The following is a 57,671-nucleotide window of genomic DNA, read 5'->3' as shown; positions in this document are numbered from 1 at the left end:
ATTTGCTTATGGTTTCGCTCGAGCATGTTTATAGCGATAATACTTACGATTTGGGTGAGGATCCTGGCTTAATTAAAGATGGTGTTGAGGATCATTTGCAACGTTACTTGGCTGAGCAGATTGAACGAATCGGCGATGGTGCAACGTTGGTGCGCCGTGAGTATCCTACGGCTATCGGCCCAGTGGATATTATGGCTCAGGACGCGGATGGTGTACATGTCGCTATTGAGATTAAGCGGCATGGCGGTATCGACGGCGTTGAGCAACTTACGCGTTATTGTGAGTTGCTGAATAGAGATCCGTTACTTAAGCCGGTTAGAGGTATTTTTGCTGCGCAAACTATTAGTCCGCAAGCTCGCGTTTTGGCTGAGGATCGTGGATTTACTTGCTTAATATTGGATTACGATGAAATGCGTGGAGTCGAGTCCAACGATCTTCGTCTGTTCTAAATATGTGTTCTAAATATGTAAAAACCCCTCGGGAAGGAGGGGTTTATTATTTATGAATCGCTAGTTAATTTTGCAACAGTTTGCAAAATTACAAATCTCACGAAGCATAGAGAATATCGACTACAAAGTACAGCGTGGCATTTGCAGGAATAGTTACGTTTCCGCGCGCGTCCTTCTTTTCTTCTTTACCATAGCCATCTTCTGGTGGGATTACCAAAAGAACTTGGGAGCCAACTTTCTTTCCAGTTAAGCCTTTAGTCCAACCAGGGATTACTCCTCCAGCAAGTTGGAAGTCTGCAGGTATGCCACGAAGCCAAGAAGAATCAAATTGATGCAATTTACCGTCTTTATCAGTAGTCCAGCCAGTGTAATGAGCAGAAACTGTGTCTTTTGCAGTTACTTTTTTGCCGGTTCCTTCAATCAAAGTCTGAGAAACAAGCTTTCCGTCTGGAACGTAGTTATTTTTATCTAAGGTTGGTGCTCCAGATTTATCAAGAGTTACCTTCGGCAAATTTGCGGGAATATTCGTAACAGCCTTGCCCGTTGCTCTAGTTATAGCCTTTGATCGCGAAACCATTGTAAGAACCATAACATATGAAGGATTTTTATATCCTTCACTTACGCCAAAAGCAATAGTTGTATTAATTTTCTTGCCTTTAATCAAAGCGTAATATGGGCGGCTTGTAGAATTTTTATTAATGTAAATCGAGCAATCAGCTTTGCCTTTTTCCCAAGTATTCATAAGCTCTTTGCCGGTTTTGGAGTCGAACACAATGCCCTGAGAGCATACGCGATCGCCTTCTTTAATTGTTTCTCCGTTGCCTCGTTGCAAAACAGCATAAGTATTTTGCTTTACTTTTACAGGCGTTTTCAGTGTTATTTTAGGCTTTTTCCCAAGTGCTCCAGATGCGCTTACGCCTTCCAGCAACTGCATTCCAGCTTTTTGAGCGTTCTCATCAGTTAAATTGTTTTTGTTGTTGGAACTTTCTCCGCATGAAGCGAGTACTACACACATTGCCACTGCACTAATAGTTGCAAAAGTGCGAAGCAAAAAGGATTTTTGTTCTAATGTTTTGATTTTTTTCATAGCCTCACATTACCGCTTGACACTGATTTTTACATCAAAACATGCAAGTAATATTAAAAGACTGTAGAATGGTATCGTTATGACAAATATAGAAGATGCTTCTGATATAGAAGGACGACCAATGCGACGACCAATGCGACGGCTCACTTTGCGCAGTAAAATCATGCGCGGCGTTGTAGCTCCATTTTTTGCTTTGCTTGCAGTATTAAGCGTTGTTCTTGGAGTTGCTAACGCAACATTTTGGAAGCCTAGCAACGTTGTTATTGCGTACGCTAACGTATCTGGAACTCGTTATATTGTCACTGATCCTGGTGTTTTGAATCTTGTAGATAACAGGGTTCGTATTAGTGTTGCTGCTTTGCATACGCGTAAGCCTATTTGTGTTGCTGTAGGTTTAACGAAAGACGTAAGAGGCTGGGTGGCAGGTTCTCCAGTACAAAGAATTACTGGTTTGCGTGATTGGAATAATCTTTCAGTTTCTGAAGTGTCTGGTAAAACCTCTGTGCAAGCCGGTGACTCTGTGGACATTAAGGATCCTGACGTAAAATTCCAAGAATCTAATTTATGGCCTATAGTTACATGCCAGCTTGGTTTAGCGAAATTGGCAATAAATACTGCAGATTATGTTCAATCTTCTGGTTCTGCGTCGTATGATCATGCTGTTGCAAGCGGCACAATGCCTAAATCGGGCACTCGCGCTAGTAAGTCAAATAGTCATGATGCGTCTTCTTCTTCACTGCGCTCGCAGGCTGCTAGACGTGTTTTGCTAATTGATTTGGGGGATAATGTGCCGGAAGCTTCCGTAGAATTGCGGTGGCGTCGTAATCAAATTCCAGATTTTGCAACGCCTTTATATTTTGTAGGAGTGCTTTTTGCAGTATTAGCTATACTTTCTGCAACTATTTTTGCAATGGCTCCGCATCGTCGTCGTAATAAGCAATTAATAGCTAGCCGTTCAGGAGTGTTGGCAGTAAAGTCTGCACAGCGTGACGAAGTCACCTTTGCTGAGGCGATTTCTGGAACCATGTCTGGTATTTTTGGTCACAAACGACACAAGAAGGATTCTGGAAGCCACGCAAGGCATGGAGATCATGCGCGTCGTCGCAAAGATTCAATGCAAAGCGGCGACTCAAATGGTATGCAAACTCGAATTGCGTCTGCTTCTACAGCGGTTGCATCTACTGATTCTTTGGCTGAAACTACTGTTATTGCGCAAGATGAAATGCTTGCGTTTGCCACGCGCTTTATGCAGCAACATGACGATAATTCTTATTTAGATGATTTAGACAATGCTGATGATGAATTTAATGATTTGCACAATCAGGATGCTGCGGCAAACGGAGAAGATTTAGCAAATGCGGAAGATATAGGAAATGCGAAATATTCTGGAAATTCAGCAGAATCAGCAAATTCAGAAAATAAGCAATATAAGCGGAATTCTCAGAATATTAAGACTCCGCGAAATAAGAAAAAATCTTACGCAAGCGCGTCGGATGGCAATAGTCTGAACGATTATAAGAATAAGCGTCAGCAGCAAAATAAGTATGCACAGCAGAATAACAAGAGGCGTAATCGTCAGAACGATAGAAATAATGCTAATAATTCTGAAAAGTTTGCAAAGAAACGTTTAGAAACGGTCAAGCCTTCAGATAGTAATAGCAAGATTTCACATGAATCTAGTAAGAAAAAGCTTAATGAGCACGAAAACTATCGCAACTCAGAATCAAACAAACGTCAAAATTCGTCTAAAAATAGCAACGATAAGCAGTCTCGCATAAAACGAAATGGGTTTAGAGGAGACGGCGGTAACGGTCGCTACAGAAAAAATGGGAAAGGCTACCGCGGTAATTCTTCAAGTGAGCGAGGAAATGAGTAAAATGCGTAATAGTAATGTCGATATTCACCGAGTAAAAAGTAAAAATAGAGGCGTATTGCGCAACAACGTAGTCACATTAATAGCATGTGTTGTATCAACGGTTATGGTAACCGGATTATCTGCTTGCGATGGGCAGGTGCCGAAACCTGCTGAAGCGCGTAGTAATCAAGAGTTACCTAATGTGACTATGCTGCAAGAAAAAGATATCCGCTTGGGGTTGCTTCGCACTCTAGAAAAGGCAAACGACGAAAAAGATGTGGATTCATTATCTCAAGCAGTTTCTGGACCTGCTCTCGATATTCGTACGAGCGAGCTTACGATTGCAAACAAAACTGGAAACTTAGATCCTAAGGCCACTATTCCGCGTGAAGCCGCGCAAACTATTGTGCCAACTAATTCTGGTTGGCCAAGAGATTTAATGACTATTACAACTACTACTAAAGATCAGCAGTCAAAACGTTTGCTGGTTTTACGTCAACAGAGAGCGCGTTCGAATTATAAACTTTGGGCTGTTGCGCGCTTATTCCCTGGAGTGCATCTTCCTAAATTTGCTGTGCCAAGTATTGGTTCTTCAATGGGTAAATCTAACGATACTGGTTTGGTGATGACTCCAGATGAAGCGGTAGCTGCGTACGCTGACGTTTTACAAAATGGTGAAAACAGCAAGTACGCAAAGCATTTTGCTGACGATTATTTGCGTAAAAAGTTAGTTGAACTTTCTAAAGCAGTGCAAGCTGGAATGGAGCGAAATAAAGGCTCTCAAGAACAAGTCTTTACACCAAATCTCAAACAAATAAGCATTATGCGTTCAAGCGATGGAAGTGATTTGGTTGTTGCGCGCATAGATTCTGTGTGGACTCGTAAAGCTGGTGAAGGGCGTGAATCTCGTCCTGCTTCTGATGAAGAAAAAGCATTATTTGGCGACGGTAAAGCAAAAGGTACTATGCGAGTAACTTACGTAAATGTTATTGCTCTAGTAGTTCCTCCAGCTAGTTCTCATATGAAGATTATTCCTGTTGGTGCTGAGCGTCAGCCTATTAAGGTAGAAGCTTTATAAATTTGTAAGTGCAATGTAGTGTGCTTGGAAAAGAGGAAAAATGGTGAGTAGCAAAGCGCAAGGCATGAATCCTGGCGGATTTTCGCTTGCTGGGGCTGTAGATTTAGAAGGCGTAAAGCGTCGCGTAGAAGCTCAAGCTAAGCAAGCTGCTAAAGCTGCATCGGGTTCTACTGGTTCTTCTGCTCCAAAAGCTGGCGGCTATGTAATCGATGTTAATGAGCAGTCTTTTCAGGCGATGGTGCAAACGTCTGTAAGTTTCCCAATTGTTATTTTGCTTTGGCAAGCTAATGACGAGGCCTATTATGATGTGGCGCAGAAATTAGCGGATGCTGTTAACGCGCTTGACGGTCGTATGCAGTTAGCTCGTATCGATTCTGATGAAAGCCCAAGTATTGCTCAAGCATTGCAAGCGCAGCAGCTTCCTGCAATTTACGGTTTAATTGGCGGACGCCCTATGCCTATTGCGCAAGGTTTACCTAGCGATGAGGAATTACAGCAGATTTGTGGCACTATTTTGCCGCAATTGGTTCAGGTTGCTGAACGCTCTGGTGTTGCTGGAACTGCTCCTTTTGTGGAATCCTCGGTTGAGAAAAAGTCTGAAACGTCTAAAGACTCAGATCAAGATAGTTCCGAGAATAATTCTGTTGAGAGTGTTCCGCCTGCTCATGAGCAAGCTCATTCGCTTGCTATGAAGGGTGATTATGAAGGTGCTGCACGTGAGTATGCAAAAGTAATGGAAGCGGATCCTCATGATGTGCTCGCATCGCGTGAACATGCAAAAGCTTTGTTGCTTTCGCGTAATACTAATACTGATGTTGCTGCGGTTAGAAAGGCTGCTGGCGATAATAAGGATGATTTAGATTCGCAGCTTGCAGTAGCAGATGTAGATATGATTGACGGTCATATTGATGACGCTTTTGGGCGACTGCTTGACTTCCTTGCATCTGGTCATAAGAGCGATGCGGATGCTATTCGTTCTCGTATGCTTGAGTATTTTGCCATACTTCCTGCAGATGATGAGCGTCTTGCGCGTGCTCGTCGCCGTCTTGCAATTCTTCTTTACTGATTATTGCGCGATGACGCATTTTTGACGACTTATGTAGTATTAAACAAAAAAGCCAAGAACCACAACAATCGTGAGAAATTTGTGTGGTTCTTGGCTTTAGTAGCGGGGCATGGATTTGAACCATGGACCTCTGGGTTTCCTAACTAATCTCTTACAAAGCCACAAATTTTAATATCTTTCCTTTCCTAAAAATTAAGATAGCTCAGAGCAATACCTCTGAGCTATCGAATAAGCCTTTTCATCAAGAAACAATGCGGAGTCTTTTGATGAAAGTACTTAATATTTTAACCAACCCAGATGATAACGTCAACGATCTTGTAACGTTTAATGCTCCTTCCGCAGCTCTCCAGTTTGACGAGGAAAAACGGGAAGAGATTCGCTCTCTTAATCCTGATGCTCAAATGAATTGGGCACATACTACTACGCAACAGTTGCGCGAAAAACTTGTCACAACGATTGATAGCGTAGAGCTTGCTAACAATAATGTTGCAGACTTCTGCATTGCATTAAATACGGCGCTTTCTGGTGAAGCATGGGCTATTCTTGGAATAAGGCGGGCTCTAGTTGGGAGACATAGTCTTTATCGAGTGTCCAGTTGTGGATGAAGCGTAGGTCGCACGAGTTTTCGTATGTGTTTTCAAGCTCGCTTATGGGGTGGATGGTGTATCCGGTTTTTTGCGCGTCTTGCTCATCTTGTGTGTTTTCGCAGATGTAGATTTTGTGGCATCCGTCGTATGCGAAGCTTGTGCCGGTGACTGGCTTGCTGTTAATTTTCATTCTTGTTTTCCTTTCTACTTGTATATGATTTTTCTTATGGTTTGGTTTTATATAAAAACCCTGGTGTGATTATTTTTCGTTCGTGTTGTTGAACACTGGAAGGGACAAAAACGGAATGCGCTGGAGCCAACCCCTTGCGGGCCCTAGCTTCGCGCGTGTCCGTAACGCGAGTGGAGGACGCGGGGAAGTTGGCGGAAGTGACCCGTTTTTTAGAGTGGGAAGTGTCAAGAACACGTCATAAAAAGCAAAAAATGAGAGTACACCGCAGGTGTTCCATGCGATGATAATGGGTCTGCCGCCATGATAGTGGTGGCAGATTCTTTGTTCTGCTGGTGGCGGCTGGTTCACACATCTTTGTGTGAACTTATGGAAGCATAGTAGCCACCCTTCTCGCGTGGTAATAGCGCGGCTTGCTCCTGGGGGTAATGCCCTAAAATTTATGGAATTTTGTTCAGGGCATGCCCTAGGGGTAAGACGCGCCCCGCGCGGGGGGGTGGCTGCGATAAGCCACCAGGGGCTGGCAGAAAAAGTTGCGCTTCTTTTTCTGCCAGCAAACCCTCTGCTTACTTCTGGCACCAGTGGGGTGTGATGTGGTGAAGGAGCGCTGTAGTAGTGATGCGTGCAAGCCAGTACTTCTCGTCTATCGTGAGTGCTTTCTGGGCTGTGATACGAGCGTTTGTCGTGTCATTTTTCAGCCAATACAAGTATGACAGTGTGCCATAGACTGTGACAGTTTCCCTCTGACTTAATCCTTTAAGTTCCAGCATGGTGGTCAGCAGTGCTATTGCACGATGGATGCGCCGTGTGTCGAGGGTGAAATTGTCATCTCTAAAAACCAGGTCGAGGCTTGAACGCACATAGTGGACAGTTTTCTCAGCGAATGGGTGCTCAACGTTATCGAGGAAGTCTTGCATGGTGCAGCCATGGAAACTATCAATAAGGAACATGTCACGCACGATGAGGAGACTGCTTAATGCTTGGATACCGTAGCGTAGTGTGTTCTCGTCCAATCCTTTCGTGGTAAAGCCTGCTAGGTAGTTGTGGAATGCTACGAGAGCTTCTACCTCTCCTATTAGGAGTGTGACCGTGTGGTCGCTGTTGATGGTAACCATTTTTTTTATCCTTTCCTTGTGTGTTGGTAGTTCCAGGGCAGGCACACCCGTAAACCCACAAGAACACTCCCAGTCCTTGTGCGACGCTCCAGGCTCGACTCCGGTCAGCCCGTGGAACATGTTGTGGAATGGGCTGGCAGGGGTGAGCTTGTTGGGTGGCGTGACAAGGCTGGCGTGTGGTCTTTGGACTGGGTGTGCTAGCCTCTGGGCTACCAACACGAGAAAGTGGGGGCGGCGACCGGTGGCAGCATTCTTGCTGCGCCACAACAGTACAGTCTCCACGAGTGAAACTCGTGGAGACAATAGCCGCCCAGACTTTTTAGTGGATCCGGGTATGGTGCTGATATTTCTTTTAATTCTCATGATGTTAGTCAAAAGAATTTACAGACGGGACATCAGTTATAAATATCCTAGATATAGATGTTGGTGCTATTTGCTCACGGCACAAATGAACACTCTATGACAGATAAAGTATGGTTCACTCGGTTAACTTAGATGTCTGAATTGAAAGCGTTCTAATTTAAAAATAAGCTGCGCTGTGAAACTTCTGTAGTGAACTTTCACAGCGCAGCTTGTAGTTGTGCTCGTATTTACAATATTTATTGCATCTTATTCTGCTTTAATTGAACGCAATCGCTTATCGAATATGCAGATAAGCACCAGTATAAAGTGGATAAGAGCAGCTATGACAATTATTCCTGACTCTGCATGTAGAGATGGAATGGTCATGTGGGAATAAGCGTAATCCCATAGCGGATAGCTTACTGCTCCTATAGCGGCAACAACTGAGATGAATACAGACATTACCTGTCCAACGAGATTATCATCTACTACATGAATAAATACTGTTTGGAATGGTGGATTTACTACTCCTTGGAAGAAAGCAAAAAGGAAACCAAACACGGCTGCTGCTATAGCGTTAGGCGCTAATGCCAGTCCTATTATAGAAAGAGTCACTAGTATATGTGAAAGAGTGAGTAGCATAGAGAAGGACATTTTGCTGGACACTTTTGGCGCGATGAGATAGCTGAGGGCATACCCAAGTGACATTGCGCTTAAATACCAGCCATATCCTTCTGCACTATGTAGAACCATTGAGAATAAGAGGACTCCAGCAAAGCTTATGCCAGTAGATGCGATAGCTTCGAGTATTGCAAATGGAGCTAAAGTCCTGTACGTTTGGTTTTTTACAAATGTTGCCATTCCCCTAGCCCAAGTTGCCAAAAAGCCTTGAGAATATTCTGGATTTTCATCTGCGACGTCTGAAGTATAAATTCCGGTTCTAACTGCATGCTTGTAAATAAAATAAATAAAAATTATTATTCCTGCTAATGCGATAGTTTCTGTAAATAGAATTGGAATGTATAAATATTTACTACTCGCAAAACCTGCAACTGCTGGTCCTACTAATGTACCCATGAGGCTTGTAAAGCGAAGAAGTGAAAGAACATTAATAAGATCATCATTTTTTGTTACACGATTAACAAAGGAAGTAATAGCAGGAAAATAGAAAGTATCACATGCTGTCGTAACCATTACAAGTATACAAACACACCAAAATAGGAGCAACTTGTTAGCAGATGGGGTTGAGAAGGATACCGATACAATTGCGATAATACATAATCCCGCAATCATTCTTGCTAAGCATGCAGCAACTGTTGTCCTGAAAATTCCTACATGCTCAGCTAGTGCTCCTGAGAAAAGGCCTGCTACTAATTCACTTATTGCAGTGAGGGTGAGGTAAAGCGATAAATAATGGCTTGACTGCTGAAAACCGATAAAAAGTGAGTTCAATAGCCATAATTGAATAGTAGTTGAGGCTAGTGTAGTTGCATAGTTAGAAAGAAAATCACTAGCTGCTAAACGCAGATATCCGCGGTAAGGTTTAAATAGATTCGTCAAGGTTTGCTCGTTTCGCGAAATTACATTGCCAAATTATTGCTTGAGAGATGCTATCGGCACTAGTAGTGAAGTATGTTGTAAAGTCGTCGTTATCCCAAATCTGTTGCTGTAGGTTCTTGTCATCACGCACTGTGCTAAAGAGTTGAATAATCTGCTCGACGCAAGATAATGTTTTCTTTATATAGAAGTATTATTGTGCGAAATCGACTTCTACTTGCTCTCCAGGGATAGTCGTATGTATTTCTTGGAATGTCCGTAGCAAATCAATTGTTTTAATAAGCGATATTTTACATGTCTCGAAATATTCTTGTATTGAATGGATGGTGGATGTTTTCGCTGTGTTTGTACTGACGATAGTGGCTTCAAGTGCAGCATTTGCTTTGAAAAAATATTCTGTTGCTTCAAATAGAGAAGCGCAATATGCTGCACTTGATTTCACATACTCATCAAACATTTCTTCGTACGAAGTCATGTTCATTATTAACCTTTGGTGTGAATATGTGCGGATAAATTATGCCTAAATCATATGAGGATATGGTCGAGGTCGTGGGTTGATTCCGCCGCGCTTGCTATTCTTGTTCATCTTTGCCTCCTTTCATAAGAACAATGCTGTATCTTATTTGCATATTCATCTATGAAGATACAAATAATCCTAATACAGGATTCGCATTCTTTCCAAGTGTGTCTCTTATTGTGGAATAATTTTATATAAAAATTAGTAGTACATTATTAGACCTTAACTATTTACCAGTCTCAGCTCGTAGTACGTGTTTTCTGATATCCCTACTGTTTGGCAGAGTCCGGCTATTCGTATGTCAGGATTCTTTCTGTGGAATTGGTGGATAAGGTGTAACGCTTGGCTTCAATCAAAACCCTCAACTCTGCTCGCCATCTGGTCGAGGAATATGCTGACTTGCTTGTGTACTTGTTCTGGCATGCCGGACTGTGTGTAGTCGGTGTTTTCCCGCCTGTTGATGCAGCGTTCAATCCTTTTGCTCCCGATGAGGGTGGACGGCATTCCAGCCTGTGCAAAAAATAACAGACGGTCTGACACCGTTATCGTATTGCTGGACAGCGTCTTTGTGGAATTGGCTTGTGTAGTAGATTCGTGTGGCTGTCGCGTGTTTGATAGCTGGAAGACTGTTGAGATAAGCACGTTGACTAGGGGTAAAGGCTGTGTCTTTTCTACTCATGAGTATGAACCGTTACGTGTGAAAGATTAATAAGAAATCAATAGAGGAAGAAGAAAATATAGAGTGAGGGGCCACACCATTGCACGGAGATAGTCCCGTGTGCATGTGCGACCCCTCGCCAGTTAATACTAAGCGTGTTTACGGGTTAATGCTTACGAGCATTTTCCTTGTTACGCTTAGTGATCATGATGCTTGCTCCTGCGCCCAGGGCTGCAAGAGCAGCGATAGCGATAGACACGACCGCGCTACCAGTCTGAGCCAATGGTGCAGCAGTAACACCGTTCCAATCATCAGAATCTTCGACTGGAGTGTCATAGCACACACCCGTATTACCACCATTACCATTATCTCCACCGTTTGGGTCGAATGGGTGATCGTTATGGGATGCGCATGGCACGATAGGTGTACCAGTCGTGTGACCACGGTCGGTATGATTCATCGTGTTCATACCAGTCAACGTGCCCTTGACTTCTACGTATTCGCCAGGCTTTAATACCAGGTTAGACCAGTTTGCTGGATACTCCAGATTAGTTACCGTACCGGAGCCTGCGATAGTCTTATCATCTAACGTGATCTTGGTCAGGTTGACTTTACCGGTGTTGATGATACGGAACACAATCTTGGTGCCGTTCTTGGTAGACTTCAAGGCTTCGCTTGGTGTGTTACGGTCTCCCGCTTCAAGACCAGATGCTGCGTCGTACTTGATGAGTTTAATAGCAGGGGTCTGGTCTGGGGTCTTGGTCCACACCATATTGGATTCGCGTTCAACATCATTCATGGTTTCCACGAACGTGTTTTCTACGCGATCGCTTACGCCCAAACGGGTCATTTGCACGTACGCTGTCCAGGACAAGTCACTATCCATAGCAGATGCAATATCAAGGAACTGTTGTGTTGCCTCTACAGTAAACGCACCATTAGCCTCGGTGAAAGTGAAATATCCGGCATCAACACCGCTACCGTCGATACGGCTACCCTTGGAGATCACAGTGCCGTCAGCGAGCTTAATGTCGTTGTTGACATAGACTGCCCACTGGCCGGTTAGCTTGTCAAACTTTTCATCATAATCATCCACGATGCGCCAATTCTTGATCTGCTTGTAGGCACGGTTACCAGCGATCTTGGAGCTATCGAGACGATACAAGAACTGATGATCCTTATAAATACTCTTACCATTCGCACTTTCGCCATTAACCTTAACAGTCACATCCTTCTTCGGGTTAATAACCTTTAACGGGTTAGTTACCGTGTTCGTTACATCCTTGCGATCGTTTGTAATCTGGGTGGCAGTGTTCTTCACTACATACCCGTCCTTGACCTGCTTGACTGTCATAGGAAGCACGATGGTGTAATCCTGACCAAGGAGAGACTGGTCGATTGCAGGATCCTTTGTCACATCCAATACCTTGCCAGCGTAGGCCTTTAAATCTGTTGGTTGTGGATCCCCTGGAAGAATATCTCCGAGATACTCCGTGTCTACGGTCTTAGCGAACACGTAGACGACACCATCCTTAACCTGGATATTGAACTTGTTGGTGACGTCCTTACCGGCTGCGTCTAGGATTTCGATATTCTTGTCATTGAGCTGCAAGTACTCATCATCATAGTCATCGATCATGCCGAGACGGTGAACCTTATACGCAGTGTCCTTCAACGTGGCTGCGCTTAAAGTGAGACGGTAGTAAATATCGTCTCCTACGTATGCGGTCTTGCCATCAATATTGATACCAGTCTTGGTTTCATCCTTCTTTTCAGGCTTTGGCTCTACCGGCTTATTCGATACCACGTTAGACGAGGTCAAACTATTGTTGAGTTTCAAACCCCACTGATTATCCACACTATGGTCTGTTGGAGCGTTCTTGGATACCGTGCCTTCGAAACGAACCTGGAAACGATGCTTAGATCCCGCGGTCATATTCGCTGTCACGTAATCCTTGTTGAGTTCGATAGTAAACTCATGCTTCTCGGTATCTGCAGTAAGCGTGTAGTTCTTCTTACTGATGGTGCGACCGGTTTCAAGGTCACGCAGCTCGATAGTCTGCTTGTCAAGCTCAAGATACTGGTCATACGTGTCAGTGAATGCAACAGACTCGATAGCATAACTCAGGTTGTTTGGAATGGTTGGTTCGCTAGTGAGTTCGTATTCCAGCTTCTGTCCTGGCATGACACTCTTACCATTAATATCGTCCTGGTCACCACCCTGAGAGGCCTCAGATATGACTGCCTTTGCTACTGGTGGAACGTAACCACACACGTATGGTTCGTTCGTAGTCTTTGTCTTGCCCGCGGCAGACTCTGAGCCTTTATTCTTCAAACCATGAGAATTGAGGGCTGCGCCTGTGGTTGGATCAGCACAAAACTCGACTTCATCCGTAGCTTTTTTGCCTGTGTCAGCGCGTACCTGGGCTGCACCCTTACCATTTGCATAATTCGCCTTGCCTCCGATAAGCAGCGTGTATTGCATAGGGGTAGCAAGACTACGTGCAGCAGCAAGAGCTTGACTGGTCATGGTAGCAGTAATGGTCGTGCCAGCCTGTTGGATAGTGAACTGGCTTGTCACGTCAGTACCCTTAGTGATGATGTCATCGACTGAGGAGACGGTAGTTGATGCCTCAGGGATTGGAGCAGCATACACATGCACATCACTCATATCTGGATCCCACAAATAGTCAGCAGCCGTGTAATCATCAGACAGGGTGAATGTGTCGAGGCTATCTCCCAGGTTCTCGCCCAAGCTACCGTTAACCACAGAGCCGAGCTTGTCACCATCAAGGATGGTTTGGGTGTCTGCACCGGTGGTGTTGGTATGCTTCGCATCAATAACGGTTGCCCATTTGCCGTTAGAGTATTTTACCCAGGACTTATCAGGGGTAAAGTCCCACAGTTTAGGCTGGTCTTTTGCAAGAACGATAACAATCAAATCAGTATTTGGCGTACTCATACCCTGAGCAGCGAATGAAGCGAGTGTATTAGCTGAATCAATATCATCAAACACTGTGTATTCGCTACCGCCGTGATTATATTTTCTGGTACCGTTCTGTGTTTCGTTGTTCCATGCTGATAACCATTGAGCGCCAGTTGCTTGCGCGCTAGAAGTATTGTTATATTCCGGTTTTGTGATTCCTGGTCCTGCTGTTGTTGCGGTGAAGCCTACACCCCAGATGCGGCAGTCTGCCGAACCAGTGCCACCTCGCGCAGTATACTCTGTTTCACAATCACCGCGAGCCTTGGATAATGCAGCGTTAATTTGCGCTCTAGCTGCTGCTTCGCGGGTAGCAGAGCTACCGATGGCTACACCTTCTGATTGGATAGCGCGCACCACTGCTTCATTATCTGATGCGGAACCTAGGTTATCATCGGTAACCCAGAATGTATTCGATTTATATGTGCCAGATCCGCCAGTGTTTCCACCTGTCCATCCGGCACCGCCAGCGGCAAATGCGGATCCTGTCAACATTGTTGATGCGACAACGATACCAGCAAGAGCGCGATGTGAACCTTGTCGGATCTTGTCTCTCATACTTTTATGCTTAGCGAAAAGCGACATAAAAGTCTCCCTTTTTCAAATTGCTTATTATGAAATGCGAAACCAAAAAGTTTCACATTCAGTAATGAGAAAATGAAAAAATTTTATTTTATATCAATAAAAATTTGGTATTGATAAAAATGGTTGGTTTTAGAAGTCGTCTAAAACCAACCACTATGTAAAGGGAAAATGAGTAAAGATGGAAACTATTTGCTATTAGTTACATCACCGTCACCATCTGGTGTTCCATCGGTATTCCATCCAGTGCCACAGCGATAGATATATCGACATTGATTAGGTGTTCTATGTAATTCATTATATGCTTTCCCGTCAGCAAGGTATTTATCCCAGTCGACCGCACCCGAATTCTTATTCTGTGCTGGCGCACTATAAGAAGACCCACCACGAGTACTTGAACGAGGAGCTCCCGAGCTAGTACGAGCCGCAGACTGGGAACGAGCCTGCGGAGCTGCTTGCGCCGCAGCCGCTGCGGCAGCGTCTGCCTGCTGCTTCGCTTGTATACTTGCGTTTACACTGTCGATTGCGCCTTGGACTGGCTCAAGAGCCTTAGTCAAAGACTCGACGGTTGCTTTCTTATCATTCAACGCTGCGGTAAGCGTGTTTATCTGGTTTTGCAGGTTATCACGAGTAGCATTATCAGCCACTTGACCGTCTGATGAGGAGAGCAGATTATTCATCTCATCAAGCTTCGCCTTCACCATATTCTTAGCATTTTCAAGATCCTTCACATTCTTCGACTTTGTGACCTGAACGACTGAGTTTTTCAGAGCCTTAGTGGTCTTATTAAGCTGTGCTGTAGTCTTATCAAGACTAGACATGGTCGCGTTGAAAGCCTGAGTGTAGGAGATAGCACAATTCAAAGACTGCGCCTTACTTACCTTTTTACTCTTAGCATGCTGGGCTGTGAATGTGGTGTAGGTTTTAGCGTTTGCAACCTGCTCCACACTAGTCACAGTCTTAGCAGTTTCATCAGCATCCTGGCGTGTCTTCTCGTACTGTGCCCACGCTTTGGCGTACGCACTGTTTGCCTGGATGCACGCTTGAGTCTTGGAATCTCTTAAAGACTTCACACCCAGCATACTCGCAACCAGCAAAGCTATAACTACAACAACCGCAGTAGCAATGATGATAAGCTTACGCTTCTTCTTGCTCCCTGGCTTCTGGTCACCGCGACCAGAAATAGCATCTAGTCTCGTAATCTCGGTTTCTTGTTTAATAATCTGATTTTTATCCATATTAGCCATAATTATCCTTCGTCTTTCTATCTATGTTTTTACTATACGTAAATATTCAGGTGAAAGATATATACATACTTAGTGTCGTTCTAATTTTTCTTTCCTAATCTCGATAACTTTTGCTTTATACATAGTAGTGAGAATACGATTGGCAACTTTTTGATATAAAGTCAATATGCTCGTGTGCTCCCCTCATATTGTCTTGTTTTAGAGGCGAACAGCTTCTGTAATGGCACTGCTATCAGGGAATGTGAGACTGATATATATTTGAGTGGTTTCTACACTAGCGTGGCCAAGGAGTTTAGATACTAAGAGAAGGTCGTGTGTACTTTCATATGCCTTAGTGTCATATCGATGTCTGAGACTATGTGTGGAGTATCCGTTACCAAGAAGCTGAGAGATGTGATGCGCAATATAGGATGCTTCGACGTGACCGGTCCATCTGCCAGGAAACATGTATCCATGCTTGTTGGCGATGATTTGTGCGAGATCTGGCGCGATGGGGACAGTGCGTTCTTTGCGTCCTTTACCGTGTACAAGAAGCTGGGGATGAGTATTAAGCATCATAATATCGGATGAAGATACTTGTGCTATCTCACTACGTCGTAATCCACATTCTGCCCCGAGCCTGAGCATGGCTTCATACTCCTTGTTACCTCTAACTCGGGCTAAAGCACCACGAATGATGTAATCAGGACATGGATGAGGTATTGCGTATTCTTTACGAATTTTAGGTAACTTTACTGTTGGATTGACATCAATAATTTCTTCTTCAATCATGTATGAGTAAAACGAGCGTATTGTTGAAGAATAACCTTTGCGCGTTTCTCGTTTCCAGTCTTGGTGTGCAAAAAGCTCAACAAGTTGTTGTCCTGTAATATCTTCTGGTGGCTGATTAAGTAGGCGTGCAAGCCGACTGATTTTGTAGTAGCGGCATCTAATCGTATCTTCTGTATATCCACTTGCTTCAAGATATTCCAGCCAATGTGTAACATATGTTTCCCAACTATTAGGGAGTAGTTTTCTTTTGATTTTTAACATAAAAACATAGACTAGAATACGTAGAGAAAAGATTTTACGTATTGTTTCGTTACACGGTTTCAAGTCCGTTTTTTTTTACAAATACATAATATGTGATATACTATATATGTAACTAACCGATAGGATGAAAAGGCTAGTTGGTTTTAGGAAAGAAAGATGAATGATAATGGATTTGACATTGAATCAGATTGTGACAATGAATATTCGTATGCTTTTGGCGGGTCAAAGACGTACGCAAAATGAATTGGCGGAAGTATTAGATATGACACGACCGTCGGTCAATATGAGATTAAATGAAGCCACTCCATGGCGTGTTCCGGAAATAGAAAAGGCCGCAGAATTCTTAAAAGTAGAACCTACGACCTTATTCGTAGCGGGGCATGGATTTGAACCATGGACCTCTGGGTTATGAGCCCAGCGAGCTACCGAGCTGCTCCACCCCGCGTCGGCTACTTTTAGCAGCTCTATCTACGATAGGTGCAAATTTAAATTTGTCAACTTTCGGGCGTGTCTCGCTGTATTTGGTTAGAATTTTACGATTCGTGCACATGAGTGACATAGGCACAATAAACATAAACAAGTGTGGAGTATAATAAACACATGCCTATTAAGATTCCTGAAGGATTGCCAGCGCGAAGCATATTAGATGCTGAGCGAATTTTTGCATTGGAACGCCCAGAAGCAGAACAGCAGGATGTTCGACCACTTCGTTTGTTGATTTTGAATCTTATGCCCAAAAAAATCGAGACAGAAACTCAGCTTTTGAGACTCATCTCTAAATCTCCTTTGCAAGTCGACGTCGATTTTATGAAAACTTCTACGCATGTATCAACGCATGTTAGCGCTGATCATTTAGTAAAATTCTATGAAAATCTTGACGCACTTCGTAACAACTATTACGACGGATTTGTTGTGACGGGCGCTCCTGTTGAGCATATGGAATTTGAAGATGTCGACTACTGGCACGAATTTACGCAAATTCTTGACTGGGCATCAACACACGTTTTCTCAACAATGTATTTGTGCTGGGGTGCAATGGGTGCGCTTTACTATCGATATGGCGTAAAAAAGCATGTTCTCAGCAAAAAAGTTTTTGGTGTGTTCCCGCAATATTTGCAGGATGAGTACTGTTTTCTTACAAATGGTTTTGATGAAATCGCTTTACAACCGCATTCTAGAATAGCGAGTGTTGATGTTGACAGCATTTCTGCAGATCAGCGTTTACAAATTCTTACGTATGGTCCCGAATCTGGCCCAGGCTTAGTCGCTACGCGTGATTTTTCTGAAGTTTTTGCGCTTGGACACTGGGAATACAGCAAAATGACTCTTGCGCAAGAATATGAGCGTGACATGTTAAAAGGTTTGAGCAACGTGCCATTCCCTTACAACTATTTCCCTTATGACGATCCAAAATTAGAGCCACTATTTTCTTGGCGTGCACACGCGAATTTGCTTTGGCGCAACTGGCTTAACTGGGTGTACGAAACTACGCCTTACAATCTTTCTGATATTCCACATTTAAGAACTGCTGGAAAGCTTGGAACTGAACGTTCTATAAGACATGAGCCGGCTTCTCCGCGTTCTGATAACTTTTGTCCATTTGACGGTATTAAGTACGGTATGAGCAAATAAATTTTGAAGTTGCGTAATTTATGTACAAGCGAAGAGTACAATCAGCAGTTAGATGTATTTTTCGTTTCGTGCCCCGCGCCTTACGAAATATGAAACATATGATCTAGTTTGATATATATGCCGCGAGAATGAATGAATTGAGTATGTGAGTGAGCGGCACTGAATTGAGGCGTGTGAACGAATTGCTATAAGGAGGCACTTATGGATGTAATGGTTGATGTTTTACAGAAGACCACAACTGTAGCTTCTACTGTAGCTTCGAATAAACCAGAGCTACCTAATATTAGTGAGTTTTTGCCTCCAGAAATTTTGTTCCAAGGCACTCCATTTGCCATGAATCGCATTATTTTGGTGCGCTTACTTATGGCAGTAGTAGTAATGATTATTTTTGGAATTGGTGCTATGCGAGCAAAGGTGGTTCCTGGCAGATTCCAAAGCGTGCTTGAAATTTTGATGGATTTTGTGCGCTACAACATTGTTTACGAAATGATTGGCGAGGAACGCGGCAAGCGCTATGTGCCAATGATGTCCACATTATTCCTCACTATTTTCTTCTTTAATCTTTGTTCTGTGATTCCAGGATTAAATATGGCTGCAACCGCAACCATTGCTTGTCCGTTGGTATTTGCTTTGTGGGTTGTTTGCCAATATCTTATTGCTGGCATTCGCGAAAAAGGTTTTTTGCGATTCTTCCGCGAAGCATTGTTCCCAGCGGGTGTGCCATGGCCGATTTACTTTATTCTTTCGCCATTGCAGCTCATAGAATTAATAATTGTGCGACCACTTTCGCTTACAATTCGTTTGTTTGCGAATATGATTGCTGGCCATTTGCTGGTGGCCACTTGTTTAGTATTCACCAATTTCTTCGTGGTGGATTCCAGCAATAAACTCCTTGCCTTAGGCGGTGCTTTGTGGCTGCTTGGTGGCATTCTGTTTACCCTATTCGAAATTATGGTAGCTGGCTTGCAGGCATTTATTTTTACAGTGCTTGCTTCAGTCTACATTTCGGAAAGTTATCCGGAAGAGGAAGAAAAGTCTGCTGTTGTAGCTGCTTAATAAAAGTAGTTTAGATTTTCAGATTTTACATATCTTACGGGTTTATACTGGTTACTGTTTCAACAGAAAGGAAACCAATGAATAGTATCATCGCTCTTGCAGGTTTGACCGGCAACCTGAGCATTCTTGGCTTTGCTGTAGCAACTATTTCCCCTGCACTCGGCATGGCAATAGTAGTGTCTAAGGCTATGGAATCTACTGCACGTCAACCAGAGGTTGGCAACCGCATTCAGCTGTTTATGTTCGTCGGCTTGGCATTTATTGAGGTTTTGGGCTTGCTTGGCTTCGTTTCCTACATTATGGGAGCCTGAACAAAACTTACAATGCACAACACGAATAGTGTTGAAAGAATAGAAAGGACAAGCCATGGCATATGCAGCCGGAAGTAATAAGTTGGCGTTGTTCTTGCCTGAGCCTTATGACGTACTGTGGTCATTAGTAGTTTTGGTAGTTCTTGCAGCGTTTTTCTACAAGTTTGTTATGCCTAAATTCCAGGCAATTCTCGACGAGCGTGCAGAAAAAATTGAAGGCGGAATGGCTAAGGCTGCTAATGTGCAGCGTGAAGCAGACGAGTTGAAGAGCCAGATTGAAAACGAACTTTCTCAAGCTCAAACTGATGCTGCAAAGACTCGTGAAGAGGCTCGATCGGAAGCTTCAAAAATTATTGGCGAAGCTAGACAACGTGCTGAAAAGGATGCTGCGAAGATTATCAGTGAAGCGCAGCATTCCATTGAGGCTCAGCATAAGCATGCCATGTCCAGCCTCCAAGGAGAGGTGTCGGTTCTTGCAGCAGCTTTAGCTGGCAAGATTCTTGCATCCAAATTGGATGACGATACCGTCAGCTCCAAGATTATTGATCATGTGATCGATGAAGTTGGAGACACTAAAAATTCGGATCAAAGCAAGTAAAGTAATGTACAAAACTGAATGATCGCAAAATAAAATTACGGTTATTTCATTTTGTATTATTTGCATTACTTCGTTTTTTACAGAAACGAGGAGGTAAGAATGCCAGAAAAGGCATCGCGAGTAAACGATAGTTTGTCGCGTTCTTCGCTTGCTCAGGCCATCTCAGATGCGCACGATGAAGCGCAGCGCATTTCAGACGAGCTTTCGTCAATGATGGACATGATTGATAAGTATCCTGAGCTTTCTGATGCGATTACTGATCCGAATAGGTCTTCGGAAGATAAGTCTCGCCTTATTGACGAGCTTATTGGAGGTAAGGCGCACCCTGTTGTATTGCGCATTATGCATTATCTAGTAGGAACTTGGCACGGAGGTGCCGAAAGCGGTAAAACCGGTAGCTTCGGTGGTGCTTGGTCAGGATTTGAGCGTGAAGCTGGCGAAACATTGGTTACAGTCACTACTGCTCAGCCGCTTACAGATAAGCAAATTAAGCGTTTGATTGAAATCTACAGCAATAAGTTGGGTCATCGTGCATACATTAACCCAATTGTGGATCCAAACGTACTTGGTGGTATGCGTATACAAATCGGTGATCAAATAACCGATCGCACCATGTTGATGCAGCTTAAGCAGTTGCAGCGTTCTGCGCGAAATGGTGCTTGGACACAGGCAGTGAAGTAGTAAATTAAGGAGAATTATGGCGGAACTATCTATTGATCCCGCCCTGATACGCAAGGCGCTCGACGGGTTTGTTGACTCGTATAAGCCTACCGACATGCCAACGCAAGAAGTTGGCTATGTTGTTACGGCTGGTGACGGCATTGCGCACGTAGCTGGATTGTCCGGCTGCATGGCAAACGAGCTGCTCACATTCGAGAACGATACCTTGGGTCTTGCGTTCAACCTTGATGCACACGAAATCGGCGTCGTTATTCTCGGCGATTTTACAGGTATTGAGGAAGGGCAGGAAGTATACCGCACAGGCGAGGTGTTGTCTGTGCCGGTTGGTGACGCTTATCTTGGTCGTACTGTGGATCCGTTGGGTAATCCAATCGATGGTTTGGGTGCGATTGAGTGCAGTGAGCGTCGTATTCTTGAAGCCCAGGCTCCAGACGTTATTCACCGTCATCCAGTCGATGAACCATTGTCTACTGGTTTGAAGGCTATTGACGCAATGACGCCAATAGGTCGTGGTCAGCGCCAGTTGATTATTGGTGACCGTCAAACAGGTAAGACTGCAATCGCAATAGATACGATTATTAACCAGCGTGCTAACTGGGAAACTGGAGATCCAAAGAAACAGGTTCGCTGCATTTATGTAGCAATCGGTCAAAAGGGTTCTACTATTGCTTCAGTGCGTCAAAGCCTTGAAGAAGCAGGAGCTATGAAGTACACCACAATCGTGGCAAGTCCAGCTTCTGATTCTGCAGGTTTTAAATACATTGCACCTTACACTGGTTCTGCAATCGGTCAGCACTGGATGTATAACGGCAAGCACGTTTTGATTGTTTTCGATGATCTGTCGAAACAAGCAGAAGCATACCGTTCAATTTCCTTGCTTTTGCGTCGTCCACCTGGGCGTGAAGCTTACCCAGGCGACGTGTTCTACTTGCACTCTCGTCTGCTTGAACGTTGTGCTAAGCTTTCTGACGATTTGGGTGGCGGTTCTATGACCGGTCTTCCAATTATCGAAACCAAGGCAAACGATGTTTCTGCATACATTCCAACCAACGTGATTTCTATCACCGATGGTCAGATCTTCTTGCAGTCTGATTTGTTCAACGCCGGTCAGCGTCCAGCAGTAGACGTTGGTATTTCCGTGTCTCGTGTTGGTGGTGCAGCTCAGGCTAAGGCTTTGAAGAAAGTCTCCGGCATGTTGAAGATTTCCTTGGCTCGTTACAAGTCTTTGGAATCCTTCGCAATGTTCGCTTCTGATTTGGATGCAGCCTCAAAGGCGCAGCTTACTCGTGGTGCTCGTTTGACTGAGCTACTTAAGCAGAAGCAGTTCTCTCCTCGAGCAATGGAGCAAGAAGTTGTTTCTGTGTGGGCTGGTACTCATGGCAAGCTTGACGATATTCCTGTGAAGGATGTGTTGCGTTTCGAAAGCGAATTGTTGGATTACTTGGATAAGGGAACCGACATTTTGCAAGTAATTCGCGATACTGAAGACTTCACTAAGGAAACTGAAGCTAAGCTTGATGCAGCCATTGATGATTTCCGTAGGACGTTTAAGACATCTGCTGGCAAGCCTTTGATTGTAAAGGATTCTTTGCCGCCGGCTGAAAACCCTGCTCCTGTTGAGAAGGAACAGCTCGTAGCTAAGCCGAAAGCAGACAGTCGCGAGCCTGAGGGGAAGTAGCGTATGTCCTCCCAACTTGCATTGAAATCGAGAATTATTTCCACACAGTCTTTGGGTAAAATCTTTAAGGCTCAGGAAATGATTGCGTCTTCTCATATCGCTAAAGCGCGAGATATTGCGCTTAATGCTAAGCCTTATAGTGACGCAATTTTCGATGCCGTGCAGGCGTTGGTAGCTCATCACGAAGCAAATATTAAGCATCCTATTTTTGGTAAAGAGCATGCTGGCAATCGTGTAGCAGTTTTAGCTCTTACTTCTGATCGTGGTATGGCAGGTGCGTTTACGTCTTCGATTATTCGTGAGACTGAAGCACTTCTTGCAAAACTCGATGCAGAAGGTAAGCATGCAGAACTGTACGTGTACGGTCGACGCGGTGCAACTTACTACAAGTATCGCAATCGCGATGTGGCAGGTACTTGGGAAGGTTCTACTGACCACCCAGACGTTACTATTGCTGAAAAGATTTCCGATACTTTAATGGACGCTTATATGACGCCGGAAGCAGAAGGCGGAGTTTCGGAACTGTATATTGTGTTCACTGAATTTATAAATATGGTGAGGCAAAAAGTTCGTACGTTACGCATGCTGCCAGTTGAGTTGGTTCCTTTGAAGGACGGTGAAGAGTTTTCTATGCATCGTCCTGACTATGAAGCAGCTTCTGGTCCTTCAGCAGCATTGTCGTCTACGAGCGCAGTTTCGGCTCGTGAAGAAGCAGTGAGCCGCAGCAATCCAGAAGCTGTGGAGTATTGCTTCGAACCAAGCCCGGATGAAGTATTGGATGCTGTTTTGCCGAAGTATATTCAGTCTCGTATTCACGAGTGCTTACTTACTTCTGCTGCTTCCGAAACGGCAAGCAGACAGAACGCTATGCATACGGCTACAGATAACGCCCGCAATTTGGTGGATGATTTGACAAGAAAGCTTAATGCTTCTCGTCAGGCATCCATTACTCAAGAACTTACCGAAATTATCGGCAGCGCTGATGCGCTGAATAATGAGGAGGATTAGGAGCATATGGCTGAAAATCAGACCACAGCGCCTCCAGAAGCTGAGCAGGAGGTCGATCCAACAGCTGGTCGCGTAACCCGCGTTCAGGGTTCCGTGATTGACGTTGAATTCCCGGTCGGCTATCTGCCGGATATTTACAATGCTCTCAAAGTCGATATCAACACCGTTGGAAACACCGAGGGAGATACCGTCCACGAGATTACGCTGGAAGTTGAGCAGCACCTTGGTGATTCGACTGTGCGTGCAGTTGCTTTAAAGCCTACTGACGGTTTGGTTCGTGGTGCTTTAGTGCGAGATACTGGCGGCCCAATCTCTGTACCTGTTGGTGATGTTACTAAGGGTCACGTGTTCGATGTTACAGGCAACATTTTGAATGCTAAGCCTGGCGAACACATTGAAGTAACTGAGCGTTGGCCAATTCACCGTAACCCACCTGCTTTTGATCAGCTTGAGTCTAAGACTCAGATGTTCGAAACTGGTATTAAGGTTATCGATTTGCTTACCCCTTACGTTCAGGGCGGTAAAATTGGTCTGTTCGGTGGTGCAGGCGTTGGTAAAACTGTGTTGATTCAGGAAATGATTCAGCGCGTTGCACAGAATCACGGTGGTGTGTCTGTGTTTGCTGGCGTTGGCGAACGTACCCGTGAAGGTAACGATTTGATTGGCGAAATGGCTGATGCTGGCGTTTTGGAGAAAACAGCGCTTGTCTTTGGTCAGATGGATGAGCCTCCTGGGACTCGTCTTCGCGTGCCTCTTACCGCTTTGACTATGGCTGAGTACTTCCGCGATGTGCAGAATCAGGATGTGTTGCTGTTCATCGATAACATATTCCGCTTTACTCAGGCTGGTTCTGAGGTTTCCACGCTGCTTGGTCGTATGCCTTCCGCAGTTGGTTACCAGCCAAACTTGGCAGATGAAATGGGTGCATTACAGGAGCGTATTACTTCTACGCGCGGCCATTCCATTACGTCACTTCAGGCTATTTACGTTCCTGCAGATGATTACACTGATCCTGCACCTGCAACAACCTTTACGCACTTGGATGCAACTACTGAGCTTTCGCGTGATATTGCAGCTAAGGGTATTTACCCAGCTGTGGATCCTTTGACTTCTACTTCTAGAATTTTGGATCCGCGTTACGTTGGTCAGGCTCATTATGATTGCGCGAACCGCGTTAAGGCTATTTTGCAGCGTAACAAGGAGCTTCAGGACATCATCGCTTTGATTGGTATCGATGAGCTTGGTGAGGAAGATAAGACTACTGTCAGCCGCGCTCGTAAGATTGAGCAGTTCCTTGGTCAGAACTTCTATGTGGCTGAAAAGTTCACTGGTCGTCCAGGTTCTTATGTGCCAGCAGACGAAACCATTGAGGCATTCACTCGCATTTGCGATGGTGTTTACGATGAGATTCCTGAGCAGGCATTCTCTGGTATCGGTGGCATTGATGATCTTGAGCGTCGTTGGCACGATATGCAGCAAGAGTTTGGTGCGTGATTATGTCGGAGAAGCAAGTAAAATCGCTGCACGTTAGTGTGGTGGCAGCCAGGCATCCTGTTTGGGAAGGTGACGCCAAGTTTGTGGTTATTCCTTCTGTGAATGGCGCAATGGGCGTGCTTCCTGGACATGAGGCTGTGCTTGCGTTGATTGATCACGGTTTTGTGAAGGTTGACGATTTGAAAGGCGTGCGTCACGTTTTTAAGGTGACGGATGGCTTCTACTCGGTTGACTCTGACAATATTACGATTGCTGTTGAGCATAGTTGTAACGTTGATAAAGACGGCAACGTGCTGCCTAACGCTAAGGTGATTTAAGGTTGCTTTTGTTGCTTATGTAAGTTTGTTGCTTTTGTAAGTTTATGAACTTGTGTAAGCAAGGTAATCTCTTCTAAGGCAGGAGTTTGGGATATTCTCAGGCTCCTGCCTTTTTGTTTTTATAGCGCGTTTGTAAAGAAAATAGATCTCAGAGGCGAAGCACTGTTACTAAATCAGCTAACGAACTGAGAAAGTAACGGTGATTGGCAAAACACTGTTAAAAACTCAGTTAGCCGACTGAGAAAGTAACGCTCACAAACGAAACGACGTGTTTGTTTCGAGCAGCCATTGCGCTATGTCTATTACGCGGATTCCTTCAATGTCGTAAGAATCGTGGCGAGTGTTTGCAAGCAGATTCGCACTTTCACTTTCAAAACTGTAAAATTTTTTCACTTTTGAAAGTGAGTGCCTATTTGCGTTCGTGTGCGAAGGCTCTTTCTTTTTGCTTAAGTTTTGCGAATCTTTACTTTTGAATATGCAAAATCGCAAAATATGCTGTGATCAAAATGCATTGCGAATAGTAAAATAGTGTGTAGTTATTTTTGATTTTTGAGCGGGTTCTGGCAGGGAGAAGAAATGATTGATAAAGAAACGCAACGTAGGCGTCAAGAAAATTTGGGTCTTGCAATAGCTTCAGGCAAACTTGAAGGCAATTCGCCTTCAAAAGAGTTTCTTTATGACGCAAATCAATATGCTAATGGTCTTATAAGTAGCAATGAATTTGTTGCTAGAATGCGTTCTAGATATGGCGTGATGGATTAAGTTATTGGGTTGTGTGTCGTGGAAACAGTTTTTGACCCTTATCTTATTCCTCACACAAGGGTATTGAAGAACAAATCTAATATAAATAATCAGATTGAATTAGATAAATATGAGAACGATGCTGTTCTCACAAGATGTTCTATTTTGTACGAAAACTTGCCACATGCTGAAGGAACTGTTAAGCAATTGCAGTGGATTCATCATTATCTTTTTCAAGATGTTTACGATTGGGCTGGCCAGATTCGCACTATAGATATGACTAAAGGCGGCGGCGAACCGTTTCATCCGCTTGAATACATGGGCGTTGGGATTCGTTACTGTGAGCAAACGCTTAAAAATGATAATTTATTGCAAGGTTTATCTATTGACGAGTTTATTAGTAAGCTAAGTGTAAATTACAATAATTTTAATGTTTTACACCCATTTCGTGAGGGCAATGGTAGAACGCAACGCGTTTTTTGGGATATAGTTGCGCGAGATGCTGGATACCATTTCGATTGGGGATTAATAACGCAGCGTGTTAACGACGAAGCTTCAATCCAGGCTAAAGATGCTAACGATACGAAGCTTCTTGAGGATATGTTCCACATTATTACAAAGCCTTTGAATGTTGAGCTTTTAGCTCAGCAGCAGTTTGCGCATCTTGTTGAAGAAGAATACGAATACGCTCCGAATGTGGCTAGTGTTTTGCAAGATAAGGATTACGCTGCGTATAAAACGCGTTACGGCATAGATTGAATTTAGCGTTTGAGTATTGCGAACGCCGAAACGAGTGGTGTGATGTTGCCAATGCTTCCGATGTTTCTATAGCGCGTTTTTGCCAAAATGTCGGTATAGACGAATGTTTTTTGTGTGCTATGCCTTCATTTTGCCAAAATGTAGGTATAGAATAGACTTTTATATTAGTTATGCAATCATTTTGTGATAAATGCGTTATTTGCGTATAAGCAAAATATCGCAAGCAAAATATTGCAAGCAAAATATTGCAAGACATTACTACGAAATCTTCAATAACGTAAACGCAATAATGTAAACGCAATAACATAAATGGAGTCGCATTATGGATTACAAAACAATACGCAAAATAGTTGCAATGTCTAAAAGTAATGCAAAACCTTGTGATATTGCGGAAGAAGAGTATTGCTTGCGCATTGATAATCCAGTGACGTATCGTTCTGGAATCGTATTTGATGCGCATGAGATTTTTGCAATGTGCGTAACGGATCTTGTGACGTATATGAATTATATTGCGAATACTGAAAAAGCGGTTGAAAAAGCGTGGAACGAGTTGCCGCGGTTTGCTCAGCGCGAGTATTTAATGCAACTTATTGCAAAAGAAGTGCAAAATACCAACATTATTGAAGGTGTTCACAGCACTAGAAAAGAGCTTTCCAAAGCACTTGATGCTGCAAACGAGCAGAATAATCATACGCGTTTTAGTGAATTTACTAAGCTTTTTCTCGAGCTTGCGGATTCAAATGAATGTGACACTTCGATTCCACAAACCTTGCAAGATATACGAAAAATCTACGACAGTATTATGCAGGGCGAATTAGAAGCAAATAATATTCCAGATGGCGAGATTTTTAGGAGTGGAAAAGTAAGTATTCGTGATGGTGCAAATAATGTAGTGCACGATGGCGATGCAACGGAAGCAGAAATTCAAGATCATTTAACACAGATGTTGAGTTTGATGAATAGCAGCGAAGTTCCAACGCTTATTAAGGCGTGCATGTGCCACTATGCTTTTGAGAGCGTGCACCCGTTTTACGATGGAAACGGTAGAACTGGGCGGTTTTTGCTTGCTTTGCAATTGCATGAGCATCTTTCGATGCCAACAATTTTGAGCTTAAGCTCTATAATTTATGCAGAAAAATCTGGATACTATGCTGCTTTTTCTAAAGCTCAGGAGCTGTTTAATTGCAATGATTTAACTATGTTTTGTTGCACAATGTTGGAATATATTGTAAAAGCACAGGGCGAAGTGTTTGAGAATATTAGTGTGCAATTAAAGCACATTATTTACTGTATGGGTAAGCTGCGTGAGCTTTTCTCAGAGGAAGAAATTTCTAAAGTGCAGCGTGAAGTTCTGTCTATTTTGTTGCAAAATAAGCTTTTTTCGTATAATCCAACTCCGATGACTCGCAAGCAACTAAGCGAATACGTTGGCAATGCAATTGATGAGAAGATTGGTGAGAGAAAGATTGTGAGCGCGCTTAACGGTTTGATTGAGCTTGAGCTGGTTGATTCTATTGGCGAACGCCCTCTTCGGTATGAGCTTTCTAAAAAAGCGAATGAAATGTTTGCGTGAGGCAAGCGATGTTTTTGTGTGAGGAAAGTGATGTTTGGGAATGTAATGGCGATTGAGCGCGCGCTTGGCACGGGGATTATTATCTCTAGCAGCGTGACGATTCCGCAGCGCGTGCAGAAGCGGATTCGCGCTTTTATTGAAGAGTATGAATCGGTGCTTTCGCGCTTTCGTGCGGATTCGCTTGTTTCGCGCATGGCTCGTGCGGAGCATGGCGGCGAGTTTGAGTTTCCAACGTGGGCTCAGCCGCTTTTTGCGATCTATAGCGAGTTTTACGATGCCACGCACGGTGCTTTTGACGCTTGTATTGGTGCGGATCTGCTTGCGCTTGGCTACAACAATTCTGTGCAATTCGTTCCGGAGTCGGCAGCTAGCGCAGGCAAGAACGATAATAGCAGCAGCTACAGTTGCTCTAACTATCGCCGCGCTCTGCCAGTTAAGTGGGCAGATATTTCGCGAGATGACGGCGGCGCAACGCTTTGCATAAATCAGCCAGTGCAGCTTGATTTTGGTGCAGCTGGAAAGGGCTATTTTGTAGATCTTGTAACGCAGATTATTAAAGAGGAGCTTAGTGGCGATTCGCCTGCGGATAGCGATTCGCCTGCCGATTTTGATTTTTTGGTAAACGCAGGCGGAGATATGCGCGCTTGCTTTAGCAAAGAGAATAGTCAAATAAAAGTGGCTCTGGAAAATCCTTTTGACACAGCTCAAGCAGTTGGAGTGGCATCAATCGCAAGAGGAGCGTTGTGTGCATCGTCTAATGCAAGAAGGCGATGGAAAGTAAAAGACGCAAGTGGTTTTGAGTCTAATTTAATTGCGACTCATTTGATTAATGCGCTTGACGGCATTCCTGCTTGCGATTTATGCGCAAGTTGGGCGTATGTGCCTAGGAAAACTTGCGATTTTCCAACGGCTTATGCCGATGCGCTCGCAACTGCGTTGTTTGTTTCGCAAGAAAACGATTTGCAAAAAATCGTGCAAAATGTTGGCGCTGAGTTTGCTGTAATGCAGCCAAATCATGCGCTTCGCAAAACGCGCGCATTCCCAGCGCGCTTTTTTGCTGAATAATGCTGAGTAATGCTGAATAATTCCAACTAATGCGCCCCAACGCTGCCTAATCGCCTTATTGTTTAATGCGTTATCCCATTGCGTCGTTTCGTTGTGTAGCTCAAGGCTTGCGAGCATAAATCGAAGCTAGACACAAGCAATACGAGTAGCGTTGCTGCTGATTGTGCGCGTTTACAGTAGAATATTAAAGAACGCTTATTTAATTGAACGCTTATTTAATTATTGCGTAATATTGCGTAATATTGCGCTTGTTTAATTAGCTTATATATTGCGCATGCGCTTGCACGAATTGCACGAATAGGGAGCAGCAGAATGGACACTCGCAAAGAAGAAGAACGCGCGGAATTGCATCGCACGATTTGGAAGATTGCCGACGATTTGCGAGGTTCTGTTGATGGCTGGGACTTCAAAGCATACGTATTGTGCACAATGTTTTATCGCTATATTTCCGAGAATTTATGCGATTATATTAATAAAGATGAGCACGAATCTGAAGGCGGCGATCCAAACTTTGATTATGCAAAAATAAGCGATGAAGATGCCGAGCCTATTCGCAGCGAAATGATCTCGGCTAAAGGCTTCTTTATACTTCCTAGCGAGCTGTTTTGCAATGTGCTTAAGAACGCTCCTCAAGATAGCAATCTAAACGAAACATTGAGCCGCGTGTTCCGCAATATTGAAGCTTCTTCTCAAGGAACTGATTCGTCTGGTGATTTTAAGGGATTATTCTCCGATTACGATGTGAATAACATTAAGCTTGCAGACACTGTTGAAGGCAGAAATAAGCGTTTTGTTAAGTTATTGCAAGTGATTAGTGAGATGAGGCTTGGTAGTGTAAACAACAATGTGATTGAGGCTTTTGGTGACGCTTACGAATATTTGATGGGCTTGTACGCTTCTAATGCTGGCAAGTCTGGCGGCGAATACTTTACTCCTGCAGAAGTCTCAATGCTGCTCACGCGCCTTGGAACAGTTGGAAAATCAAGCATTTCAGACGTGTACGACCCAGCATGCGGATCCGGCTCGCTTCTGCTAAAAGCCAAAAAAGTGCTAGGCATTGAAAATATTAATGGCGGTTTTTACGGTCAAGAAAAGAACGTTACTAGCTACAACTTGTGCCGCATGAACATGTTTTTGCACGACGTGAATTTTAACAAGTTTGAGATTACTTGCGGCGATACTCTTATAAATCCGCAAATCGATGCTAATAAAAAGTTTGAGCTAGTTGTTTCTAATCCGCCTTATTCCACGAGTTGGGAAGGGGATTCTAATCCGTTGATGATTAACGATCCTCGTTTTGCTCCAGCTGGTGTGCTTGCTCCAAAAAGTAAGGCGGATATGGCGTTTGTGTTGCACTGTTTGGCACATCTGGCAGAAGATGGTGCTGCTGCTATTGTTTGCTTCCCTGGAATCATGTACCGCGGCGGAGCCGAGCAAAAGATTCGCCAATATTTAGTTGAGCATAATGCTGTTGATTGCGTGATTCAACTTCCAAGCAACTTGTTCTTTGGTACTTCGATTGCTACGTGCATTATGGTTTTGCGCAAAAACAAGCGGAATGATACTTCTGTACTGTTTGTTGATGCGAGCCGAGAGTTTGTAAAGTCAACGAATAGTAACAAGCTTTCGGACGAGAACATTGAGCAAATTGTTAAGTGGTACACTTCTAGGCAAGATGTTGAGCACATTGCGCACGTAGCGTCTTTGGAAGAAGTGGAATCCAATAAATACAATCTTTCCGTTTCCACATATGTTGAAGCGGAGGATACTCGCGAAAAGATTGATATTACGGAGCTTAACGCGCAGATTGCGTCGGTTTGCGCTCGCGAGCAAGAGTTGCGCGAACAGATTGAGAAGATTGTAAGCGAGATTGAAGCTGGCAGCGTTAACTTTGATAATAGCGAGGTGGCTCAATGACTAGCAAGCTTGAGGAGTTAATCGCTGAGCTTTGCCCGAATGGCGTGGAGTATAATTCTTTGGAAGAATTGTTTGTTATTAAGAATGGGTATACGCCGTCTAAGAGTAATAGTGAGTTTTGGACTGATGGAACTGTTCCGTGGTTTAGGATGGATGATATTAGAGCACATGGTCGTGTTTTGTCTGATTCTATCCAGCATGTTACAAAGTCAGCAGTTAAAGGTGGTAAACTTTTTCCTGCTAATTCAATAATTTTGGCTACTACGGCTACTATTGGCGAGCATGCTTTGGTAATTGTTGATTCGCTTGCGAATCAACAATTCACGTTTTTTTCAAAACGTGAATTGTTAGATGTTAATTTAGATATGAAGTATGTGTTTTATTACTTCTTTATTATTGATGAATGGTGCAAGCGTAATGTGAACGCTGCTAGTTTTGCTAGCGTTGACATGCCTAGATTAAGAAAACTTGAAATCCCAGTGCCTCCGCTTGAGGTTCAATCAGAGATTGTGCGGATTTTAGATACGTTTACAGAGCTTACAGCAGAGCTTACAGCAGAGCTTACAGCAGAGCTTACAGCTCGTAAAAAGCAATACGAATACTATCGAGATACGCTGCTTACATTTAACGATAATAATCCTCTACACTCGCTTATCTCGCGCTACTGCCCTAATGGTGTGGAGTATAAGAAGATTGGCGATATTGCCTCCGTAGATAGGGGTGGAAGTTTACAGAAAAAAGATTTTTGTGAGCACGGAATACCATGCATACATTATGGTCAAATTTATACGAAATATGGTTTGTTTGCTAGTAAATCTTATACATTCATAGATAGTGAATGTGCGAGTAAACAAAGATTTGCGCATAAAAACGACATCGTAATGGCTGTAACAAGTGAGAATATTGAGGATGTTTGTAAATGCGTGGCTTGGTTTGGTGAAGAAGATGTTGCTGTTAGTGGGCATTCTGCAATTATTAGGCATAACCAAAATGCAAAATATTTAGTTTATTATTTTCATTCATCAATGTTCTTTTTACAGAAGAAGAAACTCGCTCATGGCACTAAAGTAATTGAGGTCACTCCATCTGATTTGCTAGATGTCAAAATCCCTGTTCCGCCTCTAGAAGTACAGCGCCAAATCGTACAAATTCTGGATCGTTTTGACGCACTTTGCAATGATTTAACTCAAGGATTGCCTGCAGAAATCGAAGCTCGTCGCAAGCAGTATGAGTACTATCGCGATCAACTCCTAACCTTCAAGCGTGCGTAATTTAGTTATGCACAATTTATGTAAAACGAACTATAAGAGCGTATTTAGTATTACAATTTACATAAATTACATTTCTAGTGAGACTCGCCGAAGAGATTGAGGAGGTAAGAAATGTCTGCTAAACTTGCCAGTAATAGCAGCCCCCTAAGCCTACTGACAGTGCTCAAACCTGGGGGTTCTTCTTGTTTTTCAGCTGATTCAAAGCCTCCAAAATCTGTTGACGATATGATTCAACTCATGAAAGCTCGAGAATTAGTAGTCACTGATGAAAATAATTTAAAAAGTATGCTGTATGACTGCAACTACTATAGATTGTCCGGGTATTTTCGAGTGTTTCAAGTCGATCCTTCTTCTGGCAATAATCAGTTTAAGCCAGGCAGCAAAGATGTTGATTTTCTTGTGCCGTACAAAATGGATGAAGAATTGCGAACAATTATTCTTAAAGGTACCGCACAAGTAGAGTTAACATTAAGATCTAGATTTGCATATCACGTTGCAAACTCTGGAGGAGCATATACATACCTCAATTCAGATTCGTATATTAAAAAATCTAACATAAGCATAAATAATCTTTTATCTAATATGAACAAATGGCTGGAAAAATCTAACGAAGTTTGTATAAAACATTACAAGAGTAAGAAACAACCTATACCAATATGGGCTGCCGTTGAAGCTTTTCCATTTGATACTATTTCACGAATGATTTCTTTGTATAAAGATACTAATGTGTTGCGAAAACTTTTTGATTCAATGGGGTTAAAAACAGAAATTCGTAAATCTTCTGAAGCAATCCATTCAATAGTTTACTTGCGTAATTTGTGTTCTCATCATTGTAGATTATGGTATAAGGAAACTGTAATATCGACTCCTTCAATTCGTGATGTTAAAAATTCTTCTTTATTAAATGGTTATACGGATAAATCTATTGCTGCAGCATTAGTAAATTTAATGTATTTAGTATCAAAAATAGAAAACAATCATAATTATGAGACTGAAATAAAAGATTTTCTGAATAAAAATGAAGAATATAAAAATGGGATATTTAACCATTTACATTGGAGATAATTTAAATTTGTAGAATATGCAATGCGTTATGTGAGTAAGTAAGAAAGAAGGAAGCAAAATGAAAATCGTGTTAGAGAATCAAGATAGCACTGTAATGTCTACGTTTACGCCGAGCGCGCGCAACGACGGCAGTTATCAAAGCGAAGCACAACTCGAAGAAGAGTTTATTAACATTTTGCAATCCCAAGGCTACGAGTACGCTCACATTCACAACGAGAAAGATCTTATAGCAAACCTTCGCGTGCAAATCGAAAAGCTCAACGACTACCATTTTTCGAATGACGAGTGGGAAAGATTTTTCAAAGAAAATATTGCAAACAGCACTGACGATATAGTTAAGAAAACAGATACTATTCAGCGAGATAACGTTAAAATACTCAAAAAAGATGACGGCACAGATAAGAACATTACTATTATTGACAAAGAAAATATTCACAAGAATATTGTGCAAGTAATCAACCAGTATGCTGTCAACGCAAACAATAATGCAAACAATAATGATGCAAATGGCCCTGCGCGTAGTAATCGTTACGATGTGACTGTTCTAGTAAACGGCTTGCCAATGGTTCATATTGAGCTAAAGCGCAGAGGTGTGCCTATTAGAGAAGCGTTCAATCAGATTAACCGTTATGCTCGCGACTCATTTTGGGCTGGAAGCGGACTATTTGGATACGTGCAAATTTTCGTAATCTCAAACGGCACTGAAACAAAGTATTACTCCAACTCAACTCGCAATAATGCTTACAGAGAGCAGAAAAGTAAAGGATCTAGCAAAAGCACAACAAGTAACAGTTTTGAATTTACAAACTATTGGTCCGATGCTCAAAACACTATAATCTCCGACTTATGCGATTTTGCTAAAACCTTCTTTGCAAAGCACGTAATTCTTAACATTCTTACAAAATATTGCGTTTTTAATGCAGACAAATGCTTGATGGTTATGCGTCCATACCAGATTACTGCAGCAGAAAACATAGTGAATCGCGTAAAATACATGTTTGCTAATGCGAGCAAAATGCCATCATCAGAGCGTCAAAAGGGCGGATATATTTGGCATACTACTGGATCTGGTAAAACGCTAACTAGCTTCAAAACCTCGCAGTTAGTAAAAACTTTGAAAGACGCAGAAGGCAAGAATCTTGTTGACAAAGTTTTGTTTGTTGTAGACCGTAAAGATCTTGACTATCAAACAATGAGAGAATACGACACGTTTGAAAAAGGAGCCGCAAATAGTAACACTTCAACATCTGTGCTTACAAAACAGCTAGAAGACAATACGGAAGAATGCAGGCTTATTATAACCACTATTCAAAAGCTTAGTAGATTTATAAGCAACAACCCAAGTCATGAAATTTACAAAAAGCGCATAGTGTTTATTTTTGACGAATGCCACAGAAGCCAATTTGGAGGAATGCATGCAGATATTGTAAAACACTTTAAAAATGCTCTGCTTTTTGGGTTTACTGGCACGCCAATTTTTGAAGCGAACGCTGCTGGCTCCGACGCTACGCATCTTTCTACAACCGAGCAAACCTTTGGACCGTGCTTGCACACGTACACAATCATTAACGCAATTAACGATAAAAATGTGTTGCCATTCCGCGTGGAATACGTTGCTACTGTAAAAACGTCTAGCGAGCTGGAAAAAGCAACCGACGAATTGGTTAAAGATATTAATCGCCCTGAGGTAATTAAGCACAAAGATCGCGTGCATAATGTTGTTCAATATATTATTGAACATTTTACTCAAAAAACGTATCGCAACGAGAAAACTTACAAATACAAGCGCATTATTAACGTTAAAGAACTTGCTGCAGATAAGCATAATACTTTAGAGACTAAAAAATCTTCTGAAGAAGTTGACATAAACGGCTTTAATTCAATCTTTGCTGTTGCAGACATTCCTCTTGCAAAAGCGTATTACAACGAGTTCAAAAAGCAGCAGCAAAATCTGCCTCCAAGCGAACGCTTAAAAGTAGCAACTATTTTCAGCTATGCAGTAAACGAGGGTGAGTCAGATTCTTCGGCGTACGCCAACGGCATGGGTTCTCTTGGAGAAGAAAATTCAGAAAGCACGGCAAATCTAGACGCAAATTCGCAAGAATTCTTGGAAAGCGCAATAAAAGACTATAACGAAATGTTTAATACTGCGTATGATGCATCAAATAACAAATTCCAAAACTATTACAAAGACGTTTCAATTCGCATGAAAAATAAGGAAATTGACGTTTTGATTGTAGTCAACATGTTTCTAACTGGTTTTGATGCAACAACTTTGAACACGCTTTGGGTAGATAAAAATCTTCGCATGCATGGGCTTATTCAAGCGTTTTCGCGCACAAATCGAATCTTAAATTCCGTTAAAACATTCGGAAACATTGTGTGCTTTAGGGATTTGAGTTATAGAGTTGACGAAGCGGTAAGTCTTTTTGGAGATAAAGATGCGCAAGGTATTGTGCTTTGCCCTACGTTCGAGCAGATTTACAACGGTTACGTTGACGCTAAAGGAATTGAGCGTTGCGGATACAGCGATTTAGTAAATGAACTTATGGAAAAGTATCCGCTGCAAGGCTTCAACATTGTTGGAGAAGAGAATCAGAAAAAGTTTATATCGCTTTTTGGTAATATTCTGCGCTTGCGTAACATGCTGAAAGCTTTCGATCAATTTGAAGGCAACGAGATAATCAAAGAGCGCGATATGCAAGATTACTTGGGGCATTACCAGGATTTGCATGAAGAGTGGAAGCGCAAAGAGCAAAAAGGCGAGGTCGCCGACATTACGGATGACGTTGTGTTTGAGATGGAGCTTGTGCGCCAAGTAGAAGTAAATATTGACTACATTTTGATGTTAGTAGAACATTACCATAGCAAGCATTGTAAAGATAAAAATGTTCTTGCCTCTATTAGGGTTGCGGTTGACTCTAGCCCGCAGTTGCGTAGTAAAAAGAAGCTTATTGAAGGGTTTATTGCGCAGCTTAACGAGAATGAGCTTGATAAGCTTGTGGATTCTGGCGATACAATTACCGTTTACGATTCTAACGGCAACAAGTTGAGCATTGTTGATTGCTGGAGCGAGTATGTTGAGCAAAAGTATAATCATGATTTGGAGCAACTCGTGCAAAGCGAAGGATTGAACGATGCTTTGACTCGCAAGTTTATGGAGAAATCTTTTAGCGCTGGCGAAGTGAGTGAGCTTGGTACAGACATTAATGATTTAATGCCTAGAATGAGCAGGTTTGGCTCTGCGGCTAAGGCGCGCGCTGAGAAGAAAAGTCGCATTGTGGAAAGTATGAGAAACATGTTTAATGAGTTTGTTGGGCTTGTCGGCTTTAGTAAAAACGAAAGATAATTCTCGTTATCAATATCATTTTTGTAATATTTGCGTGTTTTTTGCGTTGAACTATATCAATCTACTTGATATGTCGATATTATGTACCTGTGGGGCCTTTGTAATGGCAAGTTTTAGTTGGGTGCGCTCAATTTGGGGTAGAGCGCGTAGATATGCAGGAAATGCGTTAACGCAAAAGGCGTAAAACGCGTGAGAAGTGCGGAATCGCAAGAAGACGCGGAAGAACGCGAGGAGATGTTATGCGCGCGTGTGTAAAAGTGCGCCGAATTATTCGTGACTCGGCTGCACTGATTCTGGCTGTGTGCATGTTGGTAGGTTGCATAGTGAGCTCGTTTGCTACAACTATTCCAGCTTTTGCAACAGATGCAGATCGTTCGTATACTAGCTGGACAGAAGTTTCTAAAGCAATTAACAAAGAATTGCTACAAGGTCAATCAGAATACAATAGTGGCAACAATTCTGGAGCTGCAACTCGATTTGAAGCAGCATACAATTCCGTTTACGTTGCTTCTAACATGATTACGGTTGTGCGAGATGCAATCGGGCAGAATAAAGTTCAGGCACAAACTGATCAATTCCAGCAGCTGCAAACGCTTGTGTACCAGCAAAATCAAGGTTCACAAATAAGTGCTATTTCAACGGCTCTTGCAGCGGATGTTGCACAAACTGCATCTAGTCTCGATGCCAACTTAAAAGTGGATAAGCCAAATGTTTATGCACAAAAGTTGCGTGCGCAAATTAAAGCAGAGCGCAAAAAGCTAGATGCTGCAAAAAAGAAAAACCTTGGGCGCAATGGTCGTACGTGGGGTCAAGTTGCTCGAGAAATGAACGTTATTCTCGACAAATCGGTTGCAAAATACAAGTCTGCAAAAGGTAATAAAACTCAAGTAGCATCTGCAGTTGATTTAATTAACGAAGCCTATTACCAGTATTACGAAAAGCTCGGTTTCGAGAAGAACGTGATGAATGCAATAAGCGGAAGTCGCGTTTCGACTGTCGAATATCAATTCAAAGAGTGCCGCCAAACAATGAACAACGGTGCAACTGTTGAGCAAGCTAAAAAGTTCGTAACGGATCTTAAAGCGATGCTTATTGAAGACGCAGCAAAATTAGACAAAGGCGCATCTTCAAGCGCAAATCCATTTATGCAATTCATAACTAGCTCATTTGGTCAAGCTTTCGTGATTTTGCTTCGTGAAGGTTTGGAAGCGTTGCTAGTTGTTGCAGCAATTATTGCTTACCTTGTTAAATCCGGTCACAAGAATATGGTGAAGTATATTTACCTAGGTATTGCGGCTGGAATTGTGGCATCTCTTGCTGTAGCTGCACTATTCGGCTTGCTATTTAATGGCTCTGGTCCGCAGCAGGAGATTACAGAAGGCGTTGTTGCATTGTTCGCAATGCTTATGCTGCTTTACACGAGTAACTGGATGATTTCTAGATCTTCAGTGCAAGCATGGAATAAGTATATTAGTGAGCAAACAACGGCAGCAGTTTCTAAGGGAAGCTTGGTTTCTTTAGCGTTATTGAGTTTCCTTGCTGTGTTCCGCGAAGGCGCTGAAACTGTAATCTTCTATCAAGCAATCTTTGCAGTTTCAAACGGAGCTGACTCTATGATTTGGGGAGGCTTCATTTCCGCTGCTGCAGTTCTTGTAGTGATATTCTTGCTGATTCGTTTCGCATCTGTGCACATACCAATTCGCCCATTCTTTACTGGAACAAGTGCTCTTATGTCTGTTCTCGTAGTGATTTTTGCAGGCGGTGGTGTGCACGCGTTAATCGAGGGCGATGCTCTCGAAGGAATGTATATTCAAGGCTTGCCAACTAACGATTGGCTTGGGTTCTATCCGTATGTTGAGACGATTGTTGCTCAAATTGTGGCAGCAATTGTTGTGATTTCACTGCTTTGCGTATCTATTGCGCGAAGTCGTGTGAAACGCGCGGTAGAAAATAAATAAGCAAAACAACAAATAACCAACTAATAAATAATTAATAAACAACCAATAACAATAATTAAATAAAAATAACTAACAACAAACACAGAAGGTTAGATATGAAGAATAATAAAATGATGGCAATTGCAGCTTTGGCTCTTGCTGGACTGCTTGCGCTCGCTGGCTGCGGTTCTAATGGCAATTCCGCTAAAACTGGTGCTAAGTCACAAGCAACCGAGCAGAAGGCTGACGACAAGGCTGATGACAAGGGCGGCGATAAGGGCTTTGAGGAGGTTCCAGTTGGTCCTCACCAAGATCAGAACATTGGACCTCTTACTATTGGCGCTGTGTACTTCCAGCCAGTGGACATGGTTCCAGCTGGTATGGGCTTGAAGGCAAGCGAAGCAAGCTTCCACCTTGAAGCCGATATCCACGCTAACCAAAAAGGTACAAAGCTTGGCTACGGTAAGGGCGAGTTCATTCCAGATTTGACTGTGAACTATGAGATTGTCGATAAGGCAAGCGGCGAATCCGTTGGCAAGGGTACTTTTATGCAGATGAACGCTTCCGATGGTCCTCACTACGGTGCAAACGTTAAGCTTGACAAGGCTGGAAATTATAAGCTCGTGCTTTCTATTGAATCCCCAGAAAAGAAGGGTTGGATGCTTCACGTCGATCCTGCTACCGGCGTAACCGGTCGCTTCTGGACTGAGCCAATTAAGGCAACCTTCGACGATTGGAAGTACACTCCTCGTCAGTGGTAGTGGTAGCTAGTTAATAATTAGCGATTAATTAATAATTTTAGTAAATAATAAGTAATAGCAAAGGAGGGAGTTATGCTCAGACTGTTTGTGGCAGTTATGCCTGGGCTGCTCCCTCTTGCGCTACTCACAATGGGATTAAGCACGTCGCTTACTGTTGGCGAGGGGCGAGATAAGCCTCTGAGTGCACGTTGGAGATTGTATGGGCTGTCTGCAGGCACAGTCGCAGCTCTTATTTTTGCTATACTCCGCGCATCTGTGGTAATTAATCAGCGAAACTTTATTAATATGCCGGCGTTGTGTATTGCGGTTCCGCTTGATATTGCTGCAATTATTGTGGTTATTTTTTCACACAAAATAATAAAAAATTGGCGTAATTGCCCGCTTTTAATGCACATAAGTAACGCGATTGGTGCATGTTGCTTAGCGTTTACTGTGTTTTATGCTTTACCAGATGTTATTTTGCAACTTACTATTTTCGTAGATTCAAGCACTCCGCCTTTTACATCAGACATGTTACTTCGCGCGCTTGGTTTTGTGCTTGGCGTTATTGCTGCTATCTGCTTAAGTCTTATGGTGCGTTCTTTGCGCACTACGTCTAACGCTATTTGCTTCAAAATTGCTGTAGTTTTAAGCATGATTATTTTGCTAGTGCAGCACATAACTTCACTTTTGCAGATTATGCAAGGAAGCATTCTGCTTTATATGGATGACTTTTCTTTCAGCGTGCTTGTTTGGCTAATTAATAACGCTCCATTAATGATTATGGCGCAAATTAGCGTGTTCATGATTCCTGCTGCTGCGTCTGTAATAATCGGCTTTAAAACGGCTGTAGTTGGTGAAAATGCAGCAGAAATTCGCACGAAGCGAGCGTTTAAAAGGAAATCTCGAAAGTCTGCGCTCGCAGCTCTTTTGGCTGCTATCACAGTAATACTTACGCTTACTGTAGGCGTATCTATTATGAATATTAAACCAACTCTTACGCCTCCAGAACCGTATGAATTGCACGATGGTGTTGCAACTATTAATTACGTTCAAGTTTCAGATGGTCATTTGCATCGTTTCCAATACAAAGCAAAAGACGGCACTGTTATGCGTTTTATAATCATTAAAAAGAATGGTGGAGCGTATGGCGTTGGATTGGATGCTTGCGAAAACTGCGGCGATGCAGGCTACTATGAAAAAGACGGTAAGATTATTTGCCGTAAGTGTGATGTAGCAATTAATTTGGCAACTATCGGTTTTAAAGGTGGTTGCAATCCGATTCCGTTCCCGTATAAGGCTGGGCATGGCAAAATCACAATTCATACTGCTGATTTAGACGTGCTCAGTTTGCATTTTAAGTAAGGGAGAGTTGCTATGTTTATGATGCGCATGGTTGCTCGATCTCTTGTGCGGCAATTGAAAAAGCGTGTGTTGATTGCGCTCGTAGTGTGCTTAAGCGCGTGCGTTAGCGTGTCAATGCTTAGCGTTGTGTATGACGTTGGAGACAAAATTAACGCAGAGCTGAGTTCATATGGTTCAAATATTGTGGTTCAGCCAAAATCTAGCGCTGTTGTAAATGATTTGTATGCTTCTCGAGAGCAGATTGATACTAATGGTTCTGAGAGTTTAAAGGCTGCGGAAAGCCACGAGTCTACTGCTTCGCTAAAAGAATCTGATGCTGCAAAAATAAAAATGATTTTCTGGGCGTTTAATATCACTAATTTTGCGCCGAAAATAATTGTTCATGCAAATCTTGAAGCGAAATCTTCTGGCGATTTGGTAGTGCCTATTGTTGGAACTTGGTTTAATCGTAAGCTTGCGCTCGCTTCCGGGGAAACAACGGTTGTTGGTGTTAGAGGTTTGCGCTCTTGGTGGAAGATTAATGCAGGTCGTTGGGCAAAAGATAATAAATCTGAAGCAATGGTAGGTGCGCAGCTAGCTGAGCGTTTGCACTTAAAACTTGGCCAGCGTTTGCGTTTGATTCGTGACGGACGCGAGGTTTCGTTGCGCTTGGTTGGCGTATACGATTCTGGCGACGATGACAATAACGCAATCTACGCAGGTTCTAGCGATGCTCAAGGCCTTGCAAATAAGCCGAATAAGGTTGATTCGATTGAAGTAAAGGCGCTTACTACTCCTGAAAATGATTTAGCGCGAAAGGCTGCTAAAAATCCGGCAGCGCTAAGCCAGGAAGAGTGGGAAACTTGGTATTGCACGGCTTACCCGAGTTCGATTACTTACCAAATTGAGGAGGTAATTCCTAGAGCTGTTGCAAAGCAGGTTCGTCAAGTTGCGGCGTTGCAGGGTAACGTATTAAATAAGACGCGTGCTGTTATGGTTTTGATGACTGCGTTGAGTTTAATTGCTGCTGCTGTTGCTGTGGCGAATCTTATGGCTGCTTCAATTTCTGAGCGTTCTGGCGAGCTTGCATTGCTTAAGGCTTTGGGTGCACGTGATGGTGCTGTTGCTCGTCTTATGCTTATGGAAACTGCGGTTATTGCGTTTGGTGGAGCGTTACTCGGCATGGCTTTGGGATTTGCGGTGGCGCAGATTATTGGTTTCACAGTGTTTGGCTCTTCGATTTTGTTCCGACCAATGGTATTTGTTCTGGTGTTCGTGCTGCTTGCGTTGACTGTGCTTGCGGCTGCAGGCTCTTCGATTCGTTCGATTTTGAGTGTGCGTCCTGCGGAGGTGCTTCATGGCAGGTAAATCTTATATGACTTCCAACAATTCTATGTTTATTACCATGCTATTTAGCGCGGTATTTCGTAGAAAATCGCGCGCTTTGATGGCTGTTATTGCAACGCTTGTTGGTGCTGCTACGCTGTTTTGTTTAGCTGCAATCTGCCTGGTTGTGCCTCAGCAAATGAGCGATGAAATGCGTGCTTATGGAGCGAATATTATCGTAACTCCAATTGAGGGCGAGTGGAAAAACGGTATTGATCGCGCGATGGTTTTGCACACAAACGATATGGTTCTTGCAAAAGGTGCTATGCGATCTGCTACATATCGTTACGAAAACGTGCGTATTAACGCAGCTCCGTATGTTTTAGCAGGAATAGACGTTCGTTCAGTAAAGTCGCTTAATAAGCATTGGAATGTAGACGGCTCTTGGCCTAGCAGTGGAAATGTTATGGTTGGGCGAGATGTAGCTCTTGCGATGGGCTTAAAAATAGGTTCTCGAATTGCGATTGCGTATAGATCTTCGGATAATACTGCCGGCTCGCATAAGCCAGCAGAGAAGTCTGCAAATAAGTCTGCAAATAAGTCTGCAAGTGAATCTGCAAATAAGTCTACAAATCAGTCTGTAGAGAAGCCAGCAGAGAATCAAGCGCAAAATTCTGCTGCAAATTCTTCAGATCAGTCTGCGCAAAAATCTTCTCAACAAAAGCTTGTTGAAGGCAGAGTCTCAACGGATATTATGGATATTCACGGCACAACTTTCCGCGTTTGCGGCATTTTGGATACGGGCGGTGCTGAAGATTCTATGCTTTACGCTCTTAATGCGGATGTGAATACTCTTACGGGAGTTAAGCGCGGAGCAGACGTGATTGCTTACTCGTCTTCTGCGCCTAGCGTCGATGCGGTTGTTAGAAGTATTAACGACATGACTTCTATGCGCGTGCGCGCTCAGCAAGTTACTAAAGTTACTGCTGCTGACACTGGTATTATCACTATGCTTCGCAGCCTGTTCTGCATTGTATCGCTAGTTGTTCTAGTATTGATGATGGTTGGCGTGAGCACTACGATTTCTTCGATTGTGCAGCAGCGTCGAAATGAAATTGGTTTGCGCAAAGCTTTGGGTGCGAGCGCACGGAGTATTGGCGTGGAGTTTACTGCTGAAGCTGGAGTATATGGCTTCGTTGGCGGTATTGCTGGTACTGCGGTAGGGTATGTGTTTGCGCGCTTGCTTGCTGCAATGGTGTTCTCGAGAGATTTGGGCGTGAATTGGTGGCTAGTCGTGTTCTCTATTGTATTTAGCGTTGCTGCGTCTTGCGTTGCTGCTTTGCCGCCTGTTTTGCGTGCTTCAAAGATCGACCCTGCGATTGTGCTTCGAGAAGAATAGCTTTTAGAGTGATTTTAGAGTGATTAGTTAAGGATTTAATATGACAGAGAATATAGAAAATAAGTTAGATAGCGCGGAGTCTAAGCCAAAAATGCTGTTGACGTTGGATCATATTTCCAAGATTTACGGATCTCTTCGAGCTGTTGACGATTTGTCGCTTACTGTGCCAGAAGGCGAGTGGCTTTCTATTGTTGGCTCCAGTGGTTCTGGCAAAACAACGTTAATGAACATTATTGGCTGCATGGATTCACCATCCAAAGGTTCCGTGTCTTTGCAAGGTCGCAAACTTGAGGATTTGAATGCCGGTCAACTCGCTGACGTTCGTAAAAACGTAATCGGTTTAGTTTTTCAAAAGTTTTATCTTGTTCCGCATTTAACGGCAGTTGAAAACGTGATGGTTGCGCAATACTATCATTCTGTTGTTGACGAAGCTCAAGCAATGGACGCTTTGGATCGCGTGGGCTTGAAGGATCGCGCTCACCATCTGCCAAGCCAGCTTTCTGGTGGCGAGCAGCAGCGTGTGTGCGTTGCTCGTGCGCTTATCAACTGCCCTAAGTTGCTTCTTGCGGATGAGCCGACTGGTAATTTGGACGAAAAAAATGAGCAGATTGTGCTCGATTTGTTTAAGCAGCTGCACAATCAAGGCACTACGATTATTGTTGTAACTCATGATTCTTTGGTAGCTCAATGCGCGGATCGCGAAATTATGCTCAACCACGGTGTGCTTGTTGGTGAGCGTTGGAATAACGAGGATGCTCGCAAAGCGTACGAGGCGATTGGCGGCAAGCCTGCATTTACGAGTGCTCACGTTGATGAAAGTGTTGTGGAAGCTTTGCAAGACCATGAGCCTACTAAGTCGCCTAAATTAGCGAATTTAGATGATTAGTTGCGCAAGGTTTTAAAATATACAAGATTTAAAGGCGATGATTTTATGGTTTCAGATAATATGTTTCACGATGTTTCACGCGACGATTTGAAATCCAAAAAAGTTACGAAAACCGTTGCTGCGCTTGCGATTGTAGCTGCATCGTCCGCTATGTTTTCTGCTTGCGGCGAGCCGAGCGCTGTGCCGATGAACGATGAGTTTGCTGGCAATTCTGGTCAAAGCGCGGATGATGGTGGTAATCCTTCTGGAAAGTACGATGCTGGTGCTCAGCAATCTAAATCTTCTGCGCAAAGTGAGGATTCTCAGAACCAGCAGAATCAGCCTAAAACAGACACTGGCAATTACAAAGATGGCGACTATAAAGTCAAAGCTACGTATGGTCCGGTTGCAGAAGACAGTTTTGATGTGCGCTTAAGCGTTGCAAATGGGGATGTTAGCGATGTGCAAATGACGCCTCATCCGTTTACGCCGATTTCAAGAGGCCATATGGATGCATTCTCAAAGGATATCCCTGGAAAAATCGTTGGAAAGCCGTTGAAAGATTTGCATATTTCGGTTGTTGCTGGAGCAAGTTGGACTAGCGATGCCTTCAACAAAGCTCTTGACGTTGCTCGCCAAGAGGCTTCAATTCAATCCGCAAAATAATCTACAACCACCTTAATCTTTGACTTCAAGAATAGTGCCTTCGTCGCGAATCATTGTTGCTGCCATGGCTCCGGTTGCTGCCATAAATGGAATAATAGCATCACTGTATTCGTCCATGAACTGTGCAAAATCATGATTCCAAGAAATAATTGCAACATACAAAAGAAGGAACTCAACTGCTGTAAATAATGCCCACTTAAGAATCCAAATAAGCGTTTTTTTAATAACTTTTATAGAGTCCTTGCTCATGAGTTGCCTTCTTTCCAATTTGCTGTTTTGTTCGTGAGCATTGTAGTTAATTCATGTACATTGCTTCTCGTTCGTATGTATTTTGTATTTCTAGTATAAATATTGCAATTCTTTGCAGCAATATGATGTACTCAAAACTTAATACTCAACGTAATGGTAGATTGCCAATAAGTCTTAAATCTTTACAAATCGCTTTCATCAATAGGGTGACCTTGTGGACGCTTTATTACTCGCCACAAAATCACCAATGTTAAGACGCCATTTGCAATTCCGTAGTAATAAATCCAAGGAACGTGAATAAGCCCACAAATAAAGCATGAAATAATATTTGTTAAATTATTTAGATAATTACTAAGTATTTGCTTATTTTGTGATTCGACTTTTTTGCGTTTTTGCTCAAGAGTTGTTATGTAATCTTTGTTGTTTTCTATATTCTCAACATCACTACTTATGCTGTTAGCGCCTGCGCCGTTAAGATTAGATATATTATTTCCTATATACGCATTTTTTGCTTTAATAACGCTTTTGCGCAAGAAAAAATATGCATAAGAATACAATGCAACAGAAAGAAGTCCTAAAACAAGCCACAAAACGAAAAAGCCAAAGCTACGCATAAAAGCAGCTGTTGAGGCAAGTGCCATCGCAGCTACTTCTGCGGAGTGCAATACTACTAATCGTTTTGTCATATAATCCTGCTGCAATCAATATTGAAAATGAATTTTCAACGCAACTAAAAGCTGCATATTGTTACTTATTATAATCACATTTGACTTACATGCATTACTTGTAATCATTTATTACTACACGATTTGCCCTACTTTGCGCATGCTTATAAAGTAGAATATAAGAAAAGTAGCATAAGATTGCAAGAAAGCCATTATGCAAAAAACGTATGCAATAGTAGATAACGACCCACTAGTTTTAGCGGTTATGCGAAACGTGCTCAGCAAGCTTTTGCCAAGCGAGTACGTGTGCAAATGGTGCGTAAAATCAGGCGTGCAAGCTTTGAAATATTGCCAAGTAACAAAAACGACTCCGGATTATATTTTGATTGATATGTCAATGAAAGACATGTCTGGAGTAGAGGTAATACGCGCAATTCGCGAGAAAAACAATAACATTATTTTAATTGGTATGACTTCGTATGACTGTAGATCCTACGCTTCGTCAGTAGCGCAAGTTGGTGGGCAGGCAATGGTTGCTAAAGACAATTTCAAAGGACTAGCAGAAGCTTTGCAATATTGCGATAATCAGAAGGTGTATGGCTGCCGATGTGTTAGAGATGTTGCTTACGATTTTGCTACTCCGCAAGAATCTTTTATTAGGCTTTCTAAATCAAGGTCGCGTAGCGTTTTGCCGCCTCAAGAACTAAAAATCATGGATCTGCTCTCTAAAGGTTGCACAACAAATCAGATTGCGGCTCAACTTGGTCTTATGCCAAACACTATTAACACGCATATTCATAGGATTTACAAAAAATTGCATGTTTCTAACCGAGTGCAAGCAATATCCGCGTTTGCTGCAATGCAAAATCGTGAGCAAACTAGCAATCTGCAATATTTTAATAATTCGCTTCAGAATCATCCGAATCCTTCTCAAGAAACGGATAACGCATGTTAATGAAAACATTTTCGCGCGTTATTGAGTTGGTTAAAAGCTGGAAAATTCAGCGAACTTTATTCATAATATTGGCGATTCTTGTAGTGTCAATGGATGTGCAATCGTGCAATACAGCTGGGCTGTGGCATAACCCGCAGCAATCTGCGTGTCAATACGTTTGGATGTTTGCAATATTTCTTTTGATTGCTTTTCCGCGTCAAGTATCACTCGTAACTCCGATTTTGTATTGCGTAACGTTAGCAGTACCAGGTGTAAATGCAACTTGCGTGCTTTTTGCGCTGATTGCTAGCATGTTTGTTGCAGGCTTTTATGATTCGTGGAAGTATTTGCTTTGTGCGTACATAGTTTCGCTGAATATTATGTACTTTGCAAAAATTGCGTACATTTCGCTTACTTTTCCTTGTTTTATTCTTATTTCCATGATTTGTGGTTACGTTTTGCGCAAATATTTGAACATGTTGGAAGAAAATAATCGCGCAAAAATGGATATTGTACGGAGTAAGTTCCAGTCTTATATTGCGTCGGTTGCGTTGCAATTGCATGACGATGTGAACAATGAGATTACGGATATTACACTGCTTGCAACGGATGCTTTATATGCTAAGAACAATGAACATACAAAAGAATCGTTAGAGCAGATTATTGAACATTCGCGTAATGCACTTTCCAAAGCGAGACTTGTTATCAGCCTGCTTGAGCAAACTGAACAAAAGTATGATGATTCTTTAGATTCAAATATTGCTAGTACGCAGTTTGTTTATAGTTCTAATAGCAATGATTGCATGAATTTGGCTGATTTCTTATGCAATATTCGTGCGCGTTTACAGGCTGAACGGCAAATTTGTGAGCAGCTTGGGTACTATGGTTCTCTAACAGTGGTTGATAAAAGTTCGGGGAGTGGTGATTTTGCTGCATCTGCAACTGTTAGTACTGAAAAAGCTCAATGTGCTATTCGCATGTGCAGTGAGTTGCTTACTAATATTCGTAAGCATTGCAGTACTAGCGTTGACTTTTCTATGAACGTTACTGTTGATGAGCGAGAATGCAAAATAATGTGTATGAATTCGTTGTCGAATAAGTTTGGTGGAAGACTTGTTTTTGGCAAAGGACTACTATTCCACAAAAAATCCGTGGAACGTTTAGGTGGATCTTTAAACGCGCAAAAAGATGATGATGCATGGTTGGTCAATGTTGTTATTCCGCTAAACTAGTATCAATCAGACTCTCGCTTTATCGTGGTTAATTTACGCTACCTGTCCTCTTCAAGACCAGCAGTGAATTTTTCTGCTAAGATGTGAAAGCCTTCTAAATATTCTTCATAACCATCGGCAATAATCGCATCGTCATGAACTACAAACTTATTATTTTCTAACACTACATACTTGGTAAAGAATTGCTCAAGCTCTGCAGCCAATTTATCAAAATCTTCTTCAGAAAGATTATCGTCATCGTTACTAATATTTGCTGCAGCAGATGGATTCCAATTTTTTACTCCAAAATCTTGACTCATGACATTCCTTCTTCTTAATGTAATCTATGAATATTGCATATTAGCATCTTAGACAGTAACCGAAAAGTTACTGATAAATAAAAACAACCAAATAGGATTAAAATCTACCGTAATATAACTTAGAAAATATGAAATAGAAGATTAGCGAAGTGCTGTGTGCATTTCGCTAATCTTCATGAAATAAATTGTTCAATAACGATTATCAGGTATAAAGGCACGTGCAAAAGCAACAATAAGTGTAAAAACAAATGTTTCAATCCACCTATTTGGAGATGAAATGTAAGCAATTGTATTGCCACTAAATATTGCAAAAATTCCAAGCAAGCCAATAAATGTTAACGGCATATAAGTAGCTTCTCGTTTGATAAGTCGCTTAAAATAAGCCAAGATTTGCTTTTTCATAATGATTTACCTACCACTGGTTGCGACACATTGTCACTGTTGTAACTACTGCAGCTACTGTCTTTGCTAAGCACTTCACCGCATAACTCCTTTACTTAAAACGCTATTTTGCTGCACAAATAAATTGTGCAATGGATCTCAGTGTAATAAAAAAATACTGTCATGTAATCAGCTGTAACTATTTTTAGCGACACAGTAAAATTGGCAATACTTGTAATTGTTATTTTTGGCTCAGTAGAAATTTTATGCTGCAAAAATCAACCCAAACACATACGTTATAGTGGCAGAAATTGCAAAATTAGCAAAAACTGTCACGATAACTGATATGATTGTTTACTTATATTGCAAAACTGTATCCTACAGGATAAAATACTTTTATGGAGATACTTAAAACAGATGAGTATCGCAATTGGATGAAAAAACTTTCGCGGTACTCAATCTAAAGCTCGAATTAACGCGAGGCTGAGATTATGTGAAATTGCAGGTAAGCCAGTAGGTGATTTACATCCAGTTTGCAATGGTATTAGTGAACTGCGTTTCACTTTTGGACCAGGGTATCGTGTGTATTTTGCACAAAAAGGCTTAAAACTAATGCTATTACTTGCTGGTGGAGATAAAAGTAGTCAAAGTAAAGATATTAAGCAAGCGAAGATACTTCTCGCACAATTAATTGAGGAGAAAAAATGGTAAATATAAGTAAATGGGATGCGAGTGAGTATCTTGAGGACGATGATGATGTTATTGCGTATCTCAATGCTGCAGCAGAACTTAACGATCCTCGCTTGTTGCAAGCTGCTATAGGCGATATTGCAAAAGCTCGAGGCATGAAAGAGATTGCTCAAAAAGCTGAGGTTGGAAGGGAAAGCCTTTACAAAAGCCTAAGACGAGATGGCAATCCTAGCTTTCAAACTATTGCGAAAGTTGTTCGAGCGTTAGGTGGACGCATTGCAATAGAACCAGCAAATGCGTGACATACCAAGTTATCGTGGCAGTTTTGCTAATTTTGCAATTTTTGCCACGATAACTCGTATAGCATAGCGACTGTGCAATTAAAGTTATGCGATACAGTCGCGTAATCAGTTAAAAAATATTGCCTGTTCATCAACGATATTGATGAACAGGCAATATTTTCAAGACAACAAAATTTGGAAACTAATCTAAGTTATATTGCTAAATCGTTTACTATTTTGCTACGTCAAGAACTACTAAACGTTGTCCGCCATAAGTTCTGGCATCGAGACAAGTTTGAATAAAGTAAGCAGATTTAGGGAATTGCTCAACGTACTCTTTGAATACTTTTAGCAACTTATCCGAGCTTCCGCCACCCTCAAAGTCTTTATAATCCGCCACTTTGTAATCTTTGCCGTTTAATTTAACTGGCATGCCTTTTTGGAGTTTCTTTAATAAGATGCCTGAACTGTTCAAACGGTCTACAACCATATAATGGCCAGTGTTAACCTGGAACCAGTCGTCTTGAAGAGTCCAGTGATAGAAAGCATCTTTAACGTAAGCCAACTGATCAGGATAAGCGTCCCAAATAACGCGTTTAGTTTCACCTAGGGCTTCCAAAGTCCCTTCTTGTCCCTTTACAAAAGCTTCGGCGATTTTCTCTTTTGAGGTTTTTTTGATTGGTTTTGAATGTTTTTTGGTAGAATGACGGCTTATTTTTGTTGGTACTGGTTTGTTTGCTTCGGAGTTACCGCAGGCTGCTAGCCCCACTAGCGAGCTGAAGAGCACTACAACACAAAGTAATTTTTTATAAGTCATTTTCCCCATAAATGGATTTCTTTCTTCTTGTAGATGCGTCTAACGGATGTTAGTCATCTTTATAAACTTGAACTCCAACTTTAGTGCCTGCTCAGTTCAGTTCAAAAATCTTGGTTTGAACGTGAGTAGGAAGTGATAATCGCTGCCGATTTTTGCATAAACGAATCAACAAGACCAGTTCCTTTTCACATAGTGTACCATAAAGGCTGAGTGACCTGTGTTGCTTTCTGACTTTTTAGCTTTTTATATAGACTCTATTTAGCTGCAATAATTAACCTAACTAAATTAAAATTGGTTAACTAATTAAATTAATTAGTTAACCAATCAGTTAGTTATTCAGTTATTCAGCAAATCAGTTAGTAAATCAACTATTTGATTAGAAATCCCAATCATCGTCGTCGGTTTCAACTGACTTGCCCATAATGTAGCTGGAACCAGAGCCGGAGAAGAAGTCGTGATTTTCGTCGGCTGCAGGAGAAAGAGCAGCGAGAATTTCTGGGCTTACGTGAGTTTCTTCTTCGCTGTACTTAGCAGGGTAGCCAAGGTTCATTAAAGCTTTGTTAGCGTTGTAACGCACGAAGTCAAAAACGTCATCGTGGAAGTCAAATCCTTCATAAATCTGACCAGAATACTCAACTTCCAGATCATACAAAGTGTCGAGCAAGTTCATAGTGAACTTTTCAAGATTCTTCTTATCGTTCTCGCTTCTAAGCTCCAAACCGCGCTGGAACTTGTAGCCCGAATAATAGCCGTGAATTGCCTTATCGCGCAAAATCAAGCGAATCATATCGGCAGTGTTCATCATCTTGCCGCGAGAAGCAAAGTAAAGCGGAAGATAGAATCCCGCGTAAAGAAGCAACGAAGAAAGCATAGTTGCAGCAATCTTGCGCTTAAGCGGATCTTCGCTCTCATACTCGCAAAGCACAGTGGTGACGCGCTGCTGCAAAACGTCGTTGCCAACAGCCCAACGATAAGCTTCGTCAATCTCTTCGCTAGAGCAAAGAGTAGAGAAAATAGAGGAGTAGGAGCGAGCGTGAATCGACTGCATAAAAGCAATATTCGTGTAAATAGCCTGCTCGTGCTCCGTGCGAGCGTGCTCAATCTGGCAAAGCTCGCCAATAGTTGCCTGGCTGGTATCAAGCAAAGTCAAGCCTGTAAAAACGCGAGTAGTGGTCTTGCGCTCAAGATCGGTGAGGGAACGCCAAGAAGGAATATCGTTGCTCAGCGGAACCTTTTCTGGAAGCCAGAAGTTAGCAATAAGGCGATTCCAAACGTCCAAATCCTTGTCGTCAACAATATTATTCCAATTAACTGGGCGTACGCGCGATCCGTGATGGTAGCGGTACTGAGATGGTGTGATAGAAGCTGCCATCATAGCGTCATCTGCGATTACGCGATTTGTGCCGAAAGGCTTATCGAGGCTACTTCTAAGCTCGGTTGGGCTGAGTTCTGTCATTATTACTCCTGATTCTGTGTTTACGTTTTATAAAATTTTTAAGTTTTTGATTTGGCGTGCGAAAAATTCACAGCGTTACGACTTACAGCGTGCAGCTTACGCAACCTTCGATTTCCGTACCTTCCAAAGCCTTCTGGCGAATACGAATGTAGTAAAGAGTCTTAATGCCCTTACGCCATGCGTAAATCTGAGCCTTGTTCAAATCGCGAGTAGTCGTAGTGTCTGGGAAGAACAAAGTAAGCGACAATCCTTGATCCACATGCTGAGTTGCTTCGGCATAAGTGTCAATAATTGCCTTCCAGCCAATCTCATAGGCGTCCTTAAAGTACTGCATATTGTCGTTCGTCATGTATGCAGCAGGGTAGTAGACGCGTCCAACCTTGCCTTCTTTGCGAATCTCAATGCGAGAAGCAATCGGGTGGATTGAACTTGTGGAATGGTTGATGTACGAGATTGAGCCAGTTGGAGGAACAGCTTGCAAATACTCGTTGTAAATGCCATCGCTCAAAATCTCGTCGCGCAACTGCTCCCAATCGCTGACGGTTGGAATCGCAACGTTAAAACGGGCAAACAAATCGCGAACTTTTTGAGTTTTAGGCTCAAGCGAGCGGCTGCCATCTGTGTACTTATCGAAGTAGTTGCCTTTTCCTGCAGGCTTAGCGTAAGCGCTCGTCTTAAAGTTTGCAAAAGCGTGGCCGCGCTCTACAGCCAAAGCGTGAGAAGCCTTATAAGCGTGGTAAGCAACCGTCATAAAGTACATGTCTGTAAAGTCAAGAGCTTCCTCGCTTCCGTACTGCATGTGTTCACGCGCAAGGAAACCGTGCAAATTCATTTGACCCAAGCCAATAGCGTGACCTTCCGCGTTACCGCGACGAATCGAAGGCACAGAATCAATAGAAGTATGCTCCGAAACAGAAGTGAGCGCACGCACAGCCAAATCAACGCTTGTGCCCAAGTCGCCATCCATTGCCTTAGCGATATTAAGAGAGCCAAGATTGCAAGAAATATCGCGACCAACGTGGCTATAAGACAAGTCGGCGTTATAAGTGCTTGCTTCCTGAGTTTGCAAAATCTCAGAGCACAAGTTGCTCATAGTAATGCGACCCTCAATAGGATTCGTGCGATTCACAGTATCCTCAAACAAAATGTAAGGATAGCCAGACTCGAACTGAATTTCTGCAATCGTCATAAAGAATTCGCGAGCGTCGATGTACTTCTTGTGAATACGAGGATTTGCAACCATCTCATCGTAATGCTCGGTAACAGAAATATCTGCAAAAGGCTTGCCATATTCGCGCTCAACATCGTAAGGACTAAACAAAGCCATCTTTTCCTTACGCTTAGCAAGCTCGAAAGTAATATCTGGAATCACAACACCCAAAGAAAGCGACTTAATGCGAATCTTCTCGTCTGCGTTCTCGCGCTTAGTATCGAGGAAACGCATAATATCTGGGTGATGCGCGCTAATATACACTGCACCTGCACCCTGTCGAGCGCCAAGCTGATTAGCGTAAGAGAATGAATCTTCCAAAAGCTTCATAACAGGCACAACGCCACTCGACTGATTCTCGATTCGCTTAATAGGAGCGCCAAGTTCGCGCAAATTCGTAAGAAGCAGAGCCACGCCGCCGCCACGCTTAGAAAGCTGCAAAGCAGAATTAATTCCGCGCGCAATAGACTCCATGTTATCTTCCAAACGCACGAGGAAGCAGCTCACAGCTTCGCCGCGCTGAGCTTTACCAAGATTCAAGAACGTTGGGGTGGCTGGCTGGAAGCGGCCTGCAAGCATTTCGTCTAAGTAGTTGGTCGCTGCTTTTTTGTCACCATCTGCAAGTTCCAATGCAACAGCAGCTGCGCGCTGAGCGAAGTTTTCCAAATACTGCTTGCCGTCGAAAGTCTTCAAGGCGTAAGAAGTGTAGAACTTAAAAGCACCCAAGAATGTGCCAAAAGTGTGGTGAGCGGCTTGCGCATGCTCGTAGAACTTATCGAGGAACTCGTCGCTATATTTGTGGAAAACGTTGCCGTTGTAGTAGTAATTGTTAATCAAATAAGTCAAGCGCTCGCGAGTGGAAGCAAACTTCATGCTATGTTCTTGCACGTAACCCGAAACGTAAAGCTTTTCTGCTTCTTGATCTTTATCAAACTGAATGCCTTTTTCTGGGTCAAAAAGACCGAGCATAGCGTTAAGAACGTGGTAGTCGCGGCTGTTGCGGATGCGCTCTGCTGTTGTACTGGCAGTTGCGCTTGCAGAATCAGTGTGATCAAGATTAAGCGAAGTAGATTCGCTCATCGGATCCGTGCTATTCATGGGGTTTGTTCCTTTCTTCATGCGTTATTTTTGCTTTTTTAAACGCTTTTTGTTTTGTTTCTTTTACTTATTTCGTTTGTTTTGTTTATTTTGTTTCTTCTGTTTCTTTGAGTTGTTTTAAAAATCTCGGTATGCCCTGCGCTACTTTTTCTATATCTTCTGCAGTTCCCGTAAGTTCAAACGAGTACATATTTGGGATTCCACACTTTCCTGCAATTTGATCACCTGCAGCGCAATATGCTTCTCCAAAATTCGTATTTCCGGAAGAAATTACTCCGCGAATAAACGAACGATTTTCGCGATTATTTAAGAATTTGCGAACTTGCATCGGTATTGCTTTCGCAATATTTCCACCGCCGTAAGTTGGAACAATCAAAACGTACGGTTCGCGCACGTTTAATTCCGGCTCTTTAGGACGAAGCGGTATGCGATATACGTTCACGTTATTGCTTGGAAAATCGCAATTTTGCACAAATCTTAACGTGTTTTCCGAAACTGAGGAAAAGTAGACTACAGCTCCGATTGATTCGCCTTGTGCGCTAGATTCTGGTTCGCTTTGTTGTGTTATATTTTCTTGCTCACACATTTCTTATGCTTCTTTTGCTGTCTCTGCGGAAGTTCCGAGTTTATCCGCAATTTGCGCAATTAAATCTGGACGGTACCCACTCCAGGATGCGTCGGGAGCAATGACTACTGGAGCTTGACGGTATCCTGCATTTTTTAACTGTTCGAGTGATTCGGGGCTTTTTGACAAGTCTACAGTTTCGAAGTTCACGCCAAGTTTTGTGAACTGTCGCTTAGTTGCATCACACTGTGGGCAATGAGGTTTAGTAAACACTGTGATAGTCATTTCAATCTCCTCTGGTGATGGGGAATTTTGCAATTCCGTGTTGTATCGACAAAAGCCAAGTAGTTAGCTTACTCTGAATAAGCACTATTTATAGTGGTGTGTCGACCGTGTAAACACTATATATAGTTATTATTAAAATAGCTAAAAATAGCGTGTTTGTAAGCGTGTCGTGTTTTATGAAGTAAATATGAGCTTAGTTTTAACGATTAAAAATGTAATTTATTTCACAAAATTTATATTTAAAACTACTTAACTTGCACATTGTTAAGCCTTGTGCATATCCGCCTATAAAATTATTAAGTGCGTTTCTTGAAGGGGCGTAACGCAAAATAAAAAATTGTGTATTTTGTAGATAATGCAGATTGCTTGGGTGCGCAAAGCATGCGTGCAAATAACAAAACAAGTACAAGATAAGAGGTGTCATTATGACTCAAGCTCAGGCAAATATTGGTGTTGTTGGTTTGGCTGCCATGGGTTCGAATTTAGCGCGTAATCTTGCGCATCATGGAAATACAGTAGCTGTTTACAATCGTCATTATTCGCGCACTGAAACTTTAATGAATGAGCATGGCAGTGAAGGTGCTTTTGTGCCTTCAAAAACTGTTGAAGAATTTGTGGCTTCTCTCAAGCGTCCGCGCACCGCAATCATTATGGTAAAAGCTGGTGCTCCTACGGATGCTGTTATTGAAGAACTTGCAAATGCTATGGAGCCTGGAGATATTATCGTCGACGGCGGAAACTCTTATTTTGAAGATACGATTCGCAGAGAGCGTGACATTCGCGCGCGTGGTCTTCATTACGTTGGTTGCGGTGTTTCTGGTGGCGAAGAAGGTGCTTTGCGTGGTCCTTCGATGATGCCTGGTGGCACTGAGGAATCTTGGAAGACTCTTGGTCCTATTTTGAAGTCTATTGCTGCTGTTGCTGAAGGTGAGCCTTGCGTAACGCATATTGGTACCGATGGTGCTGGTCATTTTGTGAAGATGGTTCACAATGGCATCGAGTACTCGGATATGCAGCTTATTGCCGAAAGCTACGATTTAATGCTTCGCGGTTTGGGTATGAAGTCCGACGAAATCGCGGATGTGTTTAGCGAGTGGAATAAGGGCGAGCTTGATTCTTATTTGATTGAGATTACTGCGGATGTGCTTCGCCAGAAGGATGCTAAGACTGGTAAGCCTTTGGTTGAGATGATGGTGGATCATGCTGGCATGAAGGGCACTGGTACTTGGACTGTACAATCTGCGCTTTCGCTTGGCATACCAGTTACGGGTATCGCTGAAGCCGTGTTTGCTCGCGGACTTTCCAGTCAGGTTGCTTTGCGAGAAGCTGCCGAAAGTCAAGGTTTGACTGGTCCGGATGTGCATTTTGATTTGAATGATGCTGAGCGTAAGGCGTTTATTGAGGATATTCGTCAAGCTTTGTACGCTTCTAAGATTGTTTCTTATGCTCAGGGCTTCGATGAGATTGCGGCTGCTGCAATTGAGCATGATTGGAAGATTGATCAGGCTGCAGTTGCTCGCATTTGGCGAGGCGGCTGCATTATTCGCGCTCAGTTCTTGAACCGCGTTTCCGAGGCTTTTGAGTCCGGTGAAGCAAGCGTTTCTTTGCTTTTTGCACCGTACTTTAAGGCTGCTATTGAGAAGTCTCAGGCTGCTTGGCGTCGTGTTATTGCGCGTGCGGTGGAGCATGGTGTGCCTGTGCCAGCATTCTCTAGCTTGCTTGCATACTACGATGGTTTGCGTTCTAAGCGTTTGCCGGCTTCGCTTATTCAGGCTCAGCGTGATTTCTTCGGTGCTCATACTTACGGTCGTATTGACGAGCCAGGCGTATTCCACACTTTGTGGGCAGATCCTAATCGCCCAGAAGTAAAGCAAGATTAGTGCATGTAAAAGTGTATATATAAAATTTAAAATGTCAATTATGTAAAAAGCGTCACATGCGTTGTTATTCTGCATGCGACGCTTTCTTTTTACAATACAGAAGCCATGTAGTACGGTAGGTAAAGCAGTTTGCCTTCGCGCTTAATTTCTCCGTGGTGAAGCACGATTCCTTCGCTGCTGGTTTTACTAAAAGCTTCCATAAAGTTTGTAATTGACTTTACATTTTTACTGCTGCCAGATTTTACTTCTATCGGAATAATCTTGTTATTTTTTCTTAAGAGAAAATCTATTTCCATTACTGTCTTTTTGGTATTGGTATTTGTTTTTTTGTAAAAATACGCGTTGTGTCCATTTGCTTTTAGGCACTGTGAGACAATATTTTCTATTATCATTCCTTCATTAATGTGTAATTTGTCTAGCAGAATTGCCTTATAAAGTTCGTTTTCTAGGTAAGGCTTATCTTTGTATGCTAACGAAGTTAAGAGTCCTGTATCC

General features: G+C 42.7%; 53 protein-coding genes and 1 tRNA gene (2 of these 54 only partly in view). 36 read left to right on the top strand and 18 right to left on the bottom strand.

Annotated features, from left to right (window positions below; genetic code table 11):
* On the top strand, positions 1-449 hold the 3' portion of the coding sequence (gene nucS / locus HXT59_RS01345) for an endonuclease NucS (protein ID WP_064621458.1). 259 nt of this gene lie to the left of the window's left edge; the window shows 449 of its 708 coding nt (coding positions 260-708); its start codon lies beyond the left edge, outside the window; it ends in the stop codon at positions 447-449.
* 97 nt (positions 450-546) lie between these two features.
* On the opposite strand, the gene HXT59_RS01340 is transcribed toward nucS, so the two are convergent.
* Positions 547-1,536: an FKBP-type peptidyl-prolyl cis-trans isomerase gene (locus tag HXT59_RS01340; protein WP_004109977.1), complete on the bottom strand. Its 990-nt coding sequence runs from the start codon at positions 1,534-1,536 to the stop codon at positions 547-549.
* A gap of 79 nt (positions 1,537-1,615) precedes the next feature.
* Here HXT59_RS01340 and HXT59_RS01335 point away from each other — a divergent pair, with 79 nt between their 5' ends.
* The 4 genes from HXT59_RS01335 to HXT59_RS01320 all read left to right on the top strand — a co-directional run bounded on the left by HXT59_RS01335 (position 1,616) and on the right by HXT59_RS01320 (position 6,140).
* Positions 1,616-3,412: a hypothetical protein gene (locus HXT59_RS01335; RefSeq protein WP_064621457.1), complete on the top strand. Its 1,797-nt coding sequence runs from the start codon at positions 1,616-1,618 to the stop codon at positions 3,410-3,412.
* Positions 3,405-4,469: a hypothetical protein gene (locus HXT59_RS01330; protein WP_004109972.1), complete on the top strand. Its 1,065-nt coding sequence runs from the start codon at positions 3,405-3,407 to the stop codon at positions 4,467-4,469. Before HXT59_RS01335 ends, HXT59_RS01330 begins: the two co-directional genes overlap by 8 nt.
* A 40-nt stretch (positions 4,470-4,509) precedes the next feature.
* A complete protein-coding gene (locus tag HXT59_RS01325; protein ID WP_064621456.1) occupies positions 4,510-5,535 on the top strand; it encodes a tetratricopeptide repeat protein in 1,026 nt (341 codons plus the stop codon).
* A 266-nt stretch (positions 5,536-5,801) separates the two neighbouring features.
* Positions 5,802-6,140, top strand: coding sequence for a hypothetical protein (locus HXT59_RS01320; protein ID WP_004109968.1), 339 nt, complete (start codon positions 5,802-5,804; stop codon positions 6,138-6,140).
* A 735-nt stretch (positions 6,141-6,875) separates the two neighbouring features.
* On the opposite strand, the gene HXT59_RS01315 is transcribed toward HXT59_RS01320, so the two are convergent.
* The 3 genes from HXT59_RS01315 to HXT59_RS01305 all read right to left on the bottom strand — a co-directional run bounded on the left by HXT59_RS01315 (position 6,876) and on the right by HXT59_RS01305 (position 9,798).
* Positions 6,876-7,424 (bottom strand): hypothetical protein, encoded by a 549-nt coding sequence (locus tag HXT59_RS01315; protein WP_231130963.1) that lies wholly within the window; start codon positions 7,422-7,424, stop codon positions 6,876-6,878.
* Between the two features lie 609 nt (positions 7,425-8,033).
* On the bottom strand, positions 8,034-9,326 hold the full coding sequence (locus tag HXT59_RS01310; RefSeq protein ID WP_004109964.1) for an MFS transporter: 1,293 nt from the start codon (positions 9,324-9,326) through the stop codon (positions 8,034-8,036).
* Positions 9,327-9,516: 190 nt separating this feature from the next.
* Positions 9,517-9,798, bottom strand: a complete 282-nt coding sequence (locus HXT59_RS01305; protein WP_421783952.1) for a hypothetical protein — start codon at positions 9,796-9,798, stop codon at positions 9,517-9,519.
* A 384-nt stretch (positions 9,799-10,182) separates the two neighbouring features.
* Between HXT59_RS01305 and HXT59_RS01300 the strand changes: the two genes are divergently transcribed.
* A complete protein-coding gene (locus HXT59_RS01300) occupies positions 10,183-10,365 on the top strand; it encodes a hypothetical protein (protein ID WP_421783950.1) in 183 nt (60 codons plus the stop codon).
* A 299-nt stretch (positions 10,366-10,664) separates the two neighbouring features.
* On the opposite strand, the gene HXT59_RS01295 is transcribed toward HXT59_RS01300, so the two are convergent.
* The 3 genes from HXT59_RS01295 to HXT59_RS01285 form a co-directional block, all read right to left on the bottom strand.
* Entirely contained in the window at positions 10,665-14,066 is a 3,402-nt protein-coding gene (locus tag HXT59_RS01295) for an LPXTG cell wall anchor domain-containing protein (protein ID WP_421783948.1), read from the bottom strand.
* Positions 14,067-14,251: 185 nt separating this feature from the next.
* On the bottom strand, positions 14,252-15,310 hold the full coding sequence (locus HXT59_RS01290) for a hypothetical protein (protein WP_004109958.1): 1,059 nt from the start codon (positions 15,308-15,310) through the stop codon (positions 14,252-14,254).
* A 198-nt stretch (positions 15,311-15,508) separates the two neighbouring features.
* Positions 15,509-16,342 (bottom strand): tyrosine-type recombinase/integrase, encoded by an 834-nt coding sequence (locus HXT59_RS01285; RefSeq protein WP_033888551.1) that lies wholly within the window; start codon positions 16,340-16,342, stop codon positions 15,509-15,511.
* A 160-nt stretch (positions 16,343-16,502) separates the two neighbouring features.
* On the opposite strand from HXT59_RS01285, the gene HXT59_RS01280 reads away from it, so the two are divergent.
* A complete protein-coding gene (locus HXT59_RS01280) occupies positions 16,503-16,754 on the top strand; it encodes a helix-turn-helix domain-containing protein (protein ID WP_116285258.1) in 252 nt (83 codons plus the stop codon).
* Here the strand turns inward: HXT59_RS01280 and HXT59_RS01275 are convergent.
* Positions 16,714-16,787, bottom strand: a tRNA-Met gene (locus tag HXT59_RS01275). The genes HXT59_RS01280 and HXT59_RS01275 overlap by 41 nt on opposite strands.
* Before the next feature lie 155 nt (positions 16,788-16,942).
* Between HXT59_RS01275 and HXT59_RS01270 the strand changes: the two genes are divergently transcribed.
* The 24 genes from HXT59_RS01270 to HXT59_RS01155 all read left to right on the top strand — a co-directional run bounded on the left by HXT59_RS01270 (position 16,943) and on the right by HXT59_RS01155 (position 45,134).
* Positions 16,943-17,974: a homoserine O-succinyltransferase gene (locus tag HXT59_RS01270; RefSeq protein WP_421783946.1), complete on the top strand. Its 1,032-nt coding sequence runs from the start codon at positions 16,943-16,945 to the stop codon at positions 17,972-17,974.
* 201 nt (positions 17,975-18,175) lie between these two features.
* The gene (atpB, locus tag HXT59_RS01265) at positions 18,176-19,030 is read left to right on the top strand and encodes a F0F1 ATP synthase subunit A (protein ID WP_004109952.1); all 855 of its coding nucleotides are present in this window, start codon (positions 18,176-18,178) and stop codon (positions 19,028-19,030) included.
* Between the two features lie 77 nt (positions 19,031-19,107).
* Positions 19,108-19,341, top strand: coding sequence for an ATP synthase F0 subunit C (gene atpE / locus HXT59_RS01260; protein ID WP_004109950.1), 234 nt, complete (start codon positions 19,108-19,110; stop codon positions 19,339-19,341).
* 55 nt (positions 19,342-19,396) lie between these two features.
* A complete protein-coding gene (locus HXT59_RS01255) occupies positions 19,397-19,939 on the top strand; it encodes a F0F1 ATP synthase subunit B (RefSeq protein ID WP_004109948.1) in 543 nt (180 codons plus the stop codon).
* Between the two features lie 99 nt (positions 19,940-20,038).
* Positions 20,039-20,620 (top strand): F0F1 ATP synthase subunit delta, encoded by a 582-nt coding sequence (locus HXT59_RS01250; RefSeq protein WP_064621453.1) that lies wholly within the window; start codon positions 20,039-20,041, stop codon positions 20,618-20,620.
* A 16-nt stretch (positions 20,621-20,636) separates the two neighbouring features.
* Positions 20,637-22,298, top strand: a complete 1,662-nt coding sequence (atpA, locus tag HXT59_RS01245) for a F0F1 ATP synthase subunit alpha (protein WP_012913755.1) — start codon at positions 20,637-20,639, stop codon at positions 22,296-22,298.
* Positions 22,299-22,301: 3 nt separating this feature from the next.
* Positions 22,302-23,306, top strand: a complete 1,005-nt coding sequence (locus tag HXT59_RS01240; RefSeq protein WP_004574170.1) for a F0F1 ATP synthase subunit gamma — start codon at positions 22,302-22,304, stop codon at positions 23,304-23,306.
* 6 nt (positions 23,307-23,312) lie between these two features.
* The gene (gene atpD, locus HXT59_RS01235; protein WP_004109936.1) at positions 23,313-24,800 is read left to right on the top strand and encodes a F0F1 ATP synthase subunit beta; all 1,488 of its coding nucleotides are present in this window, start codon (positions 23,313-23,315) and stop codon (positions 24,798-24,800) included.
* A 2-nt stretch (positions 24,801-24,802) separates the two neighbouring features.
* The gene (locus HXT59_RS01230; protein ID WP_033888552.1) at positions 24,803-25,117 is read left to right on the top strand and encodes a F0F1 ATP synthase subunit epsilon; all 315 of its coding nucleotides are present in this window, start codon (positions 24,803-24,805) and stop codon (positions 25,115-25,117) included.
* Between the two features lie 576 nt (positions 25,118-25,693).
* Positions 25,694-25,879, top strand: coding sequence for an antitoxin VbhA family protein (locus tag HXT59_RS01225; RefSeq protein ID WP_012913757.1), 186 nt, complete (start codon positions 25,694-25,696; stop codon positions 25,877-25,879).
* An 18-nt stretch (positions 25,880-25,897) separates the two neighbouring features.
* On the top strand, positions 25,898-26,617 hold the full coding sequence (locus HXT59_RS01220; RefSeq protein ID WP_116994916.1) for a Fic/DOC family protein: 720 nt from the start codon (positions 25,898-25,900) through the stop codon (positions 26,615-26,617).
* Positions 26,618-26,939: 322 nt separating this feature from the next.
* On the top strand, positions 26,940-28,190 hold the full coding sequence (locus HXT59_RS01215) for a Fic family protein (RefSeq protein WP_004109922.1): 1,251 nt from the start codon (positions 26,940-26,942) through the stop codon (positions 28,188-28,190).
* Between the two features lie 45 nt (positions 28,191-28,235).
* Complete coding sequence (locus HXT59_RS01210) at positions 28,236-29,255, top strand: FAD:protein FMN transferase (RefSeq protein ID WP_421784329.1); 1,020 nt, start codon at positions 28,236-28,238, stop codon at positions 29,253-29,255.
* Between the two features lie 312 nt (positions 29,256-29,567).
* Entirely contained in the window at positions 29,568-31,172 is a 1,605-nt protein-coding gene (locus HXT59_RS01205; RefSeq protein ID WP_421783943.1) for a type I restriction-modification system subunit M, read from the top strand.
* Positions 31,169-32,443: a restriction endonuclease subunit S gene (locus tag HXT59_RS01200; protein WP_421783941.1), complete on the top strand. Its 1,275-nt coding sequence runs from the start codon at positions 31,169-31,171 to the stop codon at positions 32,441-32,443. The genes HXT59_RS01205 and HXT59_RS01200 overlap by 4 nt, the downstream gene beginning before the upstream one ends.
* A gap of 111 nt (positions 32,444-32,554) precedes the next feature.
* Complete coding sequence (locus tag HXT59_RS01195) at positions 32,555-33,508, top strand: Abi family protein (protein WP_101889994.1); 954 nt, start codon at positions 32,555-32,557, stop codon at positions 33,506-33,508.
* Positions 33,509-33,566: 58 nt separating this feature from the next.
* Positions 33,567-36,857 carry a type I restriction endonuclease subunit R gene (locus HXT59_RS01190; protein ID WP_421783939.1) on the top strand — a complete coding sequence of 1,097 codons (3,291 nt, stop codon included), beginning with the start codon at positions 33,567-33,569 and terminating at the stop codon, positions 36,855-36,857.
* Between the two features lie 239 nt (positions 36,858-37,096).
* Positions 37,097-38,815: an FTR1 family iron permease gene (locus HXT59_RS01185; protein WP_421783937.1), complete on the top strand. Its 1,719-nt coding sequence runs from the start codon at positions 37,097-37,099 to the stop codon at positions 38,813-38,815.
* 95 nt (positions 38,816-38,910) lie between these two features.
* The gene (locus tag HXT59_RS01180) at positions 38,911-39,555 is read left to right on the top strand and encodes an iron transporter (protein ID WP_004109905.1); all 645 of its coding nucleotides are present in this window, start codon (positions 38,911-38,913) and stop codon (positions 39,553-39,555) included.
* Positions 39,556-39,627: 72 nt separating this feature from the next.
* Entirely contained in the window at positions 39,628-40,899 is a 1,272-nt protein-coding gene (locus HXT59_RS01175; protein ID WP_119522376.1) for a DUF2318 domain-containing protein, read from the top strand.
* A gap of 12 nt (positions 40,900-40,911) precedes the next feature.
* The gene (locus tag HXT59_RS01170; RefSeq protein WP_421783935.1) at positions 40,912-42,246 is read left to right on the top strand and encodes an ABC transporter permease; all 1,335 of its coding nucleotides are present in this window, start codon (positions 40,912-40,914) and stop codon (positions 42,244-42,246) included.
* A complete protein-coding gene (locus HXT59_RS01165; RefSeq protein WP_421783933.1) occupies positions 42,236-43,603 on the top strand; it encodes an FtsX-like permease family protein in 1,368 nt (455 codons plus the stop codon). Before HXT59_RS01170 ends, HXT59_RS01165 begins: the two co-directional genes overlap by 11 nt.
* A 40-nt stretch (positions 43,604-43,643) precedes the next feature.
* The gene (locus HXT59_RS01160; RefSeq protein ID WP_004109895.1) at positions 43,644-44,489 is read left to right on the top strand and encodes an ABC transporter ATP-binding protein; all 846 of its coding nucleotides are present in this window, start codon (positions 43,644-43,646) and stop codon (positions 44,487-44,489) included.
* A 45-nt stretch (positions 44,490-44,534) separates the two neighbouring features.
* Entirely contained in the window at positions 44,535-45,134 is a 600-nt protein-coding gene (locus HXT59_RS01155; protein WP_012913772.1) for an FMN-binding protein, read from the top strand.
* 12 nt (positions 45,135-45,146) lie between these two features.
* On the opposite strand, the gene HXT59_RS01150 is transcribed toward HXT59_RS01155, so the two are convergent.
* A complete protein-coding gene (locus HXT59_RS01150) occupies positions 45,147-45,383 on the bottom strand; it encodes a hypothetical protein (protein ID WP_004109891.1) in 237 nt (78 codons plus the stop codon).
* A 182-nt stretch (positions 45,384-45,565) separates the two neighbouring features.
* Positions 45,566-46,069, bottom strand: coding sequence for a hypothetical protein (locus HXT59_RS01145; RefSeq protein ID WP_012913773.1), 504 nt, complete (start codon positions 46,067-46,069; stop codon positions 45,566-45,568).
* Positions 46,070-46,262: 193 nt separating this feature from the next.
* Here HXT59_RS01145 and HXT59_RS01140 point away from each other — a divergent pair, with 193 nt between their 5' ends.
* Entirely contained in the window at positions 46,263-47,003 is a 741-nt protein-coding gene (locus HXT59_RS01140; RefSeq protein WP_012913774.1) for a response regulator transcription factor, read from the top strand.
* Positions 46,997-48,214 (top strand): histidine kinase dimerization/phosphoacceptor domain-containing protein, encoded by a 1,218-nt coding sequence (locus HXT59_RS01135; protein WP_012913775.1) that lies wholly within the window; start codon positions 46,997-46,999, stop codon positions 48,212-48,214. Before HXT59_RS01140 ends, HXT59_RS01135 begins: the two co-directional genes overlap by 7 nt.
* Positions 48,215-48,252: 38 nt before the next feature.
* Here HXT59_RS01135 and HXT59_RS01130 read toward each other — a convergent pair whose 3' ends face one another.
* Entirely contained in the window at positions 48,253-48,513 is a 261-nt protein-coding gene (locus tag HXT59_RS01130; RefSeq protein WP_012913776.1) for a hypothetical protein, read from the bottom strand.
* Positions 48,514-48,702: 189 nt separating this feature from the next.
* Positions 48,703-48,915 (bottom strand): hypothetical protein, encoded by a 213-nt coding sequence (locus tag HXT59_RS01125; RefSeq protein WP_004109881.1) that lies wholly within the window; start codon positions 48,913-48,915, stop codon positions 48,703-48,705.
* A gap of 450 nt (positions 48,916-49,365) precedes the next feature.
* Here HXT59_RS01125 and HXT59_RS01120 point away from each other — a divergent pair, with 450 nt between their 5' ends.
* Together HXT59_RS01120 and HXT59_RS01115 are read left to right on the top strand one after the other, a co-directional pair.
* The gene (locus HXT59_RS01120) at positions 49,366-49,605 is read left to right on the top strand and encodes a type II toxin-antitoxin system RelE/ParE family toxin (protein ID WP_219705551.1); all 240 of its coding nucleotides are present in this window, start codon (positions 49,366-49,368) and stop codon (positions 49,603-49,605) included.
* A complete protein-coding gene (locus HXT59_RS01115; RefSeq protein ID WP_012913778.1) occupies positions 49,599-49,886 on the top strand; it encodes an addiction module antidote protein in 288 nt (95 codons plus the stop codon). Before HXT59_RS01120 ends, HXT59_RS01115 begins: the two co-directional genes overlap by 7 nt.
* Positions 49,887-50,097: 211 nt before the next feature.
* Here HXT59_RS01115 and HXT59_RS01110 read toward each other — a convergent pair whose 3' ends face one another.
* The 5 genes from HXT59_RS01110 to nrdH form a co-directional block, all read right to left on the bottom strand.
* A complete protein-coding gene (locus tag HXT59_RS01110; RefSeq protein WP_421783930.1) occupies positions 50,098-50,691 on the bottom strand; it encodes a hypothetical protein in 594 nt (197 codons plus the stop codon).
* A gap of 367 nt (positions 50,692-51,058) precedes the next feature.
* Positions 51,059-52,138, bottom strand: coding sequence for a class 1b ribonucleoside-diphosphate reductase subunit beta (gene nrdF, locus HXT59_RS01105; RefSeq protein ID WP_012913780.1), 1,080 nt, complete (start codon positions 52,136-52,138; stop codon positions 51,059-51,061).
* Positions 52,139-52,220: 82 nt separating this feature from the next.
* Positions 52,221-54,446 carry a class 1b ribonucleoside-diphosphate reductase subunit alpha gene (nrdE, locus tag HXT59_RS01100; protein WP_421783928.1) on the bottom strand — a complete coding sequence of 742 codons (2,226 nt, stop codon included), beginning with the start codon at positions 54,444-54,446 and terminating at the stop codon, positions 52,221-52,223.
* An 85-nt stretch (positions 54,447-54,531) separates the two neighbouring features.
* Positions 54,532-55,032 (bottom strand): class Ib ribonucleoside-diphosphate reductase assembly flavoprotein NrdI, encoded by a 501-nt coding sequence (gene nrdI, locus HXT59_RS01095; protein ID WP_004109846.1) that lies wholly within the window; start codon positions 55,030-55,032, stop codon positions 54,532-54,534.
* Positions 55,033-55,035: 3 nt separating this feature from the next.
* A complete protein-coding gene (gene nrdH, locus HXT59_RS01090) occupies positions 55,036-55,296 on the bottom strand; it encodes a glutaredoxin-like protein NrdH (RefSeq protein ID WP_033888558.1) in 261 nt (86 codons plus the stop codon).
* A gap of 425 nt (positions 55,297-55,721) precedes the next feature.
* Between nrdH and gndA the strand changes: the two genes are divergently transcribed.
* Complete coding sequence (gene gndA / locus HXT59_RS01085) at positions 55,722-57,176, top strand: NADP-dependent phosphogluconate dehydrogenase (RefSeq protein WP_004109841.1); 1,455 nt, start codon at positions 55,722-55,724, stop codon at positions 57,174-57,176.
* 89 nt (positions 57,177-57,265) lie between these two features.
* On the opposite strand, the gene HXT59_RS01080 is transcribed toward gndA, so the two are convergent.
* Positions 57,266-57,671, bottom strand: partial view of an ATP-binding protein gene (locus tag HXT59_RS01080; RefSeq protein ID WP_004109838.1) — the 3' end only. The gene runs 932 nt beyond the window's last position; only the last 406 of its 1,338 coding nucleotides appear in the window; its start codon lies off the right edge, out of view; it ends in the stop codon at positions 57,266-57,268.

It is taken from the genome of Gardnerella sp. KA01001, from assembly GCF_049244025.1.
Lineage (GTDB): Bacteria > Actinomycetota > Actinomycetes > Actinomycetales > Bifidobacteriaceae > Bifidobacterium > Bifidobacterium swidsinskii.
The sequence above is the reverse complement of the archived record's forward strand: the minus strand, read 5'-3'. Positions and strand labels throughout refer to the sequence as shown.

Coding starts and splice junctions, on each gene's coding strand:
- HXT59_RS01340 (WP_004109977.1), bottom strand. CDS start 1,536: ATGAAAAAAATCAAAACATTAGAACAAAAATCCTTTTTGCTTCGCACT.
- HXT59_RS01335 (WP_064621457.1), top strand. CDS start 1,616: ATGACAAATATAGAAGATGCTTCTGATATAGAAGGACGACCAATGCGA.
- HXT59_RS01330 (WP_004109972.1), top strand. CDS start 3,405: ATGAGTAAAATGCGTAATAGTAATGTCGATATTCACCGAGTAAAAAGT.
- HXT59_RS01325 (WP_064621456.1), top strand. CDS start 4,510: ATGGTGAGTAGCAAAGCGCAAGGCATGAATCCTGGCGGATTTTCGCTT.
- HXT59_RS01320 (WP_004109968.1), top strand. CDS start 5,802: ATGAAAGTACTTAATATTTTAACCAACCCAGATGATAACGTCAACGAT.
- HXT59_RS01315 (WP_231130963.1), bottom strand. CDS start 7,424: ATGGTTACCATCAACAGCGACCACACGGTCACACTCCTAATAGGAGAG.
- HXT59_RS01305 (WP_421783952.1), bottom strand. CDS start 9,798: ATGACTTCGTACGAAGAAATGTTTGATGAGTATGTGAAATCAAGTGCA.
- HXT59_RS01295 (WP_421783948.1), bottom strand. CDS start 14,066: ATGTCGCTTTTCGCTAAGCATAAAAGTATGAGAGACAAGATCCGACAA.
- HXT59_RS01290 (WP_004109958.1), bottom strand. CDS start 15,310: ATGGCTAATATGGATAAAAATCAGATTATTAAACAAGAAACCGAGATT.
- HXT59_RS01285 (WP_033888551.1), bottom strand. CDS start 16,342: ATGTTAAAAATCAAAAGAAAACTACTCCCTAATAGTTGGGAAACATAT.
- HXT59_RS01280 (WP_116285258.1), top strand. CDS start 16,503: ATGATAATGGATTTGACATTGAATCAGATTGTGACAATGAATATTCGT.
- HXT59_RS01270 (WP_421783946.1), top strand. CDS start 16,943: ATGCCTATTAAGATTCCTGAAGGATTGCCAGCGCGAAGCATATTAGAT.
- atpB (WP_004109952.1), top strand. CDS start 18,176: ATGGATGTAATGGTTGATGTTTTACAGAAGACCACAACTGTAGCTTCT.
- atpE (WP_004109950.1), top strand. CDS start 19,108: ATGAATAGTATCATCGCTCTTGCAGGTTTGACCGGCAACCTGAGCATT.
- HXT59_RS01255 (WP_004109948.1), top strand. CDS start 19,397: ATGGCATATGCAGCCGGAAGTAATAAGTTGGCGTTGTTCTTGCCTGAG.
- HXT59_RS01250 (WP_064621453.1), top strand. CDS start 20,039: ATGCCAGAAAAGGCATCGCGAGTAAACGATAGTTTGTCGCGTTCTTCG.
- atpA (WP_012913755.1), top strand. CDS start 20,637: ATGGCGGAACTATCTATTGATCCCGCCCTGATACGCAAGGCGCTCGAC.
- HXT59_RS01240 (WP_004574170.1), top strand. CDS start 22,302: ATGTCCTCCCAACTTGCATTGAAATCGAGAATTATTTCCACACAGTCT.
- atpD (WP_004109936.1), top strand. CDS start 23,313: ATGGCTGAAAATCAGACCACAGCGCCTCCAGAAGCTGAGCAGGAGGTC.
- HXT59_RS01230 (WP_033888552.1), top strand. CDS start 24,803: ATGTCGGAGAAGCAAGTAAAATCGCTGCACGTTAGTGTGGTGGCAGCC.
- HXT59_RS01225 (WP_012913757.1), top strand. CDS start 25,694: ATGATTGATAAAGAAACGCAACGTAGGCGTCAAGAAAATTTGGGTCTT.
- HXT59_RS01215 (WP_004109922.1), top strand. CDS start 26,940: ATGGATTACAAAACAATACGCAAAATAGTTGCAATGTCTAAAAGTAAT.
- HXT59_RS01210 (WP_421784329.1), top strand. CDS start 28,236: ATGGCGATTGAGCGCGCGCTTGGCACGGGGATTATTATCTCTAGCAGC.
- HXT59_RS01205 (WP_421783943.1), top strand. CDS start 29,568: ATGGACACTCGCAAAGAAGAAGAACGCGCGGAATTGCATCGCACGATT.
- HXT59_RS01200 (WP_421783941.1), top strand. CDS start 31,169: ATGACTAGCAAGCTTGAGGAGTTAATCGCTGAGCTTTGCCCGAATGGC.
- HXT59_RS01195 (WP_101889994.1), top strand. CDS start 32,555: ATGTCTGCTAAACTTGCCAGTAATAGCAGCCCCCTAAGCCTACTGACA.
- HXT59_RS01190 (WP_421783939.1), top strand. CDS start 33,567: ATGAAAATCGTGTTAGAGAATCAAGATAGCACTGTAATGTCTACGTTT.
- HXT59_RS01185 (WP_421783937.1), top strand. CDS start 37,097: ATGCGCGCGTGTGTAAAAGTGCGCCGAATTATTCGTGACTCGGCTGCA.
- HXT59_RS01180 (WP_004109905.1), top strand. CDS start 38,911: ATGAAGAATAATAAAATGATGGCAATTGCAGCTTTGGCTCTTGCTGGA.
- HXT59_RS01175 (WP_119522376.1), top strand. CDS start 39,628: ATGCTCAGACTGTTTGTGGCAGTTATGCCTGGGCTGCTCCCTCTTGCG.
- HXT59_RS01170 (WP_421783935.1), top strand. CDS start 40,912: ATGTTTATGATGCGCATGGTTGCTCGATCTCTTGTGCGGCAATTGAAA.
- HXT59_RS01165 (WP_421783933.1), top strand. CDS start 42,236: ATGGCAGGTAAATCTTATATGACTTCCAACAATTCTATGTTTATTACC.
- HXT59_RS01160 (WP_004109895.1), top strand. CDS start 43,644: ATGACAGAGAATATAGAAAATAAGTTAGATAGCGCGGAGTCTAAGCCA.
- HXT59_RS01155 (WP_012913772.1), top strand. CDS start 44,535: ATGGTTTCAGATAATATGTTTCACGATGTTTCACGCGACGATTTGAAA.
- HXT59_RS01150 (WP_004109891.1), bottom strand. CDS start 45,383: ATGAGCAAGGACTCTATAAAAGTTATTAAAAAAACGCTTATTTGGATT.
- HXT59_RS01145 (WP_012913773.1), bottom strand. CDS start 46,069: ATGACAAAACGATTAGTAGTATTGCACTCCGCAGAAGTAGCTGCGATG.
- HXT59_RS01140 (WP_012913774.1), top strand. CDS start 46,263: ATGCAAAAAACGTATGCAATAGTAGATAACGACCCACTAGTTTTAGCG.
- HXT59_RS01135 (WP_012913775.1), top strand. CDS start 46,997: ATGTTAATGAAAACATTTTCGCGCGTTATTGAGTTGGTTAAAAGCTGG.
- HXT59_RS01130 (WP_012913776.1), bottom strand. CDS start 48,513: ATGAGTCAAGATTTTGGAGTAAAAAATTGGAATCCATCTGCTGCAGCA.
- HXT59_RS01125 (WP_004109881.1), bottom strand. CDS start 48,915: ATGAAAAAGCAAATCTTGGCTTATTTTAAGCGACTTATCAAACGAGAA.
- HXT59_RS01115 (WP_012913778.1), top strand. CDS start 49,599: ATGGTAAATATAAGTAAATGGGATGCGAGTGAGTATCTTGAGGACGAT.
- HXT59_RS01110 (WP_421783930.1), bottom strand. CDS start 50,691: ATGGGGAAAATGACTTATAAAAAATTACTTTGTGTTGTAGTGCTCTTC.
- nrdF (WP_012913780.1), bottom strand. CDS start 52,138: ATGACAGAACTCAGCCCAACCGAGCTTAGAAGTAGCCTCGATAAGCCT.
- nrdE (WP_421783928.1), bottom strand. CDS start 54,446: ATGAATAGCACGGATCCGATGAGCGAATCTACTTCGCTTAATCTTGAT.
- nrdI (WP_004109846.1), bottom strand. CDS start 55,032: ATGTGTGAGCAAGAAAATATAACACAACAAAGCGAACCAGAATCTAGC.
- nrdH (WP_033888558.1), bottom strand. CDS start 55,296: ATGACTATCACAGTGTTTACTAAACCTCATTGCCCACAGTGTGATGCA.
- gndA (WP_004109841.1), top strand. CDS start 55,722: ATGACTCAAGCTCAGGCAAATATTGGTGTTGTTGGTTTGGCTGCCATG.